This window comes from Hyphomicrobium denitrificans 1NES1 (genome assembly GCF_000230975.2).
In the GTDB taxonomy this organism is placed as follows: Bacteria; Pseudomonadota; Alphaproteobacteria; order Rhizobiales; family Hyphomicrobiaceae; genus Hyphomicrobium_B; species Hyphomicrobium_B denitrificans_A.
Window position 1 is genome coordinate 518269 of sequence record NC_021172.1, and the last position, 56979, is coordinate 575247.

53 protein-coding genes (2 of these 53 cut by a window edge) are annotated in these 56979 nt (G+C 59.2%); 22 read left to right on the forward strand and 31 right to left on the reverse strand.

The window, feature by feature from the left end:
* The 3 genes from HYPDE_RS02445 to HYPDE_RS02455 all read left to right on the forward strand — a co-directional run.
* Positions 1–387: the 3' end of a cation-translocating P-type ATPase gene (locus HYPDE_RS02445; RefSeq protein ID WP_081625067.1), read on the forward strand. It extends 1896 nt beyond the left edge of the window; 387 of the gene's 2283 nt are visible here — the last part of the coding sequence; the start codon falls outside the window, past its left edge; its stop codon occupies positions 385–387.
* A complete protein-coding gene (gene ccoS, locus HYPDE_RS02450; RefSeq protein ID WP_015596748.1) occupies positions 387–542 on the forward strand; it encodes a cbb3-type cytochrome oxidase assembly protein CcoS in 156 nt (51 codons plus the stop codon). Before HYPDE_RS02445 ends, ccoS begins: the two co-directional genes overlap by 1 nt.
* A gap of 145 nt (positions 543–687) precedes the next feature.
* The gene (locus HYPDE_RS02455) at positions 688–1431 is read left to right on the forward strand and encodes a HugZ family protein (RefSeq protein WP_015596749.1); all 744 of its coding nucleotides are present in this window, start codon (positions 688–690) and stop codon (positions 1429–1431) included.
* Here the strand turns inward: HYPDE_RS02455 and HYPDE_RS18615 are convergent.
* The 5 genes from HYPDE_RS18615 to HYPDE_RS02480 form a co-directional block, all read right to left on the reverse strand.
* On the reverse strand, positions 1331–2164 hold the full coding sequence (locus tag HYPDE_RS18615; RefSeq protein WP_015596750.1) for a DNA-3-methyladenine glycosylase family protein: 834 nt from the start codon (positions 2162–2164) through the stop codon (positions 1331–1333). The two genes, HYPDE_RS02455 and HYPDE_RS18615, sit on opposite strands and share 101 nt — an antisense overlap.
* 50 nt (positions 2165–2214) lie before the next feature.
* Positions 2215–2661: a peptide-methionine (R)-S-oxide reductase MsrB gene (msrB, locus tag HYPDE_RS02465; protein ID WP_015596751.1), complete on the reverse strand. Its 447-nt coding sequence runs from the start codon at positions 2659–2661 to the stop codon at positions 2215–2217.
* Between the two features lie 168 nt (positions 2662–2829).
* Positions 2830–3957, reverse strand: coding sequence for a DUF2778 domain-containing protein (locus HYPDE_RS02470; protein ID WP_041319837.1), 1128 nt, complete (start codon positions 3955–3957; stop codon positions 2830–2832).
* Between the two features lie 191 nt (positions 3958–4148).
* A complete protein-coding gene (locus tag HYPDE_RS02475) occupies positions 4149–4358 on the reverse strand; it encodes a hypothetical protein (RefSeq protein WP_015596753.1) in 210 nt (69 codons plus the stop codon).
* A gap of 3 nt (positions 4359–4361) precedes the next feature.
* Entirely contained in the window at positions 4362–4952 is a 591-nt protein-coding gene (locus tag HYPDE_RS02480) for a sigma-70 family RNA polymerase sigma factor (RefSeq protein ID WP_015596754.1), read from the reverse strand.
* Positions 4953–5120: 168 nt separating this feature from the next.
* Between HYPDE_RS02480 and HYPDE_RS02485 the strand changes: the two genes are divergently transcribed.
* From HYPDE_RS02485 to HYPDE_RS02500, 4 genes are all read left to right on the forward strand, one after another.
* Positions 5121–6101: a catalase family peroxidase gene (locus HYPDE_RS02485; RefSeq protein WP_015596755.1), complete on the forward strand. Its 981-nt coding sequence runs from the start codon at positions 5121–5123 to the stop codon at positions 6099–6101.
* 482 nt (positions 6102–6583) lie between these two features.
* Positions 6584–7891, forward strand: coding sequence for an MFS transporter (locus HYPDE_RS02490; protein ID WP_041319840.1), 1308 nt, complete (start codon positions 6584–6586; stop codon positions 7889–7891).
* A 929-nt stretch (positions 7892–8820) separates the two neighbouring features.
* Positions 8821–9804, forward strand: a complete 984-nt coding sequence (locus HYPDE_RS02495; RefSeq protein WP_244437757.1) for an SLBB domain-containing protein — start codon at positions 8821–8823, stop codon at positions 9802–9804.
* A gap of 19 nt (positions 9805–9823) precedes the next feature.
* Positions 9824–10009, forward strand: a complete 186-nt coding sequence (locus HYPDE_RS02500; protein WP_041319842.1) for a hypothetical protein — start codon at positions 9824–9826, stop codon at positions 10007–10009.
* Here the strand turns inward: HYPDE_RS02500 and HYPDE_RS02505 are convergent.
* On the reverse strand, positions 10006–10938 hold the full coding sequence (locus HYPDE_RS02505) for a LysR family transcriptional regulator (RefSeq protein ID WP_015596760.1): 933 nt from the start codon (positions 10936–10938) through the stop codon (positions 10006–10008). The two genes, HYPDE_RS02500 and HYPDE_RS02505, sit on opposite strands and share 4 nt — an antisense overlap.
* A gap of 486 nt (positions 10939–11424) precedes the next feature.
* Here HYPDE_RS02505 and HYPDE_RS02515 point away from each other — a divergent pair, with 486 nt between their 5' ends.
* Positions 11425–11667 carry a hypothetical protein gene (locus HYPDE_RS02515; protein ID WP_015596762.1) on the forward strand — a complete coding sequence of 81 codons (243 nt, stop codon included), beginning with the start codon at positions 11425–11427 and terminating at the stop codon, positions 11665–11667.
* Positions 11668–11733: 66 nt separating this feature from the next.
* On the opposite strand, the gene gdhA is transcribed toward HYPDE_RS02515, so the two are convergent.
* Complete coding sequence (gdhA, locus tag HYPDE_RS02520) at positions 11734–13086, reverse strand: NADP-specific glutamate dehydrogenase (protein ID WP_015596763.1); 1353 nt, start codon at positions 13084–13086, stop codon at positions 11734–11736.
* A gap of 764 nt (positions 13087–13850) precedes the next feature.
* On the opposite strand from gdhA, the gene HYPDE_RS02525 reads away from it, so the two are divergent.
* The gene (locus HYPDE_RS02525; RefSeq protein WP_041320760.1) at positions 13851–15125 is read left to right on the forward strand and encodes an ABC transporter substrate-binding protein; all 1275 of its coding nucleotides are present in this window, start codon (positions 13851–13853) and stop codon (positions 15123–15125) included.
* A gap of 5 nt (positions 15126–15130) precedes the next feature.
* Here HYPDE_RS02525 and HYPDE_RS02530 read toward each other — a convergent pair whose 3' ends face one another.
* Positions 15131–15907 (reverse strand): FadR/GntR family transcriptional regulator, encoded by a 777-nt coding sequence (locus HYPDE_RS02530; RefSeq protein ID WP_041320761.1) that lies wholly within the window; start codon positions 15905–15907, stop codon positions 15131–15133.
* 510 nt (positions 15908–16417) lie between these two features.
* On the opposite strand from HYPDE_RS02530, the gene HYPDE_RS02535 reads away from it, so the two are divergent.
* The 8 genes from HYPDE_RS02535 (at position 16418) to HYPDE_RS02570 (ending at position 28690) form a co-directional block, all read left to right on the forward strand.
* Positions 16418–18607, forward strand: a complete 2190-nt coding sequence (locus tag HYPDE_RS02535) for an FAD-dependent oxidoreductase (protein ID WP_015596767.1) — start codon at positions 16418–16420, stop codon at positions 18605–18607.
* A gap of 132 nt (positions 18608–18739) precedes the next feature.
* Positions 18740–21922, forward strand: a complete 3183-nt coding sequence (locus HYPDE_RS02540; RefSeq protein ID WP_015596768.1) for a heterodisulfide reductase-related iron-sulfur binding cluster — start codon at positions 18740–18742, stop codon at positions 21920–21922.
* 2 nt (positions 21923–21924) lie between these two features.
* On the forward strand, positions 21925–22890 hold the full coding sequence (locus HYPDE_RS02545; protein ID WP_015596769.1) for an electron transfer flavoprotein subunit alpha/FixB family protein: 966 nt from the start codon (positions 21925–21927) through the stop codon (positions 22888–22890).
* Between the two features lie 54 nt (positions 22891–22944).
* Positions 22945–24723, forward strand: coding sequence for an APC family permease (locus HYPDE_RS02550; protein WP_015596770.1), 1779 nt, complete (start codon positions 22945–22947; stop codon positions 24721–24723).
* A 154-nt stretch (positions 24724–24877) separates the two neighbouring features.
* Entirely contained in the window at positions 24878–25468 is a 591-nt protein-coding gene (locus HYPDE_RS02555) for a dimethylamine monooxygenase subunit DmmA family protein (protein WP_015596771.1), read from the forward strand.
* Positions 25465–26421, forward strand: a complete 957-nt coding sequence (locus HYPDE_RS02560) for a PDR/VanB family oxidoreductase (protein ID WP_015596772.1) — start codon at positions 25465–25467, stop codon at positions 26419–26421. The genes HYPDE_RS02555 and HYPDE_RS02560 overlap by 4 nt, the downstream gene beginning before the upstream one ends.
* A 27-nt stretch (positions 26422–26448) precedes the next feature.
* Positions 26449–27492 (forward strand): heme-dependent oxidative N-demethylase family protein, encoded by a 1044-nt coding sequence (locus HYPDE_RS02565; protein WP_015596773.1) that lies wholly within the window; start codon positions 26449–26451, stop codon positions 27490–27492.
* Positions 27493–27568: 76 nt separating this feature from the next.
* Positions 27569–28690, forward strand: a complete 1122-nt coding sequence (locus HYPDE_RS02570; protein ID WP_015596774.1) for an aminomethyltransferase family protein — start codon at positions 27569–27571, stop codon at positions 28688–28690.
* Between the two features lie 367 nt (positions 28691–29057).
* Here HYPDE_RS02570 and HYPDE_RS02575 read toward each other — a convergent pair whose 3' ends face one another.
* The 21 genes from HYPDE_RS02575 to HYPDE_RS02670 all read right to left on the reverse strand — a co-directional run bounded on the left by HYPDE_RS02575 (position 29058) and on the right by HYPDE_RS02670 (position 49456).
* On the reverse strand, positions 29058–30299 hold the full coding sequence (locus HYPDE_RS02575) for a DUF763 domain-containing protein (RefSeq protein ID WP_015596776.1): 1242 nt from the start codon (positions 30297–30299) through the stop codon (positions 29058–29060).
* A gap of 240 nt (positions 30300–30539) precedes the next feature.
* Complete coding sequence (locus HYPDE_RS19475; RefSeq protein WP_041319845.1) at positions 30540–30812, reverse strand: hypothetical protein; 273 nt, start codon at positions 30810–30812, stop codon at positions 30540–30542.
* Between the two features lie 213 nt (positions 30813–31025).
* Complete coding sequence (locus HYPDE_RS02585; RefSeq protein ID WP_015596778.1) at positions 31026–32216, reverse strand: NnrS family protein; 1191 nt, start codon at positions 32214–32216, stop codon at positions 31026–31028.
* 76 nt (positions 32217–32292) lie between these two features.
* Positions 32293–32922: a hypothetical protein gene (locus HYPDE_RS02590; protein WP_041319847.1), complete on the reverse strand. Its 630-nt coding sequence runs from the start codon at positions 32920–32922 to the stop codon at positions 32293–32295.
* Positions 32923–33112: 190 nt separating this feature from the next.
* Positions 33113–36337: an efflux RND transporter permease subunit gene (locus HYPDE_RS02595; protein ID WP_015596780.1), complete on the reverse strand. Its 3225-nt coding sequence runs from the start codon at positions 36335–36337 to the stop codon at positions 33113–33115.
* On the reverse strand, positions 36334–37332 hold the full coding sequence (locus HYPDE_RS02600) for an efflux RND transporter periplasmic adaptor subunit (RefSeq protein ID WP_051111952.1): 999 nt from the start codon (positions 37330–37332) through the stop codon (positions 36334–36336). Before HYPDE_RS02600 ends, HYPDE_RS02595 begins: the two co-directional genes overlap by 4 nt.
* Before the next feature lie 70 nt (positions 37333–37402).
* A complete protein-coding gene (locus HYPDE_RS02605) occupies positions 37403–37606 on the reverse strand; it encodes a YgaP family membrane protein (RefSeq protein ID WP_015596782.1) in 204 nt (67 codons plus the stop codon).
* 63 nt (positions 37607–37669) lie between these two features.
* Positions 37670–37981 carry an ArsR/SmtB family transcription factor gene (locus HYPDE_RS02610; RefSeq protein ID WP_015596783.1) on the reverse strand — a complete coding sequence of 104 codons (312 nt, stop codon included), beginning with the start codon at positions 37979–37981 and terminating at the stop codon, positions 37670–37672.
* 163 nt (positions 37982–38144) lie between these two features.
* Positions 38145–38831: a dihydroorotate oxidase gene (locus HYPDE_RS02615; protein WP_041320765.1), complete on the reverse strand. Its 687-nt coding sequence runs from the start codon at positions 38829–38831 to the stop codon at positions 38145–38147.
* Between the two features lie 95 nt (positions 38832–38926).
* Positions 38927–39994, reverse strand: coding sequence for a 3-phosphoserine/phosphohydroxythreonine transaminase (gene serC / locus HYPDE_RS02620; RefSeq protein ID WP_041320766.1), 1068 nt, complete (start codon positions 39992–39994; stop codon positions 38927–38929).
* Between the two features lie 14 nt (positions 39995–40008).
* On the reverse strand, positions 40009–40515 hold the full coding sequence (locus tag HYPDE_RS02625) for a urate hydroxylase PuuD (protein WP_015596786.1): 507 nt from the start codon (positions 40513–40515) through the stop codon (positions 40009–40011).
* Between the two features lie 51 nt (positions 40516–40566).
* Positions 40567–41718, reverse strand: a complete 1152-nt coding sequence (gene pqqE, locus HYPDE_RS02630) for a pyrroloquinoline quinone biosynthesis protein PqqE (protein WP_015596787.1) — start codon at positions 41716–41718, stop codon at positions 40567–40569.
* Positions 41687–41974, reverse strand: a complete 288-nt coding sequence (gene pqqD / locus HYPDE_RS02635; protein ID WP_015596788.1) for a pyrroloquinoline quinone biosynthesis peptide chaperone PqqD — start codon at positions 41972–41974, stop codon at positions 41687–41689. The genes pqqE and pqqD overlap by 32 nt, the downstream gene beginning before the upstream one ends.
* A 61-nt stretch (positions 41975–42035) precedes the next feature.
* Positions 42036–42143, reverse strand: coding sequence for a pyrroloquinoline quinone precursor peptide PqqA (pqqA, locus tag HYPDE_RS18620; RefSeq protein WP_015596789.1), 108 nt, complete (start codon positions 42141–42143; stop codon positions 42036–42038).
* A gap of 352 nt (positions 42144–42495) precedes the next feature.
* Positions 42496–43770, reverse strand: a complete 1275-nt coding sequence (locus tag HYPDE_RS02640) for a beta-ketoacyl-ACP synthase (RefSeq protein ID WP_015596790.1) — start codon at positions 43768–43770, stop codon at positions 42496–42498.
* Positions 43771–43777: 7 nt separating this feature from the next.
* Complete coding sequence (locus HYPDE_RS02645) at positions 43778–44971, reverse strand: beta-ketoacyl-ACP synthase (RefSeq protein ID WP_015596791.1); 1194 nt, start codon at positions 44969–44971, stop codon at positions 43778–43780.
* A gap of 15 nt (positions 44972–44986) precedes the next feature.
* On the reverse strand, positions 44987–46051 hold the full coding sequence (locus HYPDE_RS02650) for a zinc-binding dehydrogenase (RefSeq protein WP_015596792.1): 1065 nt from the start codon (positions 46049–46051) through the stop codon (positions 44987–44989).
* Positions 46052–46093: 42 nt separating this feature from the next.
* Positions 46094–47377, reverse strand: a complete 1284-nt coding sequence (locus HYPDE_RS02655; protein ID WP_015596793.1) for a beta-ketoacyl-ACP synthase — start codon at positions 47375–47377, stop codon at positions 46094–46096.
* Positions 47378–47388: 11 nt separating this feature from the next.
* A complete protein-coding gene (locus HYPDE_RS02660) occupies positions 47389–48612 on the reverse strand; it encodes a beta-ketoacyl-ACP synthase (protein WP_015596794.1) in 1224 nt (407 codons plus the stop codon).
* Between the two features lies 1 nt (position 48613).
* Entirely contained in the window at positions 48614–49084 is a 471-nt protein-coding gene (locus HYPDE_RS02665; RefSeq protein ID WP_015596795.1) for a 3-hydroxyacyl-ACP dehydratase FabZ family protein, read from the reverse strand.
* A 12-nt stretch (positions 49085–49096) separates the two neighbouring features.
* Positions 49097–49456: an acyl carrier protein gene (locus tag HYPDE_RS02670; RefSeq protein ID WP_432263858.1), complete on the reverse strand. Its 360-nt coding sequence runs from the start codon at positions 49454–49456 to the stop codon at positions 49097–49099.
* 49 nt (positions 49457–49505) lie between these two features.
* On the opposite strand from HYPDE_RS02670, the gene HYPDE_RS02675 reads away from it, so the two are divergent.
* From HYPDE_RS02675 to HYPDE_RS02685, 3 genes are read left to right on the forward strand one after another with little or no spacing between them, the layout of a single operon-like run.
* Positions 49506–50795, forward strand: coding sequence for an SDR family oxidoreductase (locus HYPDE_RS02675; RefSeq protein WP_015596797.1), 1290 nt, complete (start codon positions 49506–49508; stop codon positions 50793–50795).
* 14 nt (positions 50796–50809) lie between these two features.
* A complete protein-coding gene (locus HYPDE_RS02680) occupies positions 50810–53008 on the forward strand; it encodes an HAD-IIIC family phosphatase (protein ID WP_041319850.1) in 2199 nt (732 codons plus the stop codon).
* Between the two features lie 2 nt (positions 53009–53010).
* Positions 53011–53262, forward strand: coding sequence for an acyl carrier protein (locus tag HYPDE_RS02685; RefSeq protein WP_015596799.1), 252 nt, complete (start codon positions 53011–53013; stop codon positions 53260–53262).
* A 6-nt stretch (positions 53263–53268) separates the two neighbouring features.
* Here the strand turns inward: HYPDE_RS02685 and HYPDE_RS02690 are convergent, their stop codons facing one another.
* Together HYPDE_RS02690 and HYPDE_RS02695 are read right to left on the reverse strand one after the other, a co-directional pair.
* Positions 53269–53841 carry a UbiX family flavin prenyltransferase gene (locus HYPDE_RS02690; protein ID WP_015596800.1) on the reverse strand — a complete coding sequence of 191 codons (573 nt, stop codon included), beginning with the start codon at positions 53839–53841 and terminating at the stop codon, positions 53269–53271.
* Complete coding sequence (locus HYPDE_RS02695) at positions 53838–55337, reverse strand: UbiD family decarboxylase (RefSeq protein WP_015596801.1); 1500 nt, start codon at positions 55335–55337, stop codon at positions 53838–53840. Before HYPDE_RS02695 ends, HYPDE_RS02690 begins: the two co-directional genes overlap by 4 nt.
* A 133-nt stretch (positions 55338–55470) precedes the next feature.
* Between HYPDE_RS02695 and ubiT the strand changes: the two genes are divergently transcribed.
* Both ubiT and ubiU read left to right on the forward strand, forming a co-directional pair.
* Positions 55471–56019, forward strand: coding sequence for a ubiquinone anaerobic biosynthesis accessory factor UbiT (gene ubiT / locus HYPDE_RS02700; protein WP_015596802.1), 549 nt, complete (start codon positions 55471–55473; stop codon positions 56017–56019).
* Between the two features lie 14 nt (positions 56020–56033).
* Positions 56034–56979 carry the 5' portion of a ubiquinone anaerobic biosynthesis protein UbiU gene (ubiU, locus tag HYPDE_RS02705; protein WP_015596803.1) on the forward strand. It continues 38 nt past the right edge of the window, so only the first 946 of its 984 coding nucleotides appear in the window; the start codon lies at positions 56034–56036; its stop codon lies beyond the right edge, outside the window.

Here is a 56979-nt window from a genome sequence, read left to right on the forward strand (position 1 = left end):
GATGGGCTCAACGATGCGCCGGCGCTTGTTGCGGCGCATGCGTCGATGGCGCCAGCGTCGGCGGCAGACATCGGACGGAACGCGGCCGACCTCGTTTTCCTTCACGAAAGCCTGATGGCCGTGCCGCAAGCTTTTCGTATCGCACTTTCGGCGCGCAAGCTCGTATATCAGAATCTTGCATTGGCGGTGATCTATAATCTTTGCGCCGTGCCCATTGCGATTGCGGGCTTCGTAACGCCGCTCGTTGCAGCCATTGCAATGTCGCTGTCATCGCTGTTAGTCGTGGCCAATGCCCTGCGCTTGCGTGATGGCGGCCGGCTGGGGTACTTTGACGCCAAGACTTGGGACATACTTCCGCGGCTGCGGCCTGTGGCCAGGAGCGCGTGATGCTCGATTTTCTATATCTGGTCCCGATTGCTTTGGTTCTCGGTGCGCTCGCGCTCGGAGCGTTCATGTGGGCGCTCGGCAGCGGCCAGTACGAAGACCTCGACGGCGCCGCCGAACGCATTCTCTTCGATGACGAGGACCGCCCACTAAAGTAAGTCTGCCGAAATCGGGCTGCCGGGCAGATGGCGCTGTCGCCGCTCTCAACGCACTTTGCCGATATAACCCTTGCGCTTAGCGGTCAATTTCGACATAGCCGGGCAGGGGTTTCGAAGCCAGTAGTTGCTCTTGGCAGAGGCAGAAATGGCAGCAGAAAAGAAAGACGTTATCCAGCCTGTCGACGATACTGCACGGCGGCTCAGCAAGACGCTGATTCGCACGGCACGGCAGGCGGCGTTGGGAACGATCGACCCCACCGATGGCTCGCCCTTCGTATCGCGCGTCAGTCTAGCGACCGCGATGGACGGTGCGCCGATTTTTCTGATATCGCGGTTGTCGGGACATTTCACCAACCTCGAAAACAATCCGAGGTGCTCGCTGCTCATCGGCGAGCCGGGCAAGGGCGATCCACTCGCGCATCCGCGCATCACGCTGATCGGCACGGCAGAAGTGGTGCAGCCGGGGCGCGAGCGCGACCATATCAGGCGACGCTATCTCAGCCGCCACCCCAAAGGTTCGCTTTATGCGGACTTTCCGGATTTCGCATTCTGGAGATTCAAAACGACGCGTGCGTCACTCAATGCCGGCTTCGGCAAAGCCTTCGCGCCGAAGATCAGCGATCTCGCAACGCCGCTCGAAGGAGTCGAAGGGCTCGTCGATATGGAGGAGGGCGCGATCTCGCATATGAATGCGGATCATGCGGAGGCAGTCGAGAAATACGCTCAGCAAGCAGGCGCAAAACATTCGGGTTGGAAGCTTGCGGCTCTCGATCCCGAGGGTTTGGACCTCACGTCCGGTGACGATGTCGCTCGCTTGTGGTTCGACGCTCCCTTGCAGTCGGCACAGGATCTGAGACCTGTTCTCGTTGCGCTTGCGAAGAAGGATTGAGCTGATTTGCGCGCCGATCGGACGTCGGCAAGGCCGTGTCGACGCTCATGATTGCTTCGGGGACGGGGGCGCCGTCGCGTTTACGCGCAACCTTATAGTACGCCCACCAGAGATGTGCCGCGACGCCTCTGAGCGGCCGCCAATCTTCCGCCAACGGGCTCATTTCCTTGGCGGTCGGGCGCGACGTTAGATTAAGTCCGATCCGCATGGCTTCCTGCACGGCAAGGTCTCCCGCCGGCCAGGCATCGCCATGGCCGAGACAAAACAAGAGGTAGATATCGGCGGTCCATGGCCCGACCCCGTGCAGGGAGGTCAGGGTGCGATGCGCTTCGTCCGCACCGAGATCTGCAAGCGCATCGAGGTTCAGCCGCTCTTCCGCAATTTCTTGTGCGATGTGCTTGAGCGTCTTGATCTTGGCGGCCGACAGTCCCAGGCGAGCGAGCTTGTCCGCTCGGGAGCGAAGCAGTGCGTCATGGTGAAAAGGGTCAAAAGCAACCTCCAGCCGCGACCAGATCGAGGACGCGCTAGCGATCGACAGCTGTTGCCCAACGACAATCGCGGCCAGTCCGGCGAAACCTGCCGGCCGCCGCCGGAGGCCAGGCATGCCGGCCTGCTGCAGGATGGGCCGAAGGCGGGGGTCGCCCCGTACGAGCTTCCTTACGGCGCGTTCCAGATCGGCTTGCGTGTCGAGATGATAAATCGGGCGGTTCTTCAAGAGGCCAGCCTCTTTCACGGCAGGCTTGCTTAGATGGCTCGTCGATCAAAATTACTAAGGCATCCTGGTTATCGGACATCCTTCACCTGATCAAGGTAAGCGCCGTAGCCTTGCGCTTCCATGTCGTCGCGATGGATGAAGCGGAGCGATGCCGAATTGATGCAGTAGCGAAGTCCGCCTTTGTCGCGAGGGCCATCCGGGAAGACGTGCCCGAGATGGCTGTCGCCGTGCGCTGAGCGGACCTCAGTCCGCACCATGCCGTGCGTCGTGTCGCGCTTTTCGCTAATGTGTGCGGGGACGATGGGCTTGGTGAAGCTTGGCCAGCCACAGCCGGATTCGTATTTGTCGGAGGATGCAAAAAGCGGCTCGCCCGACACGACATCGACGTAGATGCCTGGCTCCTTGTTGTGCAAATATTCGCCGGTGCCCGGCCGCTCGGTGCCGCTCTCCTGCGTCACGCGATATTGCTCCGGCGAGAGACGTGCGATGGCTTCCTGATCCCTGGTGTACTTCATTTTGCATTGCTCCATTTTCGCCCCGGTCCGCATCTTTCGCGCCGGTCCGCATCCTGCGGATTTTTCGATCTGCCAGGCGCCTTTGTTACATAACGCGCTTACGGCAGATCGACGCTGCGCTTCAGGCGTCGTCAGCGCGATTTTAGGCCAAGTCGCATGCCGGTAGAATTATTTGAAAAGGGAGGTCAGCGAGAACGAGGACGCAACGACAACCGGAGGATTTTCCGCAACCTGCGGATAGGGTTCGTCGATGTAGACGTTAAGCCCCGTTGCGCGAGCATTCTTGATCAACGAGGCGACATAGGCCCAGCCGTTGGGTTCGAGACCCAGACAGGCTTCCGACATTTCGCCCTTCAGGCGTTCATGAATCGCGATGTTGCCCCGGGCGAGAATGGCGGCCGTTTGCTGAGGCGTAAATCGCTCTTTGCCCCATAACTTTTTCAGGTAGATGCCGACGACATAGCGCTTGATCGTTGGGCCCCAGGTTATGCGCTGATCCTTGTTCGCCGAGAATGCATATTCACCGGGTGGCAGAGGTCCGACGGCCCGCGTTGCGAGGCAGTCAGGGTCTGGATTATTCCTGCAGACTTCGCGGCCGGAGATTGCCCAGGCGATCGTTTGGCCGCGCGCTCCTCCCTCGGTGATGACAAAGAGGCGTCCGGTTTTTATCGTGTAGCCTAGCCGGAAGTTTCCGACTGCGGCTGGAACTTCATGCACAACATCCTGGAACGGATTGCAGATCTCACCGCCCGTCAGCTTTCTGAGATAACCCTTATGCTGAATGGTTACATAGTCGACGCCCTCGGCGCAGTCCCATTGAGGCAGAACTTTTTTGCTTGCAAGGCTGATGGCCCGCGCCGGCGGTGTGGGTGGCGCTTTCGGCTTCGGCGCGGCCGCGATCTTCGGCTCCCAGGCGGCAGGCGGTGTAGCCGCTTCCGTGGGCGGGGGCGGCGGCGCCAATCTCGGCATGTTCCGGATCTGCTCGCATTCCACCGACAGCTTCGGAGGCTGGATTTGATTCGCGGCGAGCTTTCTTGCGGCGGCGCCGCTCGCACCATGCTCTATGTACGCGTCGACGAGGGCGTGCTGAACCTCGATCTGTTCGTCCGATAGTTCGAATATACAATTCTCGTAGATTTGATCGCCGACCTTGCCGAAGAAATCGGCGATCTGGCCAGCCGCTTCAGCGGGATTGGCAGGCTGCTGTGCCTCGCCGGAATATGACGGCAGCAGCAAAAGGCTCGCGACGGCGAGGAGTATTGTTCTCGATAGAGCTATTTTAGGTTTGTCGGTCACTTGGTTCCGCCGCCGCCGTTCGACGAAGCAATTTTCTCGGCGCTGGGTAACGGCACCCGCCCGATCCACTCGCTACTCTTAATGTATGAGTCTGGGCAAGAGCGAGGCGTGGCGGGTTTTCAAATCGGGCCGATTGCTCAATCCCTTATCTCGGGCGGCAGGAAAAAAGGGGTGTTGCGAACGGCATCCGGTCAGCCGGAATTGTCTTTTTCGGCTTTGCTGTTTCCCAGATAATTGTCGAGCTGTTTGAACAATACGGCAAACTGCGTGCTCGCGCCCTTGCAAAAGGAGCATTCGGCGATGTGTCGTTCCAGGTCCTCCAGCTCTTCCTTCGAAAGTGCCCGTTCGCGGGATTCGCTGACGAGCCAAGTGGTGTCTTTGCAGGTAATCGGATTCGCCATCTATCAGTCTCGCTCCCAATGCAGATCAAGGCAAAGCCGCAGCTGCATACGGGCTCTGTAAAGCAGAATGCGCAGGTTGCCGTGTGAGATCTCAAGCTCCCGGCAAATTTCGGGAGGGTCCAATTCGAGCCACTCCCGCATCAGGAACGCGCGCGATGTTCTCGCCGGCAGGCGAGTCATGCACGCTTCCAGAACCCTGAAGAAGGCGTCGCGCTCCGCGACGGTGTAGGGGTTTGTCCAGACATCCTTCGCGTCGACCCAGCAGCCGCTTTCATCGAACAGCGTGTCGAACGTGCCGACATCATAGTCGTCAGAGACCGAATGCTCGACCGGTAGCTCGCTATCGCGCCTTCGTGCCTTGGACTGGTCGCGCATGACGTCCAATATCTTGAATCTCAGGATCGAGAACAGCCACGTCCGTAAGCTTGAGCGCCGCTCGAAGCTTTCGGCCTTCTCGATAGCCGCGAGCAGCGTTTCCTGCGTCGCGTCCTCGGCCGCCGCCGTGTTCCTGAGCTGCGTCAGAGCCATCCGATAGAGGAGAGGCCGGTATTCGGCAGCTTCCTCGGCGATCGTTTTTCGAATGCGGGTGTCCATGTCGATAAAATTCGTCCGAGCAAGGCGTAACGTCCGGCTGTTCTCGCCCGACTAATCACCAAACCAAAGGCACATCTACGTGAGCGCGGGATCTCATCGGGCCGTCGCGACCGGTGGGCGTGTGTCCGCATTCCATAGTTCGAGGCGTCTAACGACTGGAGAACGGTTATGAAAGAAGCTGCGATTCCCGTGCTGATTGCCACCGCGATCTCTTTGCTTGCGATCACGACCAATGCGGAAGAGGCTACTCCCGACGCGGTGATCGATGCGCTCAATGGCGTTTTTGGCGTCCACCAGGGTGCTCGTGCCGTTCATGCCAAGGGAACGGTTCTGACCGGAACGTTTACTGCATCGCCCGAAGCCGCAGCGTTGTCGACGGCGCCGCATTTGCAAACCGGGGCGAGCGTACCCGTTACGGTCCGCTTTTCAAATTTTGCCGGCATTCCGACGATTGCCGACAACGATGGCTTAGCCAGTCCGCGCGGTATGGCGGTCAAGTTCAAGCTGGCGGACGGTTCGGAAACGGACATCGTCGCGCATTCCTTCAACGGCTTTCCAGTCGCCACGACCAACGAGTTCCGTCAGCTTCTCGTTGCGCTTGGTACGAGCAAGCCCGATACGCCGAAACCCACACCGCTCGATAAGTTCCTGGGTGATCATCCCATTGCCAAGGCGTTTCTGACCGCAGCCAAGCCCAACCCGGTGAGCTACGCCAGTCTCCCGTACTATGGTGTCAACGCCTTCAAATTCACGAACAAGGACGGCAAGGCGACGTTCGTACGATACCAAATCGTGCCGTTCGGGGGTGAGCACTATCTGAGCGAGGCTGACGCGAAGACGGCGACGGCTTCCTATTTGAGCGATGAAATCAAGAAGCGCGTCGGCCAAGGTCCGGTGACTTTCAATCTTGTCGCCCAGATCGCCGATGCCGGCGACAAGGTCGATGATCCATCGATCGCGTGGCCGGCCGATCGCAAGACGGTTTCGCTTGGGACGATCTCGCTCACGGCGAGTGCGGGGGACGACGCTGCAAATCCGCAGCTCGTCTTCATGCCCAACGCAGTTCCAGCTGGGATAGAGGCGGCCGATCCGATGGTTGCGGATCGTGCAGCCACGTATGCCGTGTCCTTCGCGCGCAGACATCCTTGAGCTGACGAGAAGGCGGGAGGCTATTGCGCCGAAGATAGCACCCCGCGCCGTGGAGAGAGGCAGCAGAGACATCGCCTCTCTCCATTTTCTTCCTGAATATCGCGGGATGCCAGGGCGAGCCACGCTCGTACCGGTTCGTGACTTTCTACATTCAAGCTCTGTAGCAACTCAGAGCATGCCTATCGGACAGCGTGCGAATTGCAGCTGGCTTTCGGCGTCGTTAAACCCGAGCGCTGCCTGACTTGCTCCTGAAAGTTCTGCGGGCTGCAGGAGCAGAACGCCTTTGCGTAGTCTTCTACGGCCTTCGCGCGATCAGGTGTAGCCGTGCGCAGCGGAGCAGGGACGGCCTCGAAAGTCGAGCGCCGGCGCCCATACCGCGGCTCAGGCGGGCTCAGGGTGTCGGTTCCGCTTGCGGAGCCTCTTGCGGACTGGAATATTTCGGCAGCCGAATCACATTTCGCCAAACATCATCGGGTGGCCTTTTGACCAGATCAGAGAATGTCTCGACGCGCCGCGTGCTGATTGCAAGCCTCGCGGGAACGACGATCGAGTTCTTTGATTTTTATATCTATGCTACCGCTGCGGTACTTGTTTTCCCGCAATTGTTTTTTCCAGGCGCCGACGCGACCACTGCGACACTCCAGTCTTTCGCAACATTTTCGATCGCTTTCTTTGCGCGCCCCGTCGGTGCCGTCCTGTTCGGGCATTTTGGCGATCGGGTTGGTCGTAAGGCGACGCTTGTTGCCGCGCTCCTGACGATGGGTCTGGCGACCATTACGATCGGGCTTCTGCCGACATATGCGACGGCCGGTATCTGGGCGCCATTCCTGCTTGCGATGTGTCGGTTCTTCCAGGGACTGGGTCTCGGCGGCGAATGGGGCGGGGCGGTGCTGCTAGCGACGGAGAATGCGCCGAAAGCCAAGAAGGCGTGGTTCGGAATGTTTCCGCAGCTTGGTGCACCCATCGGCTTCCTCTGCTCGACGGGCGTTTTTCTCGCAATCACCGAGCTTCTGAGCGATCAGCAGTTCCTCTCCTTCGGCTGGCGGATTCCGTTCATAGCCAGCGCAATCCTCGTGTTCGTCGGGCTCTATGTGCGTCTCCGCATCTCGGAAACACCGGCGTTCAAGACAGCCATCGAAAGGAACGAGCGGGTACGCGTGCCGTTGGCAACCGTGTTTTCGCGCCACCTCTGGCTGCTTATTCTGGGTACATTCGGCGCGTTGGCGACGTTCGTTCTGTTTTATCTGATGACGGTCTTTGCGCTGAGTTGGGGGATCGGCGACCTCGGCTTCACGCGAGAGCAGTTCCTGCCGATTCAGATGATCGGCGTTATCTTCTTCGGCCTGACGATTCCGCTTTCCGCATGGTTCGCTGATCGTATCGGCCGGCAGACTGTCCTGCTTTGGACGACGGCGCTCATCGGCATTTTCGGGCTTTTGTTCGAGCCGCTTTTTGGCTCCGGCAGTGTTGGCGCGGTAGTCGCATTCATGATTCTCGGTCTGGCGCTGATGGGCTTCACCTACGGTCCGCTTGGCACGGCGCTTTCGGAGCCATTTCCCGTCGGCGTGCGCTATACAGGTGCTTCACTCGCCTTCAATCTCGCCGGAATATTCGGTGCGTCTCTTGCTCCCTACGTTGCCACGATGCTTGCGACGAAATTCGGAATTCAAGCCGTCGGATTTTATCTCACGGCGGCTTCAATCATCACATTCCTGGCGCTCTGGGGGATCAGTCGGCATGCGCGCGATCTCAAGGCGACATCTCTGATCTCGCAAGAGCAGCCTGGCTGATCGTCTGCAAAGTCCGTATCGCCTCTGCATCGGCTCTGGGCCTAGAAAAGGCGCGTTGGCATTTACTGAACGCGCGTCAGGAAATTTCCCACCTCGGACCATTGCAGACCAATTTCGGTCGGAGGGGCAGGAATTCGGTTATACGAGCCGAGGTCCATAATGGACAGCTTATGGGGCGTCGTGAAGAAGCACACAGGCGCAAATTAATTTCTCTGTCGGAAAGTTTTTTTACTTGCACTCCTGTAAACGGCCATAATAGTGCGACAGGTAGTTGTCGCTGATTGCTTGTGGCTCGGCATGTTGAGCACTTCAAAAGCAGGTTCCGTTCGATGCGCTTTTTCAAGTGCTCGAAGGCCTGCGGGCGATCGAGAGGCATCGGAGTTCATCGCGGCATGCGTCGAGGAACCATTGAGCCTGGTCTCGGCGCGTTCCGGTGGCGAATGGCCAGGGCGAGCGTGTTCCTCCTCGATCGTCCTGGCCGAAATTCGCGTTGAGGGGGATCGTTGTGTTCCACTAGTCCTTCAGGCGCACACACAGCCCTTTTCCCACTGTGCGCCTAACTCGGCTGAGGGCGGCCGCTCTCAGCCGTCTTTTTCTGATTTCGCAATCGGTGAAGCCTTCCACGAAAGCGGGACTTGCTCGCGCCGTAGCCAGTCGGCCTCTCAGCAGAGGCTGCAGCGAAATTGAATAGGCAGTCATGTCTCTCTGGCTGGCTCAGAGCGGTTCAGAAGTACCGCGGCTATATTTCTGATGCCGATTTCGTCTCCGTGCTTCGCGAAGAGAGCGACGATTGCCTCCCCGACAATAATCTTTGCGAGCCTGACGAGGACCATGCTCGTGTTTGCGTCGGCCTCACGTGCGCACTCTCGGGGGCAGAAGAATTTTGCCAATCCCTCGTGGAATCCGGACTCATTCGCGGCGATGCGATCATGCGCGAGACATGTTTGGCCCAATGTTGGCGTGCTCCTGCCATCGTACAGGACGGCCGCGTGCATTCGGGGGCGGAAGACGTATCGGACTTCGCCGGTGAAGTGGGATTCGAGCACTACTGCGCTTCGGGTGGCTACGGCGTATTGAAAAGCTGTCTGGCAAAGCGGCGAAGTCTCGAAAGCGTCGTTTGCGCTTTATCTTCGACGGCGGTTCGCCTCTTTGAGAAGGCGGAAGCGCCCTTCGGCACGAGGATCAGAGAGCTTCGTGCGCGGAGTACAACCATTAAAGTCGTGATGCTTATCGATGAAGATCGGCCGGGAGAGATGGCGCAATCTTTCTTCTTGAGCCGATTTCCACATCGGGTGCTCGAAGGATTGTTGATCGTATCACATGCGCTCGGGGCGTCCGAGATCGTCCTTTATTATACACGCAGGCACGAAACTGCGTGCCGCAAGTTCTATAAGGAGTTTCTGTTTTTGCGCGACCGTGGATTGGGATCGAATTTTCAGTTCACGCTGATCGATGCAGACAGTCAATCGGAACAGCAGAGCTTGAGGCAAATCTGTCTTTCGTCGAACACCAAAGAACCAAGCGTTTCTGCGCTGATTGCCGATCCGGAATTTCTCTCGTGGGTCCCCGAGATCGTTGCGACGGGCGATGCGCTCGATGCCGATATGCCAGACGGCCCGCAGACGCTTTATGCATTGGTCGGCTGCGTTTCACGGCCCGGGATCTACAAGGCACCGGTCTTCAGCACCATTCACGACCTCATTGCATTAGCCGGCGGCATCAGGGCAGGCGAGAGTCTGCACAGCTTCGTGCCAGGCGACTGGGATCGTATGGCGCTTCCCGCGCATCACAGCAATCTGCGCGTCGACGCAGAAATTCTGGGGCATACGGAACGCATGGCTTTTCCTATCGTTTTTATTTCAAAAAGCGATAATCTTCTGCGGCAGACGGCATTCCAAGGTTTCTCCCAGTAGCCGCATCCTGCGGCCTCAGATGTCAGACATGGAAGGATTGTTCGATATGAGCGAAGCCGACGACAAATCCTCCGACGAGGAGAAGAAAGAGAGTTTGGTGCAGAGCGAGATGACTGCTCAAGTTGCCGTTCCGGAAGCAGAAAATGTCGAAAAGGCGGACAAGCCGACCATCGTATTGCCCGTCGCGCACCAATATTCGGCTTAAGCGTTCAGCGAGCAGACCAGGTCACCCAATGCGACGCGCGTAACGTCCGCTACGTCTCTTGGAATTTGCCCCAGTTCTCGAAAGCGTGCGACGACGGAGAGTTTCCTCGACATGATCGGACCCGGCAGCGGACATGTTATCAGTCTGTTGTTTTCGAGCTGAGATTCAGAGACGCAAAGCGCAGTTGAGATTGCAAATCCCCGTCCGGCGGAGACCATGGCGGCCACTGCATAGGGGCTGTCGTATTCGAACGACTGTGCGGCGACAATGCCAAGCCGGCGTAGGTGTCGTTCGATCTCGACGCCGGTTTGCGAACGGGCGCTAAAACGTATGAAAGGTTTGGTCTCGGCCAGCCGCCGCAGATCGTCGACGGTCAAGACCATGCGCGTTCCCTGAGGCAGAAGCAGGACGTAGGGTTCTCTTCCGATCTCCCATCGTTCGAGCCCAGCCGTCTCTTCGAGATCATCGACCCCGAGAAACAAATCGAGTTTGCGCGTCAATAGTTCGCTCGCATGCGCAGCGGTAAGGCCCGAGAGTATAGATACCTTGCCGGCGCGCGACTGCAGATACTCCGAGAGCTTGATCGTCAGGGCGCGGTTGAGGGAATCGACCAATCCGACGCGGATAAAGGAAACTTTTCCCTGTTTGGCATCTTGCAAGAGAGGAGAGATCTGGTGAGCGTCGGAAAGCAGGGCGGTTGCGCGCTGGCGCATCAACGATCCACTAAGCGTCAGCGCGAGCGGGCGGCACTTCCTATCGAATAAATCCGTGCCGGTGCGCTTCTCCAGTTCCGAAATCGTTTGTGATACGGCTGGCTGCGTAAGCCCGAGTTCACTTGCGGCGGCGGCCATGCCTCCAGTCTCGCAGACGGCGAGGAAAATCTCCAGCGAGCGAAGGTCGAACGGCAGAGACCGGTGCTTGAGTTTCATTGTCGTCGCAAAATTCTCTAATACGAATACCTACATCTCGTTTAGCCGCCACATCATCGTCGTAGCTTCGCATTCACGGCCGGTTGTCAGCGGCGGATGCATGATCTGAATGCGCCGCAGAGGCGTGATCTGATGCGTGCGCAAAAATGGCGCATGCTGATTGTGATTTTCCTCAGCATGCTGAATTCTTCGGCGTTGCAGCCCAACCGCTGCGGGCGGCCGAGGAACTTGCGAGCCGCGCCGGGTTGTTGTCGGCTTCGATTTCAACTGACTTGCAACGGGGCATTCGGATTTCATGGGCCACCCGAGGAGATGAAACGACTCCGGATGCACAAACTTGTGTGACTATAAAGAAAAAAAGTTTCTTTGCAATTGACTCAGTTGGTGTCTGCATATATTTTTTAGTCGTCGGGTACTCCCTTCTTCATTCCCGTACCCGATGTCCACGAGCGGGTCGGCGCCCTTGCGGGCGTCGGCCTAGTTCGTTTGTCGCCGGCGTCCGGAAACCAAGCGCTCTCAAATTTCGCCGGCGAGTTCGCTCGGCTCAACAAGCTCATCGATCAGCTTTCGCCTGATGTCCGCAAGACTGTCGTAATCGCGATCGTTGCGACGCGGCCGACGCTCGATCAGCTCTTTGACAAGGCGCTTGCCATTCCGGGTGTGAGCGCGCTCATCAAGCCGACGGTCGATAGCGTGCGTTTCGAGTTCGATACGCTGTCTACCGCCTAATCGATTTGGCATTTTCGGCCGGGCGTCGCCTTGTTTGGCATCCGCCCGGCCGATAATGAGATGGACTCAGATTACACCAAGCGCTTCCATCGCTTCGGCAACGCGGACGAAACTCGCGATGTTTGCTCCCAGGACATAGTCGCCGGGTGCGCCATATTCTTTGGCGGTTTCTGCGCAGCTATCATGGATGTCGCTCATGATGGTGGCGAGGCGCGCTTCCGTCTGCTCAAAGGTCCAGCTGTCACGTGAAGCGTTCTGCTGCATTTCGAGCGCCGAGGTGGCGACGCCACCGGCGTTAGCCGCCTTGCCGGGCGCGAACAGGACGCCGGCTTGCTGGAAGATGTGCACCGCTTCGGGCGTACAAGGCATGTTGGCGCCTTCGCCAACCGCAACGACACCGTTGCGGACGAGGGCCTGCGCATCCTTGCCGGTCAGTTCGTTCTGGGTGGCCGACGGCATCGCGACATCGCACGGAACGTCCCAGATCGAGCCGTCTTCGACATAGCGAACCGAAGGACCCTTGATCTTGGCGTATTCCGAAATGCGGCCACGCTTGACTTCCTTGATCTCTTTGACGAGTGCGAGATCGATGCCGTTTTCGTCGACGACGTAACCGTTCGAGTCCGAACACGCGACCACCTTGCCGCCGAATTCGGCAACCTTTTCGATGGCGTAGATCGCGACGTTGCCGGATCCCGACACGAGAACACGACGTCCTTCGAATGCCTGCTTTTTCGTGGCCAGCATGCTCTGGACGAAATACGTGGTACCGTAGCCAGTCGCTTCGGTTCGGGCGCGCGAGCCGCCATAAGCCAATCCTTTGCCTGTCAGGACTCCGGCTTCGTAGCGGTTGGTCAGGCGCTTGTACTGTCCGAACATGTAGCCGATCTCGCGGCCTCCGACGCCGATGTCACCGGCGGGAACGTCGGTGTATTCGCCGAGATGGCGATGGAGCTCGGTCATGAACGACTGGCAGAATCGCATGATCTCGTCGTCGGATCGGTCGCGCGGATTGAAGTCGGAGCCGCCCTTGCCGCCGCCGATCGGCATGCCGGTGAGCGCGTTCTTGAACGTCTGTTCGAAACCAAGGAACTTGATGATGCCGACGTTCACCGATGGGTGAAAACGCAGGCCACCCTTGTAGGGGCCGAGAGCCGAATTGAACTGCACCCGGAAACCACGATTGATCCGTACCTGTCCGGCGTCATCGACCCATGGCACGCGAAAGATGATCTGTCGCTCCGGCTCGCAAAGCCGCTCAATCAGGGCGTGGTTGTTGGTATATCGGGGATGTTTGGCGACGACGCGGCCGAGACTTCCGAGAACTTCCCTGACGGCTTGATGGAACTCTTCTTCGCCGGCGTTCCTGCGGAGAACCTCTGCAAGGATAGGAGCCAGCTTTTCGTCAATGTGAACCACTGTTTATGCATTCCGATTTGAGTTTGAGGCGTAGCGGTCCTAGCCTAATTATTGGGCAATGTGAACATTTTGTTATCAGTCTTTCATTGACGCCGATTGGTGCCTTCCGGTGCCGATCGCTCTCCGTGAATGGCGGGTTCGGAGGCCGGAATGCGTGACTTCCCGGTGCGCCTACGAAGGGAAGCTCGCGAACTTTCCGGATGTTGTGCCCACGATCCGATCTACGGATGATGCAATCGAGAGCGTCAATGGCCGGCTCAATCTGGCCGGTTATGGGTGCGCCTGCTCCAGTGTCGCGAGAGTGTCGCGAGCGGATTTACCGCAGCGAGGCGGCCTACCGAAAAAGTTTGTACCCGGACCTCGGTTTCGACCCGTCTGATGTTCTGCTGTTTCTGTAGAGCGGTTGATCGGGAGCCCTCAGGCCAATCGGTATGCACCGTATATGCAGAGTCATGCTTCACACCCATTTTTGTATACTAAAAATGTATAATATGTGGTCAAGCTGCTCCTGGCGGCATTTGTCGCGCTTTTTTGTTTGCGCATTTGTCGTCTCGCACAACTTTGGAAGCTGGTGTTTTGTATCCTTCGGCGCAAAAGAAACTTATAGTCGGACTGCTGCGCCGCGCCGCCATGATGAGGAACTCGAACATTTGACGACGCCAATTGGCTGCCATCCCTAGAGGGTGGCGGTCCTCGATTGTGCCGAGTTTGAAAAATCGATGATGCAATCCCAGATAGGGCGCTGGGGCGAAAGAAGGCTAGAAATGCGGTCTCCAACCACGGTTACATCGGCTCTGTCGTTAGCTTTGCCCCGGACCGTCATCGACGCAGATAAGATTCTTAAAATCGGGATGCTCGCGCCGCTGTCGGGGAAAATGAAATCCTGGGCCGAACCGGGGTTCATGGGCTGCCTCATCTGGAAGGATTGGGTGAACAAGAAGGGTGGAATTCGGATCGGAGATCGCCGCTACCAGGTCGATGTCATTCCCTACGACACGCAGTTCAGGCCCGAAAAAGCCTTAGCCGGTGCTCGAAAATTGCTTATCGATCACGGTGTGCAGTTGGTGATGATGCTTGGCGGCAATGATTTCTCCCGCCCGCTGCGTGATTTCGTCAACCAGCGCAAAGCGCTGGTTACAACCTTGTTGCCGAGCGATCTGTCGCCAAATGCCCGCACGCTGATCGCACCCTGCGAAGTCCACCCTATCTACAACGTAACCGGCGTCGATTGGCTGGTTCGGGATGATCCGAGGCTCAAGACGGTGGCGATGTGCACCCAGAACGACGAGCATGGGCTGCCGTCGATCGCCACCTATCGTGCGGCTTTCGAGGCGGCGGGCCTGACGCTTGTCGACGAGCATCTGTTTCCCAACCAGACAAGCGATTTTTCCGAGATTATCGGGCGATTGCTCGAAAAGAAGCCGGATGTGCTGTGCTGGGATACCGCGTACGAGCCGTTCGTGCATGCGATGACGATCGAGGCTTACAAACGCGGCTTCAAGGGCCGGATCATCTCTTGTACGTGTGACAACTATCTAGAGCTGATCGAGAAAACGAGCCCGGAGTTCATGGAGAATTTTGTCTTCCAGTTTCCGGACTTCGACGACCCGCGGCTCAACGAGCCCCAGATCAATTTTGGCGATCCGGCCGGTTTTTTTAATGAGTTTTGCCGCCGCTACCCGGGAGAGTGGAGTGCCGTGTCGTGGGAATATGCCGCGATCCTTCAAATGTGGAAGGTCGCAGTCGAACGCGCCCGCACGATCGAGCCTTTGACGGTGCTGGCGATGATGAAAGTCGGCGGAAAGGGCAAGCACGTTTTCGGTGAAGCGACATGGTGGGGGCGTGAGCTGTTCGGCATCGATAACGCGCTCGTCGGGGATTGGCCTGTCGTTGCAATTCGCAACGGCCGGGCTCGGATCGTCGAGTTCGGCTCGCCTCTCACGTGGTGGAAGTCATACGGATATCTGCTGATCAAACATATGCGTGCCCTCAATCTGATGTGGGATCAGAGAGAAGAAAAATTGGCGTTGAGCCGCTGAGGCGATCAGCGTGCGTTCAGCAGGTCGTCTTGGGCTCCGGTGATGACGAGTTTCATAAACTCGACCGCGCTCTCGATATCGTGGTTTTCCAGCGCGGTGTAGAGCGACTTCAAGCGGTTTTGCGTGTCGCTGATGCGCTCGGGCGTCAGAGATTTGATCCGTGTAGCACACCAATGCGGCTGACGGCGCACCTCGGTGACGATCCTATAGACGGTGATGAGCAGCCGGTTATGGGTCCCCTCGGCGATGGTCATCAGAAACTTCTTTTCGAGATGCGCAAAGAGCTCGGCATCCGTGACGATCTTTTCGATTTCGTCGAATACGCTACGCAGATTGGCCAAATCTCGGACCGACATATAAAGCGCCGCGATTCTGACCATCTCAGGTTCGAGGATCGAGCAAAGAATATTCATTTCGAGCGGAGATGCCGTTTCGGCGATCGCGCTGATGTCCATGAGGTGACCGTTTCCCGACTTTTCACCTCCGACTGAGAATCCATTCTTGGGGGGGACATAGTTCACGAAGGTGCCGCTGTTCGGCTGCCGCTTCACGACGGCATAGGTTTCCAGAAAGTCGATGACCTGCCGGATAGCGGCACGGCTGAGGCTAAACTCCTTGGCCAGGTCTCTTTCAGAGGCGAGCCGCGTACCATACGAATAGTGGCCGGAAGCTATCTGATGAAAGAGCGCGTCCGCCGCAGCTTTCACGCGCTCTTTGATGAGCGGATGATTGTCCCTGGTCAGTTCCCAGGGTGGAAGTGCTTCGCTGATGCTATCGTCCATATTTGCACCTTGCCGCTTCAGTTGAGACGTCTCCGTCAATTGCGAGTCTCGTGGGCCGAATAAGACGGGCGTGCGGTGCAGCCCTTTCCAGCTATCTCGTCCGAATCCCTCATTCACTCGACCGTCCAGAAGCGATTCTTCAAAGCCCGCGAAATACGCTGTTTTCAGCTCTTTTTGCCGTGATTTGGTTTTTAATGGTCGACCACAAAATGTTGCGGTGCGAAATTTTCAAAAATTCTAACATTTCTTGAAACAATAATCAACCGTATTAAACCACGTGGATTCGGCGTTATTTCGTCAATATTTATTAGCGAGAAACAGCTAAGTTAGTGGCTATTTTACTGCATATTTTGCGCTGCGATGTGGTTATGAAGGCGGCTGTTTTCAAGCCTCAACCACTTTTTTGTGGTTGCGTTGTCGCAGATTTTGGACCTATACGTAGCTATATTGTCGACCAAAATGGCCTTAAATGGTTTAGTTTGGTTCTGGAAGAAGGGAGGAGCTCCGTACATGGCAAGAAACCCAAAACACGACATCCTGTTCGAGCCGATCAAGATCGGCCCCAAGACCATGAAGAACCGGTTCTATCAGGTGCCGCATTGTATCGGCGCGGGGTCGGAGAAGCCCGGAACGCAGGCTGGCCATCGCGGCATGAAGGCTGAAGGTGGTTGGGGTGCCTGCTGCACCGAATACTGCTCGATCTCACCGGAATCGGACGACTGCCATCGCGTTTCCGCACGCATCTGGGACGAGGGCGACGTCATCAACCTGCGTCACCTGAACGACAGCCTTCACAAGCACGGCGCGCTCGGCGGCGTTGAGCTTTGGTACGGTGGTTCGCATGCGCCGTGCATGGAATCGCGCGCGGTCTCCTACGGTCCGACCTCCCAGGCCTCAGAATTCGAATACCTGACCTACTGCCACGAAGCCGATCTCGACGACATCAAGCATCTTCAGAACCTCTACGTCGAGGCAGCGAAGCGTTCGGTCCAAGCTGGCTTCGATATCGTCTACGTTTATGGCGCGCACAGCTATCTGCCGCTTCAGTTTCTGTCCAAATATTACAATCGCCGGACCGACAGCTATGGCGGTTCGTTTGAAAACCGCGCCCGCTTCTGGGTCGAAACGCTCGAGAAGGTGAAGGCAGCCGTTGGCCACGAGGCCGCGATTGCCACGCGCTTCGCTGTCGATACACTTTATGGCGCCGATGGCGTCGAAGCGTTGGACGAAGGCATCAAGTTTGTTGAACTCGTCGACAGCAAGGGTCTGCTCGACCTTTGGGATCTCAACGTCGGCGATATCGCGGAGTGGGGCGAGGACGCGGGACCATCGCGCTTCTACAAAGCCGGTCATCAGCGCAATTGGACGGACGATTGCAAAAAGGCGGCGAAGGTTCCGGTTCTCGGCGTGAGCCGCGAGACGAGCCCCGACGATATGGCTGCACGCATTCGCGAAGGCCGTCTCGACATTCTCGGATTTGCCCGTCCGTCGATTGCCGATCCCTTCATTCCGAAGAAGATCGAAGAGGGTCGCTACGAGGACATCCGCGAGTGCATCGGCTGCAACGTCTGCATCTCGCGCTGGGAAATCGGCGGCCCGCCGATGATCTGCACGCAGAACGCCACGGCCAACGAAGAATATCGCCGCGGCTGGCATCCTGAAAAGTTCGCCAAGACCAAAGAGTCGTGCTCGGTTCTCGTCGTTGGCGCGGGTCCGGCAGGTATGGAATGCGCCCGAGTTCTTGGCGAGCGCGGCTATGACGTCCACCTTCGCGAAGCGGAAGCTGAAATCGGCGGCCGTATCCGTAAGGTCGTCAAATACCCGGGTCTCGCGGAGTGGGGTCGCGTCACGATCTATCGGCAACTGCAGCTGCAGAAGCTGAAGAACGTCGAAGTCCATACCGGCATCGGGAAAATGACGGCGGAAGATATTCTCAACTACGGCGCCGACAAGATTGTGCTCGCCACCGGCTCGCATTGGGCGACCGACGGCACGAACTTTGTCACGCACTCGCCTGTTGAGGGTATCGATGCCTCGCTTCCGCACATCTGCACGCCGGAGCAGATCCTGCTCGAGAACAAACCCGTCGGCGACAATGTTCTGGTTGTCGACTGCGACGGATATTTCACGGGCGTGTCGATCGCCGAATATCTCGCCGACCGTGGCAAGCACGTGAAAATCCTGACGCCGCTGAAGGGCGTCGCGCCTTATACGCACTTCACCCTCGAGGCGCCGAACCTTCATCGCATGATGTACGAGAAGAAGATCCACGAGCTGACCAGTCACTGGTTGACCAAGGTCGAGCCCGGGAAGGCCACCGCGTACTATCTCTTCCGCGACGGCTACAAGCGGAATCTCGGACCGAAAACCGGCGAGCTTCCGCGTCGTGCCGGCACGGATGTCGTGGAGGTGCCGTTCGATACGCTCGTCGTTTGCTCGGCGCGCGTGCCAAACGATAGCCTCTACCGCGAACTCGCCAAGCGCAAGAACGAATGGGAGAAGCGCGAAATACAAGCAGTCTATCAAGCGGGAGACTGCTTCGCTCCCGGCCTCATTGCACAGGCCGTGTTCGAAGGGCATCGCATCGCTCGGGAATTCGAGTCCTCCAACCCGCAGCGTGCGCAGCCCTGGATTCGCGAGCGGCAAGTTTGGGGTCACGAAACCTATCCCAAGCTCTCTGATCGCGAAACAGTGGGCTAAGCGCTTACCCGCACCGAGCCGGCTTTCAACCGGCTCGGTGCGATTCATGCGATCCGCGTCAGCGGCGGCAAGCATTCATTCGAAGTGAGGAACTGGCCATGGCAGCAGCCATGGATCAATAGGAATATTCCGGTGGAATCGCGCGAGATATTTTGGGGCATCACGACGCAGCAGCTGATCATGTTCTACATGCTCGGCACGGCATCGATCTTGGTCTTCCTGTATGGCGCGTACGCCCACATCGCAAAATATGCGCGCGGCAAATCGCTTGTCGAACCGCTGGAGCTTTACGGCCGCGTCGTCCGCGGCCTCAAGGATATTTTCTCGCATCGCACGCTTCGGAGGCGGGATCTCGCTGCGGGCCTCGCGCACAAGGGCATTTTCTACGGTTATCTCTTCGGCACGATCGCGACGACGCTCTATTTCCTCGAAATCGACATTGTCAAACCTCTGACGGGCATCACCTTCGTCAAGGGCAAGTTCTATCTCATCATGAGCCTGCTGCTGGATCTCGGCCATCTCGCCCTGATCTTCGGCCTCATCTACATGATCGTTCGCCGCGCGTTCATTCGGCCCAGGAAGCTCGACTACGTGCGCAGCTACCGGGGCGAAACGGAGCTTCGCGCCGTGGCCCAGGGCTGGCGGATCGAAGACTGGATTTTCGTCGTCACGCTTCTGATCATCGAGTGCACCGGCTTTTTGCAGGAAGCCTGCGGTCTGATCGTCGATAAGCCGGCGTGGGCGGCGTGGTCGCCGATCGGCTTTGCGCTTTCGAAAACGCTGACCAATGCCGGCCTGACGGAGGAGACAGCCGCCGCCATCCGGCATGCGAACTGGTGGATGCACGGCATCCTGGCGCTGACGTTCACGGCCGCGATACCCTGGTACAAGGCGAAGCACGTCATTGCGGCGGTCGGATCGCTGATCTTCCGCAACAAGCAGCCCCTGGCGCTTCTGCCGGGCGAGCCGAAGGATGCCGAAAAGGCCGGCATTTCCTCTATCGACGACTTTACATGGAAGGACATGCTGCATCTCGACGCCTGCACCAAGTGCGGCCGTTGCCATGAAGCCTGTCCGGCGCGCACGGCCGGATATCCGCTCAGCCCGCGCGACTTCATCCTCGATCTCCGCGAATACAACGACGAGGCGCGAGGCTGCCCGACCTCGGCGATCGACCTTGTCGGCGGCGTCATTGCGCCCGAAACGCTTTGGGCCTGCCGGACGTGCGGCGCCTGTCAGGAAATCTGCCCGGTGGGCATCGAGCATCCGTCGTTGATCGTGCGCATGCGCCGGCACCTGGTCGAGCAAGGCACGATGGACCCCTTGCTGCGCAATACGATCATCCAGATCGGCGACACCGGAAACAGCTTCGGCGAAAATTCGCGCAAGCGCTCGCAGTGGACGAAGGCGCTCGAATTCCGCGTCAAGGACATCCGCGAGGATGCCGCCGATACGCTATGGTTCGTCGGCGACTACGCCTCGTTCGATCCGCGCAACCAGAAGGTCAGCCAGACCGTCGCGCGGATCCTCAAGGCGGCGCGGGAAGACTTCGCGCTGCTGCATGAGGGCGAGAAGACTGCGGGCAATGACGTGCGGCGCGTCGGGGAAGAAGGGCTCTACGAGGAACTCGCCACCCACAACATCGAACAGATGCAGGCGGCCAAGCCGTTCAAACGCATCATTACGACCGATCCGCACAGCTACAACACGATCAAGAACGAATATCCCGCGTTCGGCAAGGTGGCGCCGATCGAGCACTATTCGAGCGTCCTTGCCGACCTGCTCGGCAGCGGCCGGCTCAAGGTCAGGACGCCGCTCAACAAGCGCGTCACCTTCCACGACCCGTGCCATCTCGGCCGCTTGAACGGCGGCTACGATGCGCCGCGCAAGGTGCTGGAGCTGATTGGCTGCGAGCTGATCGAAATGCCGCGCAATCGCGACAACTCATTCTGCTGCGGCGCCGGCGGCGGGCGCATCTGGATCCCCGATACGCCCGGCACGCAGAAGCCCTCCGAGAACCGCGTGCACGAAGCGGCGGCGCTCGACATCGATATCTTCGTCACCTGCTGTCCAAAGGACTTGACCATGTTTGAAGATGCTCGGAAGACCGGCGGGCACGAGAAGGATTTTGTCGTCCAGGATCTGGCCGAGCTCGTCGCCGAAGCCATCGAGCTGAAGTCGCTCAAGCTGCAGGATCTGCCGCCGCTCGCGGACCGCCTCGTCAACGCGATCGCCACGCATATTTCGGACGCGGTCGCCGCGAAGCTCGATGCGGTGCTGAAGGCGCGCCTCGCGAGTCTCCCGGCTGTTGCGGCCCCTGCGGCTCTGGCTCCACCGGCGGCTGCCGAGCAGTCCGTCCCGGCCGCCGCCGCGCCGGTCCAAAAAGAGCAGGCCCCGGCCGACGTCGCGCCGAAACAGGACGCAAAAATCGCCGAAGCCGCGCCGTCAGCGCCTGCCGTCGAGCAGAAACTTACGCCTGTCTCGTGGGATGGGCTGAAGCCCGTCACGCCGGCGACCTTTGCCAACTACCAGGCGCCGCCGAAGACCGGTCTGCGCATCCTCGTCACGGTCAAGAACGTCGCCAAGCTCGGTGACGAATACGGCTTCACCGAAGACGGTCGCGACGTGCGGCGCGAGTTCATGGAGTTCTCTCTCAACGAGTGGGACGACGCGGCCCTTGAGGAAGCTCTGCGCTGCGTCGAAAAAATGGGAGGCGGCGAGGTCGTGGCGGTCACCGTCGGCGATGGCGATGCCGATGCCTCGTTGCTCAAAGCCCTGGCGAAAGGCGCGCATCGCGCCGTCAGGATCTGGGACGAGTCCCTGGCCAATGCCGATCCCATCACCATTGCGCGGGCCATTGCCGGTGTCGCCAAGGCGGAGGATCCCGATCTCATCTTCTCCGGCGTGCAATCGGGCGATCAGGCGCACGGCGCTACGGGCACGGCACTGGCGCGCATTCTCGGGCTCCCGCACGCCGCCGTCGTCGTCGGATTCGAGTGGGACGGCAAGGGTCCGCTGAAGCTGACGCGCGAGCTCGAAGGCGGCCTGCGGCATAATTTCGATCTCAAGGCGCCCGCCGTCGTCGCCATTCAGACGGGCATCAACACGCCGCGCTTCGCGACCATGAAGATGGTCAAGCAGGCGAAACAGAAGCCGCTCGTCGTCGTCGACGGCGCCGGCGTCGTCGACGGCAGCGGCGGCTACGTCGTCAAGCGGATGTACATCCCCGCGCAGTCGAAAGCCGAAATGCTGACCGGCACGCCGGCAGAAATCGCGAAATTCATCGCCAACCTCATTCGTGAAAAGAAGGGCTGACCATGGCGGGAATCCTCATCGTTGCCGAACACCTGAACGGCGTGGTTCGCGACATCACGCGGGAAGCGATCGGCGCCGCGCAATCGGTCAAGGCGGCGCTTGGCGGCCCCGTCGTCGTTGCCGTGATTGGCAACGACATTGCCGCAATCGCCGACTCGCTCGACCTCGCCGGTGTCGACGAGATCGTGTCGGTCAAGGCGCCGGCCGATCACTTCGATCCGCATATCTACGAAGAATGCGTTCTCGAACTCGGCAAAAAATACACCCCCGAGCTGATCTTGCTCGGGCACACCGTCAACGGCATGGCGTGTGCCGCGGCCGTTGCGGCCCGGCTCGGCGCCGGCTTTGCGAGCGACGTGCTGGCGCTTTCCGCCGACGCCAACGGGGTTGTCGCGACGCGCGGCGCCTACGGCAACAAGGTCAACCTCGAAGTCGCATTCCCGGAGCGCAAGATCGTCGTCCTGGCGTTGCGCGGCGCGACCTATCCGGTTCCCGACGCCAAGGGCAATGCGCAGCGGACGACGTTCGAGCCCGATCTCGGCAAGGCCGCCGAGAGCATGCAGCATACCGGCTACATCGAGGCGCCGCAGTCGGACATCGACATCTCGAAAGCGGAATACATTCTCTCGGTGGGCCGCGGCATCCAGGAGAAAGATAACCTGCCGCGCTTCGAGCAACTCGCCGGGCGGCTCGGATTCACCTTCGGCTGCTCGCGCCCGATCGTCGATTCCGGCTGGCTGCCGAAGCCGCATCAGGTCGGCCAATCCGGCAAGGTCGCGAGCGCCTGCAAGGTCTACGTCGCGCTCGGCATCTCGGGCGCCGTCCAGCATCTCTACGGCATGAAGCACATCGACACCATCATCGCCATCAACACCGATCCCGAAGCGCCGATCTTCAACGTCGCGACCTACGGCGTCTGCATGGATCTCTTCGAATTCGCGAAGGAGCTCGAAGCCCAATTCAACTGATCACCACAAGACCTACCTAAAGCAGAAAAATGAAGGAAACCATGGGAGCGAAAAATGGATTACACGGCGAGTCGGGCGATAGGTGAGTCCGCATCAACGGAACTAGTTCGAGGTATTGATTGGCGGGGTGCGTTCTGGGTTGCCAGTGGCGTGCCGGCGCTGGTGCTGTTCTCGATTGGCGGCATCGCCGGAACCGTCGGCAAGGTTGCTTTCCTTGTCTGGACGGTTTCGATGATCATGGGTTTTATTCAATCTTTTACGTATGCTGAAATTGCCGGTCTTTTTCCCAACAAGTCCGGTGGTGCATCGGTATATGGTGCAGCCGCGTGGTTACGATACGGGAAATGGATTGCGCCACTGTCGGTGTGGTGCAACTGGTTCGCCTGGACACCGGTTCTCTCGCTCGGCTCCTCGATCGCGGCTGCTTACATATTGAATGCGCTCGCGCCGATTCCGCCGGCGGACGCACCCCAAGTCACAGCGTGGATAAGCGCGCATGCAGCAAGCGTCGCTCCGGACAGTCCGCGGGTCGTCGAATGGCTCGCCGCAAATGCCGGGAAAACTGCACAAGATGCAATCTCGGCACTTCTAAGCGCGGATGGCGTTGCCGCCTTCACTCCGGCAATCCGCGAGTGGACGCTGGCATCAGGCGCAATTGGTCCGGTCCACTTCTCATTCAATGCTGCGTTCTTTATCGGCGCGGCGCTTATGTTGTTAACCTTTGCAATCCAGCATCGAGGCATCGTCGGTACCGCGAGCGTCCAGAAGTATATTGGTCTCCTGGTCATCATTCCGATGCTTATTGTCGGCGTCGTTCCCATTCTGACGGGACAAATCGAATGGTCGAACTTCACTCCGATCCTGCCATTGAAGGAAGCCTACGCTCCGGCACCGGGCCAGTGGGATATTCCCGGCTGGACGCTGGTTCTGGGCGGGTTGTTCATCGCGGCGTGGTCAACATACGGGTTTGAAACTGCAGTCTGCTACACGGCTGAATTCAGAAATCCCGCTAGCGATACCTTCAAGGCCATCTTCTACTCGGGACTACTTTGCCTGCTTCTTTTCATCCTCGTGCCGTTCACGTTCCAGGGCGTTCTCGGCCTTGACGGGATGCTCGCACCATCGATTGTCGACGGTTCGGGTGTTGCGGAAGCGATGGGCAAGATGGTGGGTGGAAGCGGCTGGATCTCCGCACTTCTCGTCATGATGATGATCCTCGCGCTGATGCTGTCAATCATGACGACGATGGCAGGTTCGTCACGTACGCTCTACCAGGCCTCTGTGGACGGTTGGCTACCGCGCTATCTCAGCCACACGAACCACCATGGTGCGCCGACGAGCGCCATGTGGACAGATCTCGTTACAAACCTCTGTCTGCTGGCAATTGCGTGTGCTGATGCTGCAAGCTTCTTCTTTATTCTTGCAGTCTCGAACTGCGGCTACATCATCTTCAACTTCCTGAACCTGAACTCGGGTTGGATTCATCGCATTGATAACAAAAATCACCCACGTCCATGGAAGGCGCCGTCGATCCTCATCGCGCTTGGTGCGATGCTCGCTTTCGTCAACGCCACGTTCATGGGTGCGGGTGCCAAAGTCTGGAATCCGAATGCGCTGTGGGCCGGACTGTTCACCGCCTCGCTGATCCTGCCGGTGTTCTGGTTCCGTCACTATGTTCAGGACAAGGGTCGGTTTCCTGCGCACATGTATGAGGATCTTGGCGTCGCGCCGGGCGAGATAAGCAGCGGCAGGAAGGCAGGCATTTTACCGTACGTCACGCTGCTTGCGGGCTTGGCTACGGTACTGACCGCTAATTGGGTCTTCCATATGTAGCGGCAGCGGGCTGTTCGTCCGGATCTCTGCGCGGACCGGACGAACAGACAATCACGAGGGTGGCGACCATCGACGCCACCCTCGTACACCACTCCGAACGCAGATCCTGCAGATCACATCTTCGTCGTGTGCGAGTGAAGGATACGAATTCAAGATGCTTGTTTCCGGGATTAAGAGCCGGCCCAACTATCCAGGTCTGAAGCCCGATGCCAACGCGAAGCAGAACGTCATCGTGACAGATGCCGACGGAGCTGGTGCCGTTGCCGATATGATGCGCCAAGTCGATTCCAACTTCGCGGGTCGTTCCGTCGTTTTGTTGGTCGGCCCTGGCGACTTTAGAGCCTGCGAGCAATTCAAGTTTGCGTCCGTCTGGTCAATCCCGACTATCGCGACGGCTATCAACAGACTCGCCAATGTTCTGCAGCATGGCCGCATGGGTCTACGGCTGTATGTAGCCGGAACGGAACCGTTGATTGGCCAGGTCGTCAAGACGGCAGTCGAGAACGGCATCGAACACAATTCAGTGCGAACCGAGCATCGCGGCTCGACGAAGAGACGGGTCCAGTGTGTCCACTGCAAAGGCATCACCGAGGACGTCACCGCTAATCCCGTAGCCTGCGCGCATTGCGGAATGGCGCTCCTCGTGCGTGACCATTATTCGCGCCGATATGCAGCTTTCATGGGCGTCCGCATCGACGCCGAAGCTCCTGGTGAAATCCCTCAATCCCTGGGTGAGTTCAAATGACGATGAACATGCAGCGCGTGCGCGTGGCGCGCGTCGACGATGTTGCAGCGGGTATCAAGCGGTTCGAGCTGATTGGCCTAGAAGGACGATCCCTGCCGGTATTCTCGGCGGGCTCGCACATCGTCGTTACGATGCGCGACGAGGATCAGGTCTGGCGCAACCCTTACTCGATCATGGGAGTGACCGAGGATAATGGCGGCTACGTCATCAGCGTGCACCACTCGCCGGAATCGCGCGGTGGATCGAGATACATGCACACGAAGGTGCACGTCGGCAGCGAACTCGACATAAGCGAGCCGGTCAACCTGTTCCCCATCGTTCATACCGGGCGCAAGCATATTCTGATCGCCGGCGGGATCGGCATCACGCCGATGCTTGCCATGCTCGACGAACTGAAAAGAGACGCGACCAGCTTCGAGTTGCATTATGCCGTGCGCTCTCCGCAAGCCGGCGCCTATTTCTCCGATCTCATGAGCGAAACGGGTCGCTCCATTCGGGTTTATAGCTCAGATCGAGGCGAACGTATTCCGCTTGCATCGATACTCAGCAATCAGCCGCTCGGCACACACGCCTACGTCTGCGGTCCTCAGCGCATGATCGACTGGGTGCTGGATGTTGCGAACCAGGCAGGGTGGCCGGAAGAGAATGTCCATTGTGAGCGCTTCAGCTCGGCGCCGCCAGGCAAGCCATTCGATGTCAAGCTGCGGGACGGCACGACCGTTCATGTCGGTGAACATCAAAGCATGCTCGAGGCATTGGAGCACGCGGGCGTCGATGCTCCCTATCTGTGCCGCGGCGGTGCTTGCGGACAATGCATCACGCGCGTGGTCGCGACCGATGCGAAGCTTGTCCATAACGATCATTATCTCACCGAAGAAGAGAAGCAGTCGGGTGAGCAGATCGCCACGTGCGTTTCGCGGGCCGACGGCGGCTGCATTACTCTGGATTTGTGATTACGAATTCGTTCAAAGGAATAAACAATGAATACATTTTTCAAGGATGAGACGTTCCGGAACGATTTCACGTTTCAGAACAGCCCCGAAGCCATCGCTCGCTTTCCATTTCCCTTCTGGGAAGACAAGTACATGTATTCGGTCAACATGGAGCCGCACGCCAAAGCCGGCGCTCCAGGTTCGGTCTACGAGTTCCCCATCGATATCGACGAGCACTACGTGTCCGATATGCGCGACCGTGCGCTTGTGCTTGCTGAAGATCCGCTACGTTGCCAGGCGCTTCCGCACATGATGTCGGCTCAGTGGGATATGCTTGAGCTGCTGATGACTTCGATGGCAGAGGCATATCCCAAGCTTTTTACGCTCAACAGGCGCGGAGACGAGTGGCATTGGACCAACCGGCCGCTGCGTATTGAAGACAAATTCCATTTCGGTGACGCCACGACGCTGCCCTATGAGCCGATGGAATATATCACACGCCAGTGCCAGGGCGATTTCGCCGTCCTGGATCAGCGCGAAAACAATCTCTGGATGGATGCGGGTATCGCGACATCCCAGGCGGATTGGTCTCTCGATTTCGATATCGGCATGAACTTCATGGAATGGCATGGTCCAGTGCCTTTGGCGCACGAGATCGGCGTATTCGATCGTGCTCTCAAGTTCCTGCTCAACTTGCAGCAAGGCAAGCCGGTCCGCCGCCTCAACTGGACGATGACCATCAACCCGAGACTCGATACCAGCCCCGAGAATTACGACAAGTGGGGCATCGATCGAGGAACGGTCACGCCGGAGAATGTCGGCGACAAAGTTCATCTTCGTGTCGAGCTGCAAGCGCTTTGGCGCCTGCCGCGTTCGAATGCGATGCTGTTTTCGATCCGCGCCTATCTTTTGAAGATGCGCGAGCTGGTTACCAATCCCGATTGGGCTCGCCGCTTCCACCGCGTTCTAAAGTTCCTGCCGCCAGAGCTTGCCGACTGCAAGGGCCTCACGCGCTACCGCGACGTGACGGTCGATTGGTTGGCGAAATACGACGACGGCAAACCAACTCCTATGGGATTTCTCTTCAAGTAAGATCCCGTTGGAATCGACGTGGCGAGGTCGTCGCGTTCATAGATTATTGAAAATTGGTACAAGCTGGAGACTTACAATGCACGGCACAATTCAAAAAAGAAATTCCGCCCTCAATGACCGCCATCGCGCGTTAGGCTCGGATCTGTCGTCCTCATGGAACGACATGCCAATTCCGCAAAATTATAACGCTTGCCCTTATGAGGAGACCGAAATTGTCCGAAACAATGCGGGTCTGTTCGACGTATCCGCATTGAAGGTCGTCAATGTCAAGGGCCCGGATGCATTGGCATTCCTCAACCACCTGCTGACATCGGACGTCTCGAAGGCGAAGCGCGGCGACTCCCATATCAGTAATATCGTCAACGAAGATGGCGCTCTTATCGATGACGTTCTCGTTTACGTCGACGGTGACGGCAAGTACCGCGTATCTCATGGCGGCGGCTCGTTCGAGGAGGCAGCCGCGGCCGCCAAGGGCCGTTTCAACGTCACGATCGCGCGCGACGACGATGTCCATATCCTGTCGCTGCAAGGGCCGAAAGCGCTGGAGACGTTGGCGCCTCATACGCCGATGAAGCTCGCCGATCTTCCGTACTTCCATCATGAGAAGACCACGCTGTTCGGGCGGCCGGTCGAGATTGCCCGTGGCGGCTACTCGGGCGAGCGCGGTTATGAGGTGTTCTGCAGTGCGAAGGATGCCGAGTTTATGTGGGATTCGATCCTCACTGCTGGCAAGGACAGAGGTGTGAAGCCGGTATCCTGGTCTTGTCTCGATATCATCCGCGTGGAGGGTGGCCTTCTGTTCTTCCCGTTCGACATGACCCACGGCGATACCACGCCTTGGGAGGTGCGCGCGGACTGGACCGTCGATCTCTCGAAGCCGGACTTCATCGGTAAAAAAGCGCTGACCGCCAAAAAAGGAAAAGAGCGTTCCTTCATCACGGGTCTTGAAATCTGGCATCATGAAGCCGTTGCGCCGCTTTCGAAAATCTTCTCGGATGGAAAGGAAGTCGGCATCGTGACGAGCACGACCTTTAGCCAACATTTGATGAAGTCCCTTGCCATGGCGCAGGTCGCGCCGGCGTTCACCAAGCTCGGCACGGAACTTACGATCCGCGATAACGGCAAGGATTACACCGCCACCGTTGTCCGGATGCCGTTCTACGATCCGATGCGGCTTAGAACGCATCCCGTTACTTAGTGCGCATCTATTTCCCGTGCGCGCCCTTGGCCGGAGGTTTTTGGCGTACCTCCGGCCTTTTTTTTACGTTTTTGCATAAGTGCATAAGAAGCCCGTTGGAAGCGGGCTTCCTTTTGCCGTTCGGCCCGTGGCAGATTATTTAACTCCTGGATAATCGTACAGAACGCGACCGTGCGGAAGCGTCAGTCTCCGGGCGAGAAATGCACTGCTGCAACCGCAACGAGCTGGCAGTGCCGGCAAAGCCGGCTACGCCGAAGCCTGCAATCGTCGCACCTGCGTTCGATCGGGCTATCTTGCGGATCCCAGCCTTCCGATGTTTCCGGTTCCGCGGCCCGAGGCGAACCCATAGACGACATGGCGGCGCGCACTAGCGAGCTTCGTCTGCTTCGTTCAGGTCCTTTTCCCAACCGAACACCGAGCGGCCATCATAGCTAGACGATGCGGCTCGCTCCCGAGCGACAAAGGTTTCGAGCGACGGGCCTGTCGCTGTACGCTCCAATCTACGGGCTTGCGCGTCGAGCCGCTTCAGGGTCTGCATCTCCTCGTCGCGGCCGAGCTTGGCGTTCTGAACTGCAGATTTCAGCACGCGGATCGTTTCGTCATAGACCTTGATCGGCACGGGATAGGGATGGCGGTCCTTGCCGCCATGCGCCAGCGAAAACCGCGCGGGGTCCTGGAAGCGGTAGGGCGCGCCGTGCATCACCTCGGCCACCATCGCGAGTGACTGGACGGTGCGGGCGCCGACTCCCGGCGTCAGCAGGAGATCGGGAAAATCGACAGGTCCGCGCGCGGCAGCGGCCGCAAGCGTTCCATGCAGGCGGCGCGTGAACACGTCGCTTGCGCGTACCTCGTGGTGGGAAGGCATGACGAGGTGAGGCAGGAGCGGCTGGGCTGTTGGTTCAGCGGTAATTGCAGCGAATTCATTGGTGATGCCGTCGGGTCCGAGCGCAACCAGCAGGTCCAACTGCGCCGACCGCGAGGCGGCCGCCCGATGATCGGTGAGGTTGACGATGTTTCCCTGGTTGCGGCCATCGATGGCGCTATGCGGCTCATCGACAAAGTCTGCCAGCCCTTCGGAGTGCCAATGATAGCGACGCGCCTGGCGCTTTTCTCCGTTCATGCCCTGCTGCACTACGGTCCATTTGCCGTCGTCGGTAACGAAGAAACCGTGCAGATAAAGGTCGAAGCCGTCCTGCACTGCGGCGCTATCGACCTTCGCCACCAGTCGGCTCGCTCGGGTGAGCGAAGCGGCGTCAAATCCTATCCGCTCGCCTAACACGGCGAGTTCGTCAGGCGTGCGGTGCGAATGCCTGCCACGACCACCGCAAACATGGATGCCGAGCTCGTCCTGCAAAGGAGCCAGACCCCGCTTGAGCGCGCCGATGACGCTTGTCGTAATGCCGGAGGAATGCCAGTCCATCCCCATGACAGAGCCAAAGGACTGGAACCAGTAGGGATGCGAAAGACAGCGAAGAAACTCGTCGCGACCGTAGTGATGAACAATGGCCTCGCAGATAACGGCGCCGAGCTTGGCCATGCGCTGTCCGAGCCACTGCGGTACGCGTCCACCGTGGAGAGGGAGGTCTGCGCTGCCCGAACGTCGTGCCATTGCGCCCCTTTGCGATTCGAGTCCGTACTCTAACAGATGAGACGACTATTTGGCGGAGCGCTTGGATCTGGCGCTTCTTTTAGTTTTTAGTTCGTTTGCAGATTCACGGGGCGACGGTCCGGTGCCGGTAGCGAGACAGTGGCATTCGTTCCTTCAATTTGCCTTCAATTTGCGACTTCTACGAATCGCGCGAAGAGGCGAGCGCAAGCAAACGAACTCGCCTCCATCAAGGCATCTTGCCTATTTCTTCGGTGTGCGGTCCGACGTGCCTTCATTGGTCTGTCCCGCATCCGTGCCTGTGTTTCCCGTCGAGCTTGCGTTTGGTGTGCGCTTGGGAGCCGGATCGCCCGGGGTGCGGTCCGAAGTCTTACCTTTGCTACCGGGCTCCGTGTTCACTTTCGCGTTGGATGTCGTAGACGATGACGGAGCATCTGCCGCGAACGTCAAAGATGCGCCTATTGTGAGTGCGCATGCGCTGCCGATCAAAGCGGCAATTCCTTGTTTTCTCAGCATTTGTACCTCAGCTCATTCATTCGAAGCTAAATGAAGTACGGCTGCGCACAAATGAAGTTCCGTCAATTCGAAGCTGCGGCGCAATAGAAGAGGTCGCCGCCAATGGGGCCTGCAGATGGAGCCTGCCGTTCGATCATCCGTACAAAGAGTGCAGAACTTTCGCCTGGAACGGGGAAATCGCGTGGCTATTCCGCTCACGCAGCCGTTCGCGCTTTAAATCTTCCGGTGCCAGGATCGAGCGAGCATCGGACCATAGACCAGTGCGAACAAGCCGAAGGCCAGCGACCAGAAGATGGCAGATAGCAGCAGCAACTCCGCGTAGGCAGAAAAGACAAAAGGCGCGACTGTGCGGGTCAAGGCTGCGAGGTTTGCCAGGAGATAGATGAGCAAGGTGGCGTAGTTTGCGCGGCGCTCGCGTCCGGTGTGGCTGAGGCTGGTGCGGGTCATTACGGCGAGGGTCATGACGCCGATCGCGCCAGCGGTCAGCGCATGGATTGCTGCCGTTCCGGGAATGTCGGCTGGCAACAACACTGACGCTCCAAGCATAGCGACGCCGAGCGCACACCAGAAATAGGCGAGATGGAGGATCAGCACCATGCCGTCTCGGGCGGCGACCCATCCTCTCCAGCGCAGGAGGCGGACAAGCAGGCCCATTCCGGCGATCGTCAACAGGGTGCCGCTGAAGGGTGAGAAGGGCAGAGCGATCCACGATGCGATGCCTGTTCCTGTCGCGCTAAGCGTCACTACATCGAAGCGGCCGTAAGGTGCCGGCTGCGGCGTGATCTTACGCTGCGCCATCCAGTTCCGCGTGAAGCTTGGGACAAGTCGGCCGCCCATCAGAGCGATGAGAAAGGTGATTAGGCCGATCGTCATGCGCTCCGATGCGGGGCCGATCGCCGGCGCAATCATGCGGGCGTGAAAGCCGACATTGGCGATTGCAAGCAGGGTTATGACGATGCTGGGAGCGAGGACGCGCGAGTTGGTGGCGGCTAACTGTTCCCGCCAGAGAGCAAGCGAGAATGAGATGAGAAAGGCCGCGTCGATGACAGCGGCTGTGAGGCCGAGGATAGGATAAGCCAGCATCGCCGCCCGTCCGGCGATCCATAACGCGACAAGCAAGACGATGGGCCGCCCCGCGACGGGATAATGTCCGGTCCAGTTTGCTCCGGCGATGGTCATGTAACCGACGATGACCGCGGCGGTATAGCCGAACAGCATCTCGTGTACATGCCAGTCACGCGTGAAGATTGCCGCCCAGCTTTCGCCGACACCGAGGAAGGGCAGTAACCAAAGCGGTACCGCCAGGGCTGACCAGATGGAGGCGAGAAGGAAGAACGGGCGAAATCCGAAGCTGAATATGGCCGGGCCGCGATAGTCGCGAAGGATTTGGGCAGTCGTCCTCATGAATCGTCTTTATCATCTTTCGATGGTGTAAGGCGAACTCCGGACCGATGACATGCCGGTTGGACCGGTAAGCTTGTCACGCCGGAATGGCTTCCCAAGCACGGATGCGCACAAGTTCGGAGTCCTCGGCGTGATCAAGCAGCATGCGCGCGACGCGTTCCTGCCAAAGCATTGCGAAGCGCTGCTGTTCGCTCTCATTCGCCTGCCCGGCCACGGCCTTAAGAAACAACGTCCTCATCTCGGGATTTGCCGGTACGCGCGCGACATTGAGATCGAGAATAACGCCGCGCCCGGTATCGTGCCGCCTGAGCGCAAGAAGACCGTCGATGTCCGCGTCGAACTGGAGCAGGTTGCGGCGGACAAAGCGCTGGTTTTCGCCAATGCCTGCGAATCCCGTTTCGGACGCAGCACCGGTCAGCAGTGTCGCTACGGCGGCGATGACTCCGGTAGTCCCCGCTTCGCGTCCGTCGCGCATATGAACCTCGATACCGCCGCGCTCGGGTAGTTCGTCGCCGTAGAGGTAAGCCAGACCCTTGATCACCATGAGATAGGCTCCAGCGACCGTCGGACAGGAATGACCGGCGAGCTTAACGGCGTCGGCGTAATTGTAAGTAATGACGCCATTCGTCGATGCACCGAGGAAAACGGCCAACGGCTCACGCAACGAAACAGTCGAAACGTTATTGAAGAAGTCAGGAAAACTCATGTTGAGCCTCTTTGCTGAGGGTGCCGCAGGCCCAGGTCTCAAATGGCAAATTCGCGAATGTTCGCCGTTGCGCGTGGTTCATTCGCGGAGCCTCCGAGGCCACTGGCCATTCTCCGTGGAACGATACGGGCGGCGGTACGGCAACCGTTTGCTGTAAAGCAATAAAAGCTTCCGGTTTGCTGCAGTCGCGTCAGGCGGTCTCACGCGTGTTTTCAGGCGGGGTCGGAGGCCGGTTTTGCCTCAGCACGACGTAGATCGCCGGGATCACCAGAACGGTGAGCAGTGTCGAGGATGCCAATCCAAACAAAAGCGAGATCGCCAAGCCTTGGAAGATCGGATCTGTCAGAATCACGGCAGCGCCGATCATCGCGGCGATGGCGGTAAGAAGGATCGGCTTGAAGCGGATGGCGCCGGCTTCGAGCAGTACATCGAGAAGCGGCCGTCCGGGCGTGCGCGCGTGGCGTATGAAATCCACGAGCAGGATCGAGTTGCGGACGATGATACCGGCAAGGGCGATGAAGCCGATCATCGAGGTGGCGGTGAATGGCGCATTGAACCACCAGTGGCCCAGCATGATGCCGATGAACGTCAGCGGGATCGGGGTCAGGATCACGAGCGGCAGCTTGAACGATCCGAATTGCGCGACGACAAGAATATAGATTCCGAGGATCGCCACCATGAAGGCGGCACCCATGTCGCGGAAGGTTACCCAAGTGACTTCCCATTCGCCGTCCCAAAGCAGCGTCGGATGGGTTTCGTCATCCGGCTGGCCATGCAACGCGATGACGGGTTTCGGCAGGCTACCCCAGTCGATCCGATCGATCGCCTCCTGGACCGCGAGCATGCCATAGATCGGTGCTTCATAAGCTCCGGCGAGTTCGGCCAGAACCATTTCGGCGGCACGGCCGTTGTGCCGGAAGATCGGATACGACGCTGATTCATGAGTGACGTCGACGACGTCGCCAAGCTCGACCACGCCACGTCCGCCGGGCAGCGTGTTGGCCGGCACCGGCGTCGTCAGCGCTCGCGCGTCCATCACTGCTTTCGTTTTCGGAAGTGCAAGGCGAATGGCGATGGGCTGACGGCCGCCGCCGCGATGGGAATAGCCGACCGTTGTCGCGCCATAGAGGTAGCGCAGCGTATCGTACACATCCGATTGCTCGACCTTGTAGTATTCGAGATTGTCCTGATTGATCGCCACGCGCATGCGTTTCGGCTGGTTGTGGTAGCTGTCGTCGATATCGACAATGAACGGCACGCTTTTAAACGCGGTGCGAATCTTATCGGCCACCGCGCGTCGCGTTCCGGGGTCCGGGCCGTAGATTTCAGCGAGCAGAGTGCCAAGTACCGGCGGACCGGGAGGCGGCTCGATCACCTTCACGGCGGACCCTTTCGGGAGTTCGAGATCGCTCAGACGTTGCCGAATCTCGAGCGCGATTGCATGGCTTGCCCGCTCGCGATCGCCTTTCGCACGGAGGTTTACGGCGATGTCGCCCTGCTCGGGATTTGCGCGCAAGTAGTAGTGTCGTACAAGACCGTTGAAATCGAATGGAGCAGTGGTGCCTGCGTAAGTCTGGAAGGAGACGATCTCGGCGATGGACGCCAGCCGGTCGACCATCGTTTGCAGCATCTTGTCGGTGTCCTCGACGGACGATCCTTTCGGCAGATCGAGAACAACCTGGAGGTTGGCTTTGTTGTCGAACGGCAGGAGCTTTACTGTGACGTGCTTGGTGTAAATGAGCCCAAGCGAGGCCAGCGTCCCAAAGCCGACGATTAACAGAAAAATCCATGAGCGCAGGCGCGTTGCAAGAATGGGTCTTGCGACCGCGACATAGATGCGTCCGAGGCGTCCTCCCTGCGTATCTTCGTGACTGTCGCCGGTGGCGTTGCCGCCGAACTTCATCATCAGCCAAGGAGTCAGAACCACGGCGACAAAGAACGAAAACAGCATCGCGGCGGAAGCATTTGCCGGGATGGGGCTCATGTACGGGCCCATCATGCCGGAGACGAACAGCATCGGCAGCAGCGCTGCGACCACCGTCAGTGTCGCAACGATGGTCGGGTTGCCAACCTCAGCGACCGCTTCGATGGCGGCCTCAGTGCGAGACCGCCCGTCTTTCATCGCCCAGTGCCGGGCTATGTTCTCGATGACGACGATTGCGTCGTCGACCAGGATGCCTATCGAGAAAATCAGCGCGAACAGGCTGACGCGGTTCAGCGTGTAGCCCATGATCCACGACGCGAACAACGTCAGCAGAATGGTCGTCGGAATAACCACGGCGACCACGAGCGCCTCGCGCCAGCCAATTGCGACGGCAACGAGTATGACGATCGAAACAGTTGCGAGTCCGAGATGAAACAGAAGCTCGTTCGCCTTCTCGTTGGCGGTCTCGCCGTAGTTTCGCGTGACCGTCATTTCCACGTCTTTCGGGAAGACTTGCCCGCGCGTTTGCTCGAGCCGCTTCACGATATCGTCTGCGATGACGACAGCATTGGTGCCGGGGCGTTTGGCGATCGCGAGCGAGACCGCGGGCGTCCGTTCCAGATTGCCTGACACCTTGCGGATATCGGTGACGCGGTTTTCGGCAGCAGAGGTTTCCAGGATCACGTTCGCAACGTCACGGACATAGACGGGGCGACCGTCGCGCGCCGTTAGCAGAATGTTGCCGATCTCCGGCAGAGATTGCAGGGTCTGGCCAGCAGCAATGGCGCGCTGCTCGGTATTCTCGCGAACCGTTCCGATCCGGAATGAGCGGTTAGCGCCTTCGATCTTGGCGGCGAGCTGTTGCAAGGTGATGCCGTAAAGCGACAGCTTTTCCGGGTCAGGTTCGACCTGAAACAGTTCCGGCTGTTCGCCAACGATGTAAGTGAGTCCGATATCGGGCAGCTTCGAGACTTCGACTTGCAGCTCGCGAGCAAGCCGCGTCAATCCATTTGCTGTCCATCGTGAAGCCGCATCCGGCGTCGGACGCAGCGTGACCACCACAATCGCGACATCGTCGATTCCCCGGCCGACGATAAGCGGCTCGGGAATGCCGACCGGGATGCGATCCATGTTGGCGCGGACTTTCTCATGTACCCTGAGAATGGCGGCGTCAGCATTGGTGCTGACCTTGAAGCGCGCCGTAACGACGGTGCCATCGTCCTCGGTTTGCGAATAGGTATGCTCAACACCGTCGATGCTCTTGACGATGGTTTCGAGCGGTTCTGTAACGAGCTTGACGGCGTCTTCGGTTTTCAAGCCGTTGGCGGTGACGTGGATATCGACCATCGGGACCGATATCTGCGGCTCTTCCTCGCGCGGAAGCGTGATCAACGCGATCAGCCCGAGCGCAAGAGCTGCAAGCAGGAAGAGCGGCGTCAATGGCGACGCGATGAAGGCGCGGGTGAGGCTGCCGGCGATTCCCAATTTCATGGCAGCGCGATCCGGTCGCCATCGCGCAGGCCAGTCAGGATTTCGATGCGCCGCTCGCCATTGTCTTCGAAAGCTTCGCCGACGATCACTGCCACGTCGACGTCACCCCCGGCTGCGACGACGCGAACATAGTCGATGCCATGCAACGTCCAGATCGCCTGGGGCAGCACGCCAAGGGCGGTACGCTTGCCGACAGGAATAGAGACCAAGGTGCGCTCGTTGACGAAATAATCGCCGATGCCCTCAACCTCGACATCGGCTATGACGCGTCCGTCGGTGATCTCAGGATAGACTTTGACAATCTTTCCGCGATGCGATGTCGGGCGCTGATCCGACAGTTGCGTCAGTCCGCGTCCGCCGACAACGACGTCGGAACCTTGGACGATTTCGGCAGCGTGGCGTTCCGGTAGCGAAAGGCGCAGGTAGTACGGACCGGGCGCGATCCTCGCAATCTCCTCGCCGGGCAGAATGACCGAACCGAGCGTAACGGGAACGGTAAGCACCCGGCCCGTCGCCGGTGCAACCACCGTACCTTCGCGCGCGCTCTGCTCGATGACGGTTTTCTCGGCCTTTGCGGCTGCGACCTGATTGGTCATAACATCGAACTGCATTTTCGCTTGGTCGAGGCTGGCTTGGGTGCCGGTGCCGGAGGCTCTCAGCTGTTGCGCCCGCTCGAGTTGAATGCGAGCGTTCTCGAGTTGCGAGTTGAACGCCTCGATCCTGGCGTCGGCAGCATTCAGTTGAAGCACCAGTTTGTCGTCGACGACGACGGCAAGCGCCTGTCCTTCGGTAACTTCGTCACCCTGGCTGATATGAAGCTCCCTCACCGAACCGCCGATACGGGCGCGCGCCGGCACGACGATGCGGCTCTCCACTTGGCCGAAGACAGCCTTCATCTCGGGGATCGTCGTCGCCTTTACGACGAATTCGGCGGCGGTCGCCGGCGCGACGACCGCGAACACCAGCAGGACGAGGAGGACAGCGCGTAGGAACATGATCAGCCCATGGCAAACGGCATCTCTTGGTGCCAGCAACAGGCACTTCTTCACGTGTGGCTCGGCCGTGTTACTGGAATGCACATCCGCTTTTGAAGCCGAGCTTTTTGAAGATCATGGCCGCGGGGCAGAACCCGGTCATCGACGCCTGCATCAGGTTCGCGCCGACAAAAGCCGTAAGCAGATACCAGTAGGGGGAAACATAGAAGCCGAGCGCAAGCGACAGAAGAATCATGAAGCCCGTAAAAAACATGACAGCGCGATCAATGGACATCATCTAACTCCCTTGGATGGATGGTACTCGTGCATGGCGGCGGCAGCCTCGCATTGCGACGTTTCATTTGCGTGGCCGTCCCGGCTGTGATTTTGAGCCAGCGCAATAGACTTCGTTGAGGACCTGCATAACGGCGAGAGCCGGCTCGCTTGCAATACGATACCAGATGGTCTGACCATCCCGGCGGCTGGCGATGATACGGTCGCGACGCAGCAGCGCGAGATGCTGGGACGCAGTGGAGTCGCGCACGCCAAGAAAATCCGCAAGCTGACCGACCGATTTCTCGCCATCGATTAGCTGGCAGAGAACCAGGAGACGGTGGCGGTTGGACAGCGCTTTCAGCAAAGCGCTTGATTCGTCGGCGGCGGCGCGCATGGCCTTGGAGTCGATCTTGGTTGCCGAAGTCGCGTTTATTCTAATATTCATATTTTCGAATATACATAATATAAAATATTCGTCAAGGCTGCGCCGATTGCCGCAGCAGCGGCTGGTCGTCATCCTTGCGTGGCTGGGTGCCAGACGCCGATTGCCGTTGATTTCAGATGCCTTCGAGAATCCGGCGGAGCTGCTCCACCCCGCCTTCTGCGAACGCGCGGTGAACCTGAACGAGCGACGCTCCGGCGGCGAGCCGCGCCCGGACATCTTCCGATGTCCTGACCCCTCCGACGGAAATGACGGTGAGCCGGCCGACATAACTGCTTATCGCATGCAGCCGATGCAGACAGTCCGATACGAGGACAATGCCGTCGAGGCCATGTGATCGGGCCGCTGCAATAGCGGCCGGGATGGCGGCGCCTTGCTCGCCTCCTTCGAGCTTGATGAGCAGCGGTACCCGATGGTCGCAGACGGTCGAGAGTGCGTCGCGCGCAGCACTCAGACTTTGCACCAGCCGCTCGGCTCCCTGGGAATTTCCATTCCGCTGCATTGTCGGTGCGCTGAGATTGGCAACCACATAGTCGCCAATGAGCGCGGCCTGTTTCAGCCGTATTACAAAATCTTCGATAACGAGATCGTCGAGTCCCGGCCGGAGGCTGCCGATATTGATGCCGAGACGCGCACTGCCTGCGGGACGCATGAGTGGTCCGCCGTATGCTGTCGCAGAGTTGATGGTTCCGATTTCCACATGCCCAAAGCCGGCTGAGAGAAGTGACGGAGCGAATTCGCCCGTACGATCATACCCCGCGGCCAATCCCAATGGATTGGCGAACTCTAGACCCATTGTCATGAGCGGCCGGATGAGTGTCGCCTGCGCTCCGCACGCCCTAGGCGCGGCGTCCGGCTTTGACGTCGATGCGGTTCTTCGTGACGGCTGGCCCGCCATCATCCCCTCCGGCGCTTGAAATCCGACATGAAGTCCGCAAGGGCCGTCACTGCTTCGTCCGTGACGCCATTGTAGAGCGACGCGCGGATACCCCCCACGGCGGGGTGACCCTGGAGATGGCAAAGGCCGTTCTCTTGGGCCTCTTGGAGGAAAAGCAGATCGAGCTCCGGCTGGGGAAGGCGAAAGCAGACGCTGACCGACGACCGATAACGGGGAGCCGCCAAGCAACGGTAGAAATTGTCCGCGTCGATCACTGCGTAGAGTTTTGCGCTCTTGGCAATGTTTCTCGCGGCGGCAGCGTCGAGCCCGCCCTGAGCCCGAAGCCAGGTCAACATTCTAAGAGCCACGAGGATGGCGAATGTCGGTGGCGTGTTGACCTTCGAGCCGGCGGCCGCCTGGCGAGCATAGTCAAGGGAAGCAGGCGTTGCGTGCTTTGCCTGGCCGAGGAGGTCCTCATGCACGATCACGATCGTTAGTCCGGCTGCGCCGAGGTTCTTTTGAGCACTCGCATAGACAAGACCGAAGCGCTCGATAGGGATCGGGCGGGTGAGAAAGTCCGCCGTCATATCCGCGATGAGTGGAACATCGGAGGCTTCGGGATATTCATGGTACTGCAATCCCTCGGCGGTTTCGTTGCTGGTGTAATGGCAGTACGCAGCATCCGATGATCGGCGCCATGATGCGGGCTCGGGCAGCGAGCCATTGCTTCCGGATGCAATCACGCGGACGTCGCACCAGCCGGAGGCGGCTTCGATCGCTCGCCGTGACCAGTGCCCCGAGAGCACGTAGTCACAGGGGCGCGCCTCTCCTGCAAGGTTCATCGGCAGCGTTGTGAACTGTGTTGACGCGCCGCCCTGTAGAAAAAGTATCCTGTAGCATTCGGGCAATTCGAGAACAGCTCTTAGCTCGTGCTCGGCCTGCGCCAAAATATCGGCGAAGTCTTTTCCCGTGAACGGCAGCTCGAGCGCCGACATACCGCTTGCTTGCCATGCGATGACGTCTGCGCTGATCGCCGCAAGGATTTCGGCGGGAAGCTTGGACGATGCAGAGGCAAAGCTGAAACGCATCTCGTCCGCCTTCGTCAACCGAGCGAGATGCCGCCGTGAGCCCCCGTTATCATAAGAGTGAGCGTCACAATGGAGAGAACCGTGTTAACTCGCGATGAGAGGAATGTGATCCGCGCGCAGCGAAGGCGTTCCTCTGTCGATGCCTCGACGAAACCGAGAACTTTTTTCTGGTGAGGCCACAGAACGAACCATAGGTTCGACACCATGAGCGTACCGGTCCAAGCTCCAAGCCCAATGATCGCCGACGAGCCGGAAAGAGACAGCGCATCTACAAGGTCGCCGCGGCGCCACAGCATAAAGAGGCCGGTCGCAAGTACCACCAGGGATGCGTGGCGAAAAATTCCATGCTCGCGTTTGGACGCGGCAATGAATACCCCTCGCACAGCTTCCGGAGGACCGTCAGGCAATACGCGGCGGAATACCGGAATTTGAACCACGTTGACCCAGTTGTGTCCGACCCAAATGACGACGCCGGCAACGTGAAGCAAACGTGCCGCGATATCCAGGACTGCGAAATCCATTCTATATCACCGTAGACTGCGACGCAGGCCCAAGTATCGAAGTTCTCCGCATCAGCCGGCCTCCGAGCGCACACGGCGTTTTATCTCGCGCATCGTCAGAGGTTTGCTGCTATCGCTTTCGGCCTCGCCACGCTGCTCGGCGCGCGCAATGAGATTATCGATAAGGTGTCTGTTGGGTGATTTCGAGCAGACCGGGTCGGTGTTTGATGCATCGCCGGTGAAGAGAAAGGCTTGGCAGCGGCAGCCACCGAAATCCTTCTCCTTCTCGCTGCAGTTGCGACATGGCTCCGACATCCATGAGTCACCTCGGAAGGTGTTGAATGCCGGTGAATGGTGCCATATCCAGCCCAGATCGTGATCACGCACATTGGGAAAATCCATCCCCTTGATCAATCGCGCCTCCTGGCAGGGCAGTGCCGTGCCATCCGGTGCGATCGTGAGATGGACCGATCCCCAGCCGTTCATGCATGCTTTTGGGCGATCGTCGTAGTAGTCGGGAACGACGAAGAAGATGGTGAGCCTCTTGCCGAGTCGCGCGCGTGCAGCATTGACGGCCGCTTCCGACTTCGCCAACTGCTCGCGCGTCGGCAAAAGCTCTGCGCGGTTGACGAGGGCCCAATTGTAGTACTGCAGATTGGCGAACTCGAGGTATTCAACGCCAAGATCGGCCGCGAGATCGATCAAAGCCTCGGTTCGTTCGATGTTAAACCGGCTTATGGGGACGTTCAGCACCATCGGAAACCCTTCGGCCTTGATCGCGCGTGCGATGGCGATCTTGTGCTCGAGTACGTCAACCCCGACGAGTTGTTCACTATGTTGCCGGTCGTTGGACTGGATGCTGAGCTGAATTTGTTTCAGTCCGGCGTTCTTCAGGGCACGAAGCCGCTCTGTGTTCAGTCCGACACCCGAGGTGATCAGGTTCGTGTAATAGCCAAGCGATTCAGCTTCAGCGACGAGTTCCTCGAGATCGTTGCGGAGCATCGGCTCGCCACCGGTAAAACCGAGCTGGAGCGATCCAAGGCGACGGCCCGCACGAAGAACCTCTTTCCATTGTTCGGTCGAGAGCTCGTTGCGGTATTGATCGAAGTCGACCGGATTGCTGCACCAAGGGCATTTGAGAGGACATTTGTAGGTCAGCTCGACGACGAGCCAGAGCGGCAAGCCAAGGCCGTCAAGACTTAATCCGGATCCATCCTTTGGCATGTGCAACCTCCAAAAATTTCAATGCATCAGCGGTGAGATCGGCTTTGCCGTAACGTGCGGCCAATTCTGCAGCTCCAACTGCAATGGTTTGGCCACCTGTGCAGGCTTCCAGAATCGCCGCTGCCGTCTCGTTGAGCTTGACGATGCCTTCAGGGTAGAGAAGTACGTTGGCTTGTTGCGGCTCCTCCCACCGAAAATGAAAATTGGGGTTCAACTCCACCACGTCGGTCGCTTGGAGTTGTCGGTCCGGTTCCATGTGCTCCTCCGATGCGCCGGAAGACCAAGCCCAGAGTGAGCCTGGTCTCCCGCACACTGCGCTACCGAACGTAGATGTATGCTGTTACTTCGAAGCCGAGGCGCAAGTCGCAGTACGCTGGCGCAACCCATGTTCTGGTCTCTGGCTCTTTAACAAGGCTCTCTTGCATTGTGTTTCCTCATTCACTTTGGGTCGAATGCCATCGCGTGGCCGTGCAGAGCCGACGCCAGCATCCGGCGCGACATTCACATTTGGGACCGGCATCGCACTTGATTTTTGATAAGCATCCGCCATCAAAAAAGCGTCAGAGAAACGTGATGGCTCCCGCACTGGCGGGCGGCTGTCAGACCACATCGCCATAAACCGACTTTGCGGCAAGCCCGAACGTGCTAACGCCTGATGCCGTGTGGAAGATCGCTACGCCGCCGCGAGATTGTTTAACTCTGATGGGTGTCGGCGTGGTCGCTCAACGTCCTCGCGTCCGACTTTCCGGCAAAGCCGCGACGGGGGCTGCTCGTCGATCAAGGAGCCGCAAGGACGAGTGACGCGTTCTGTCCGCCAAAGCCGAACGAGTTGGAGAGAACCGTTTGCACGTTTGCCTGCCGGGCAACATTCGGCACGACGTCCATCGGAATCTCGGCATCCGGAACCGCATAGTTGATCGTCGGCGGCAGTAGCCCATTCCGGATTGTCATTAGCGAGAAAACCGCCTCTATCGCGCCGGCGGCCGAGAGCGTGTGACCGATCATCGATTTGTTCGAGCTGATGGGGACATTCGCAACACGATCGCCAAGTACGGCCTTGAGCGAAAGATATTCCATCTTGTCGTTTTCGGGCGTGCTGGTTCCGTGTGCGTTGACGTAATCGACCTCGTCCGGAGATATGCCGGCATCGTCGATGGCATTTCGGATTGCGCCGATGATGGCGGTTCCGTCGGGCTTTGAGCGCGTGCGGTGATAGTCGTCGGCCTTCTCGCCGCATCCTCGGATGAATCCGAGTGTCCGGGCGCCGCGCATCTGGGCTCCGCGATAAGACTCAAGAACCAAAGCGCCGGCCCCCTCGGCCATGACGAATCCGTCGCGGTTCTTCGAGAACGGCTTCGACGCTTGCTCTGGTGAATTGTTGCTTGTCGACAGGGCAGAGAGAAGCGAAAAGCGAATTAGAGCCTCTATCTGAACAGAGCTGTCCGTCCCTATGCAGATTGCAATATCCGTTTCCCCTCGACGGATTGCCTCGACGCCGAGCTGGATTGCCGTTGCGCCGGAGGCGCATGCGGTCGAGACGGAGATGGGTATTCCGCGTGTTCCCAGTCGTTGAGCGACGTGGTTCGCCACGCTTGAGAACTGGAATAGCGATTGCATCTCGCTCCAGTCGGAGCCGCGCGCCGAAGCGAGCAGACGCCGGTAACCCGTGTCGTTTGTGGTCGGCGGTCGCTCGTAGAGGGCTCTTCGCTGCGGCCATTCGAGTTCGGCAGGCGGCGTTGCTAAGAAGAGTGGACCCGGGAATGCGCCGTTCGAGCCGACGCGCGCTTCATCCAACGCTTCCTTAGCTGCCTCCAATGCCATGGCAATGGACAGCGATGGTGCGGAATAGGGGGTGCTATTGAGTGTATCGACTGTTCCCGCGATCGTCGTTCGCAAGCCGTCGGTCGGGAAGCGGGAGATGGCGCGTATTCCAGAACGACCTTGCGAAAGTGCGGCCCAGTTGTCGATTTTCCCGATACCGAGGGAAGTTACGACCCCCATGCCTGTCACTGCAACAAGCGGTCTTCCTTTTTTGTCGTGACCTTGTGACATGTCCTGCTCACCCGATTGCTTCGATAAGGGCGAGCGCTTCGCCACGCCAATGGCCGGCACCGGTGACGAGCGCGTGCCGAGCCGACTCCGGCCCGCGGGAATCGCGTTGCGCTTCGCTCTTGGCCGCCAACGCGGCTAATGCGAGACCGGCGAAAAAGTGAGCCTCGACAGAGTGCCCGAGTTCATCACCGTAGATATGAATGTCGGGTGCGATACCGTATGCCGGCAAGAGATCGAGAAAAGCAAGTTCCTCGGTCGTCGCTGGCTCGACGCCGCTGGCTCCGCCCCAGACCGGCAGTCTGCCTGTATGGATATGAGGGAGGATGCGCTCGAAGAGTTGGGTCAATGCGCGCGCGATGTCGCCTTCCCTGCGCACCGTGTAGTCAGTCATGATACTAGTCAGGCGAGCGTAAGCTTTCGCGCCGCGTGCTTCGGCATGAGCGCGAGCTTCAAGCGTTAGAAACGCGCCGACGCTTCCGGGGATGAAGCCGCCTCCGTGGTTGCTGCGCTCCTGCACGGGTTTGAACGGTCCGCGCCATAGATTGTGGCCGATTTCGTAGCCGAGCAGGAGGTCCTCGCGTTCCGCATTGAGTGCGCCGCCAATGAGGATCATGTCCGCCTGGCCCGCCGAGATGCGCCGGAAGGCATTTTCTGCCGCAGCAAAGGCCCCCGATTCTTCGCCCATGAAAGTCCGCGAAGAGCCGGTGACATGGTGCACGATGGAGATGTTGCCAGCGAGCATGTTGGAGAGCTGCGCCAGGAATAGCGTCGGGCGGAGGGCGCTGGGCAGTACGCTCTTGGCGAGAAGCGCCGTTTCGTCGTCCGAGTGAATCGCCTCAAGTACGTCGCAATCGACTTTGGTATCCCGCTCTCCGCTGCCGGCGGCAACAACGAGATTCGTCTTGTCCAGAAGTTCCGGCTTGCCTGCAATGCCAGCATCGGCGAGAGCGAGCCCAGCGGCGTACACGCCAATCCGCTGCCAAGTCTCCATCTGCCGCTGGTCGCTGTTCTTTGGGATCTGCTTCGACCAGTCCAGCGATACGAGAGGGTGCACCGGATATGGTGCGTAGCGCGCCTCGTCGACGACCCGGCCCTTTCCAGTTTCGAAGTGCGTCTTATGAACCACAGCATCGGTACCGAGTGAGCTGATGAGCCCGACGCCGGTAATCCAAACCTCTCTGCGTTCGTCTGCCTCGGTCATGCGCTCTGGCTCACCTTATATCTTGACGATGATTTTTCCGAATACCTTGCGCTCCTCGAGCCTGCGCAAGCCTTCCTCGACATCATCCAGCGATATGATGGAATCGATCATGGGGCTGATGTGTGTCCGTGCCATCCTATCCATCACGTTCTTCATATTTTCCATCCGGCAACCGAAACTGCCGATGAGGCGAAGCTGCTGCTGGAAAAGAAGATAGAGATTGGTCTTCGCAGCAACGCCGGTCGTCGATCCGCAAGTGACGAGGCGTCCGCCCCGCGCGAGCGACAGGATGCTGCCTTCCCAGGTGTCCGGACCTACGTGCTCGAATACGACATCGACGCCTTTGCGGTTGGTGATCTTGCGTACGCGGCCTTCGAAACGCTCGCGGCGGTAATTAATGACATGATCGGCGCCGAGTGCGCGAACTCTCTCCACCTTTTCGTCGCTGCCAACGGTGGTAATCACGGTCGCGCCGACTGCCTTGGCGAGTTGAATCGCTGCTGTTCCGATGCCGCTGCCACCGGCCTGGACCAGAATGGTCTCGCCAGCTTTCAGCTTGGCGTTATCAAACAGCATATGCTCGACGGTGCCGAACGTGATGGGGGCACAGGCGGCCGAAATGACGTCCAAAGTTTTCGGAGCTTTGACGGCGAGACGCGCCGGAATGTTCATGCGCTCGCGTAGAAAGCCGTCGATATTAAATCCGTACATGCTGCGAGGACCCTCGCAGAAATTATCGCGGCCCTCGCGGCAAGGCCCGCAGGTGCCGCACGTTCTCGCGCCGTAGAATGCTACGATGTCGCCAACGTCAAGTCCCTTTACGGCTGAGCCAACCGCCATGACTTCGCCAGAGGCCTCGGCACCGAGGATGATTGGGAGGTCTCTCTTCGCGAATGCCATACCGCGCCAGCTCCACACATCAATATGGTTGAGCGCGACGATACGGATTTGCACCTTTATCTCATCCGCCGCAGGGGGCGGCGGTTCGTCGATGCGGGTCAGAGCAAGCTTGCGCTCTCCCGTCAGCTGGATTGCACGCGCGGTTGCCTGTTGGGCGTGAGTGCATTCACAAGTTTGCATTGCTGTCCTCGGGAAGTTGTTGCGCCATGGGTTCCCAGCTCGTCACGCGGGCTCTCCGGAAAAGATGACGCACACGTTCTGTCCGCCAAAGCCGAACGAATTCGACAGCACGGTCGCGACGGATTTGGAGCGACTGACGTTTGCAACGACGTCGAGCGGCAGATCCGGATCTGGTTCGTCGTAGTTGATCGTCGGAGGAAGAATGCCAGTCTCGATCGTCAGGAGTGAGAAGACCGCCTCCACAGAGCCAGCGGCAATTAAAGTATGGCCGATCATGGATTTGTTCGAACTCACCGGCGTTCTGGCGAGATGGTCTCCCAGGACGGCCTTGAGGGAGAAATACTCCATTCTGTCATTCTCAGGCGTGCTGGTCCCGTGTGCATTGACGTAGTCGATCTGCTCGGGGTCGACGCCAGCGTCGTCCAGTGTCTTGCGAATGGCGCCGATGATCGCGGCGCCGTCGGGGTTCGAGCGCGTGCGGTGAAAGCTGTCGGCTTTCTCCCCGCAGCCGCGCACAATGCCGAGGATCGGAGCGCCGCGTGCCTTTGCGGAAGCCAGTGATTCGAGCACGAGCGCGCCAGCGCCTTCGGCGATAACAAAGCCGTCGCGCCGTTTTGCAAAGGGCTTCGATGCCTTGTGCGGAGGCTCGTTGGCGCTTGAAAGTGCGGACAGGAGCGAAAAGCGGATCAAGCCTTCGGGGTGCACGGTCGCATCGGTACCGACGCAGAGTGCGGCTTCGGTTTCGCCACGCCGGATCGCTTCGAGCCCCAGTTGGATCGTGGTGGCGCCGGATGCGCATGCCGTGCAGATGGAAAGCGGCTCGCCCCGCGTAGAAAACCGATCTTTCAACCGGTCGGCAATAGCGGCAAAACGAACGTGCCGCGCCAACTCCGCATACCTGCCCGTGCGGGCGGTGGCGAGGAGGCGTGCGTAGCCGGAAAACTCCGAGTCTGCCGGCGCATCGTTGAGTCGGCGCAGGTGTGGCCACTCGAGTTCCGAAGGCGGTGTGGCCACTATGACCGGTCCGGGGAATGAGGAGCGGCTGCCGATACCTGCTTCTTCGATTGCTTCGGCTGCTGCGGTTTCCGCCATCGTGGCGGAGAGATCGAACGCGGAATACGGAACGGTGTTGAAATGGTCGACCGTTCCGGCGATCGTCACCTTAAGACCGTGCGTGTCGAAGCGTCGAATGGGTTTGATGCCTGACTGACCGGCCGTAAGCTTCGTCCAGTTGTCCGATTTGCCGACGCCGAGCGACGTCACGACTCCCCGCCCAGTGACGGCAACCTGCGGCCGTCCCTTGTGATCGAGGTAGTCGTTTCGCATGTTTCTTGCCCTCACCAAACCGACTGGACGAGACCCAAGCCCTCGCCCCGCCAGTGGCCGAACGTGGTGACGAGGATCTGATCCGGCCAAGTGCTGTGAGCACGCTCGATGCCTGAATCGTCGAAAGGCGGATAAAATGCGCTCCTGGAAAGAGCCAAGCCGGCCAGAGCGACGCCGACGAGAAAGTGGGCTTCCATTGCGTGACCGAAAAGGCTCCCCCAAGCGCGAATGACCGGATTAACTCCGTTCTTCTGCAAACTCGAAAGGAACCGCAGCTCCTCGGCCGTCGCTTGGTCGGTGCCGTTTGCGCCGCTCAGGATAAAGAGTTCGCGCCGGTTCGCATCAAGCGGCAAACCTTCCAGGAGCGCCCGGGCGGCAGCCGCTGCGTCGCCAGGCCGCCGGTGTGAGCGATCCGACTCGATGCCGGCAATTTGCGCATACGGCATCGCGCCGCGCGCTCTCGCGTGGTTGCTTGCTTCCAGAACGAGAAATACGCCGACGCTTCCGGGAATAAAGCCGGCGCTCTCGCCATGTCGATGCCAAACGGATTTATGGGGGCCGTTGTAAAGACTTCCGGTGAGTTCGCAGGCAAGCAGCAAATCCTCTCGCTCGGCGTTGAGCGCGCCGCCTACGAGAAAGAGATTGCCCTGACCAGCTTCGATCCGATCGACGGCGTTCTTGATTGCCGATACTCCGGCCATCTCCTCGCCCTTGAATGTGCGCGACGAGCCGGTCGCCTTATGGATGATAGAAATATTGCCCGCGAGCAGGTTCGAGAGCTGGCCGAGATAGAGCGTCGGCCGGAGGCCAGTCGCCAGTTCTGTGTTGAGGCGGGCTCCGGAATCCCCGCCTGTGCCAACCGTTGCGAGGATACGGGAGTCGAGTGCAACGTCGCGCTCGCCGTTGCCTGCCGCGATGCAGAGATCCGTTCTATCTAGCAGACTGTCATTGCCGGCGATGCCCGCGTCTTCCAGCGCAAGTCCAGCGGCATAGACACCAGTCTTTTGCCAGCGTTCCATCTGACGCTGGTCGCTTGTACGGGGAATCTGTTTCGAGAAGTCGATCTCCTGCAGGGGATGCACCGGATATGGGGCAAAACGCTCTGCATCGATAACAGGCCGAGGCGGTGCGTTGCCACGAAGCTTCGTCCAATGCTGGTCTATTCCCACGCCCAGCGAACTGACAAGACCGATGCCGGTGATCCAGACCTGCTCGCACGCGCCTTGCGTCGGCATGTCACCCGGTCTCCGCAGCAACGAGACCAAGCCGCCGCCCTTCGCTCATGACGTGGGCCTGCAAAGCGGGTGAAGAGAAGGGCACGCTGCGCATCGTGAGCTTGGCGTCGGCAATTCGCTTCGCGTCCTGGGTGATGGTAGCCTGCGTTACCGCATACCCTGAACCCTCGTGGACCAATTCGGCCTTCACTTCGAGCGTACTGCCTGGTCGTACGAATGATCTGAAGTTTGCTTCCTTGGCGTTCGCGAAGAAAATCATGCGCGAGAAACCGTTCAGGGTGAGCAAAAGATAACCCGATGCCTGAGCCATCGTCTCAAGCATCAAGACGCCGGGCAAAATTGCGTAGCCAGGAAAGTGCCCCTCGAAAACCGGGCTGCGTTCGGGGACAAAGGCCCGAGCGGTCAACACTGGGCGTTCGGCATTTGCCGCCTCGACGATCTCGTCGAGCATCTGAAAATATTCAAGACGCACTTATTGCTCGCCTCAGACGGCCACCGGAGCGCGCAAGCCGTCTATCTGCATACAGAGATTTCGTAGGACGAAATAATCCTCTCCGTTCGCCTTGCCCTCATTAACTGCTGCCAGCCATTCTTCTACCGGAAGCTGAATTCCGAACTTCTGATCAATCTCGAACGTGATATCGAGAAACGAGAGGCTGTCGACTTCGAGATCCTTCATGACGTGGCTGTCGGGAGTGATTCGCTCGAGGGGGATGTCGCTGGCCGACGAAATAATGCCGGCTACGGTTTCGAACGTGGACGCCATCAAGCATTCTCCTGGGTAGGGTTCATGCAGCACCGCGCAGGCATATGCGAAATTGTGCACTGCAAACAGCGCGCTCATTCTCACTGCGCATTGCATCGGCTTCTAGCAACGGCTGCTGACGTGGCGTTTGACGAAAGTCAAATGGCTGAGCGAATTTTCTGGCTATCGCTGCGCCGTAGTCCCGCACCTGCAATCAAGGAGCACACCACTGCAGCCAGATCGTCTCAGTGAACTCAGCGTCGGCCAGACGGAAAGCCTGAGCCGGACGATTACGGCCGAGGACGTCGCTGCATTTGCAAGGCTTTCTGGCGATTACAATGCTTTGCATCTCGACGACGAGTTCGCCGCCCGCACGGAGTTCGCCGAGCGGGTCGTTCACGGCTTCTTGAATGCCAGCCTTCTCTCAACGCTGGTCGGCATGAAAATCCCAGGCCGTGGGGCACTTTATGTATCGCAGAACATCGAATTCACGCGGCCGGTCTTTATTGGCGATACCGTCGAAGCGCGCGGTACGATCGAGGCGATCGACGAGGAAACGCGCCTCGTTACATTGCGAACCGAGATTATAAGAGGCGAACGCGAGTGCGTGCTTCGCGGCCGGGCGCAGGTGAAAGTTTTACGGGTCTTGGATGCTGGCAAACAGGAGGCTCGGCCGGAACCGGCGCCGACGGCTCTGTTGGCTGGCAAAACGGCGCTCATCACAGGAGCCTCACGGGGCATAGGTCGCGCCATCGCCCGGCTTTTTGCGCAACATGGCGCGAATGTTTGGATAAACTATCAGCGTAGCGAAAATGCCGCACAGAGTTTGGCCGACGAGATTGCCGGACTGGGTGGATTCTGCCGGCTTATCCGGGCTGACGTCACCAGCGACGGCGATGTCGCGCGGCTAGTGGACGCGATCGTTGCCGGCGGTGGTCTGGATATCCTCATTAACAATGCCGGACCGAAGATCCGATCGGCGCCGTTTGCGAACCTCGATTGGTCCGACCTCGCGCAAGCTTATGAGCAGATTGTCGGGAGTGTCTTTCGCGTTACGAGGGCTACACTTCCGGCGTTGAAGAAAAGCAAAGGTCGCATCGTAACGATTGCGTCGGCCGCTGCACTTGGGCGAACGGCTTACAACTGGCTGCCTTACGTAGCCGCTAAAAGCGCTCTCTTGGCAATGAGCAAAAACCTCGCGCAAGAACTCGGCCCTCATGGGATCACCGTCAATACGATTTCTCCGTCATTGGTCGACACCGATCTCGTCGCCAACATACCGGACCGCATGCGCCAGATGACGGTATCGCGCACACCGCTCCGCCGGCTCTCGACACCCGATGACGTCGCCGGCGCGGCGCTGATGCTCGCCTCTCCATATGCAGGGTTCATTACCGGTGAAAACATGCTCGTCACCGGCGGCGAGCATATGATTTGAAGGGAAAGGCAATCATGTCAGCACGCGCGAATGCGCTGTCGATGCCGGTCGACGACACCGCCATTGAGAAGCTTGTCGATGAAGCGATCGCGGCCGCGCCGGATTGCCTGCGCCGCCGCATTATATTGCCGGCTATCGACTGGTCCGAGGTCTCGCCGTCCAAGGTTGCAGTTCTTCTGTCTACGCTCGCGCAATCCCGGCTGGCCGTACCGCGGTGGCTTTCGAAGCTGTTGCTTCTGGCGGGGCACGCTCTTCCCGAGGACGTCGAACCGACTTTGACCCCCGGTCTCGTCGCGCTGAACCGCATCAACTGCGCTGGGGGCGCGTCTCAGCAACGAGAAGCATTGTCGGGTATGCTTCCGGGTCTGTGCGCTGATGAGCAACTCGAAGGCGACGTGGCGACAATACTCGTCCAAAAATTCGCAGCGCTTGGCTGGGACGCGGAGGCGGCTCGGCTCGCCTTGGCCCAACAACATCGCGTGCCCGGGATTCTGAAACGCGTCGGCAAGGCTCTTGGCGCGCATATTGAGCGTCTTCCCAATGTTCGGCTTCGGCTCACCGGATCCTCGACGACGCAAACGCTGGCAGACGAGTTCAAGCCTGCATTCGCCGCGAAAGGTTGGCGCGCCGACGTGATGCAGGCCGATTTCGGCACCATGCTGGCCGATCTCATGCGCCCGGCAGAGGATGCCGATGCCCATATCGTGCTTCTCGATCTCGAAGGCTTCGCCGCGCAGGATTGGCGGCGGCCTGCGGCCGATGCGTTTGCACTTTTAACGGAACGCGCAAACAACTTAGCCGCCGCATTACGGGAGTTTTCGACGCGCTCGCAGGCGCCTTTGCTGATCAATACCATTCCGGTGCCGGCCGCGCCGACGGCCGGATTCCTCGATCGCAGCCATACGATGGGACTGCGACGTGCAGTCGATCTCATCAATCGGCATATCCTCGACACAGCGGATCAATCGAACCACATCATCGTCATTGATGCCGATCAGGCGCTTGCAGATCTGCCGGTTCGCGAGCAGTCGGATTCCAAACTATGGTACTATGGGCGCATCGCCTATTCCGCAGATGCTGCACGCATGCTGGCGCGTGCTTTTGCCGATGCCTGGAGCGTTCTGAAGTGCGGGCCAGCCAAGGTGCTGGCGGTTGATTTCGACAATACGCTGTGGGGTGGCGTCTATGGCGACGATGGGGTCGAGGCATTAGCGTGTGGCGAAGACTTCCCCGGCAACGCTTTCCGCGCGCTGCAGGCCGAATGTCTTCGTCTGCGGCAACAAGGCCTACTTCTCGTCGCGCTCAGCAAGAATAATCCCGACGCGATCACTGCGTTTCAGCGCCATGCCGGAATGCTTTTGCAACCCGATGATTTTGCCGCATCGGCGATCAATTGGGAGCCGAAACCCGAGAATATTCGCAGGGTCGCAGCCGAGCTCAATCTCGGGCTGGAAAGCTTCGTCTTTCTCGATGACAGCCCGCACGAACGCGAGGCGATGCGTCGTCTCTGCCCCGAAGTCTCGGTTCCCGAGATGCCGGCAGATCCGGCCGAACGGCCGCTTTGGCTGCGGCGCCTGACCTCCACCTGGCCCCTTCGCCTTACGGCCGAGGATGAAACGAGAGCCGCGCTGTATGCAGCACGGCGTGAAGCACAGAACGCCAAGGCGGGCGCAGTTAACTTCGAGGATTATCTCAACGGTCTTGAGCAGCGTCTGGCCGTCAGTCTCGTGAGCAAGAAGACTTTGCCGCGCGTCGTCCAGATGCATCAGAGGACCAATCAGTTCAATCTGACGACGCTACGTTCTACGGAAGCGGACATCTCCGCCCTCATCGAGTCCGAAGCCCGGGGGATGGCTCTCGTAGGGCGCGTTCGCGACAAGTTCGGCGATCATGGGCTCGTCGTGACGGCGACGGTCGAGATCACCGGCACGGAGGCAGTCGTTCAATCGCTGCTGATGAGCTGCCGTGTCATTGGACGCGAGATTGAGCGCGCGTTCCTCGGAGCGCTCATCGAAGAACTAAAGCGCCGCGGCGTTACTCGCGTCAGCGGCGATTACATTGCAACAAGGAAAAATGCGATGGTCAAAGACTTCTATGCATCCTGCGGCTGGCAGCCGGCCGGAGGCGACGAGGCACGATCGGGCTGGGTATTCAATATCGGCGACATGGAGTCGCCGCAGTCGCGATTCGTAGCCTTAGACTGGGAGGCGTAAACATGGACGCCCGTTCTCCGACGGTCCTGTCTTATCCCGAACTCGTTGCGATCTTTGCCGACATATTCCAGTACACGGACACGTTAACGGCAGAGACTTCACCGGACGATGTCGCAACATGGGACTCGCTGCAGCATATCGCTCTCATCAGGACATTGGAGATGACGTACTCTATCCGGCTGTCGATGGACGAGATGATGGAGATACGCAGCGTCGGCGATATCGAGAACGTCTTGCGGCGGCATGGCGTCTGACGGACTTCAGGCAGACTCGCCCCAGCGGGTCATTTCCGGTCCGGGGTCAACGCCGGCCCAACCGATAAGTCTCGCCGCGATCTCCTGGATCATGCCCTGCATCGAGTCCCGCTTTGTATAGAAGGGCGGCACCGGCGGGGCGATCACAGCGCCGAGTCGCGCCAGTCTCAACATCGTCTCGAGATGACCCTCATGGAGCGGCGCTTCTCGCGGAACAACCACGAGTCGACGCTTCTCCTTCAGCACCACATCGGCTGCCCTGGTCAGCAGGTTGTCGCCGAAGCCGTGCGCCATGGCTGCGAGGCTGCGCATCGAGCAGGGTACGACGATCATTCCGTCGGTCTTGAACGATCCGCTGGCAATGGGGACTGCGAGGTTGCGGGGATCGTGAGTATAGCTAGCGACGGTAATCAGGGATGTCAGCCCGGCAGGTCCGAGTTCGTGCGCGATCGTGACGCGGGCGCCTTCCGAGACGACGAGATGGGTCTCTACGTTGGCGCGAGAGAGTTGTCGTAGCGTTTCGAGTGCGAGTGAAGAACCGGAGGCGCCCGTGACGCCGACTATCAGCCGTTTGCTCATTTTGGCATTTGCTCCGGAAAGAATTCGTGCCATCGCTGATTGATCCGACGCTCAACGTCGCGATCTGGCTGGATCGTGCGGCCCCAGTCGCGGCTAGTCTCCGTGCCGATCTTGCGTGTTGCATCAAAGCCCGCCTTGCCGCCGAGGCCATCGAGCGGAGAGGCAAAGTCGAGATGGTCGATCGGCGTGCGGTCGAGCAACATGAGATCACGCACCGGATCCATGCGGGTCGCCAGTGCCCACATCACATCGTCCCATGAGCGGATGTCGATGTCGTCATCAACAACGATCAGCATCTTAGTCATGGAGAACTGCGGTAGTAGTGCCCAAAAGGCTAGCATCACGCGGCGTGCCTGGCCCGGATATCGCTTGGCGATCGAAATGACGGCTATTCTGTAGGAACAGGCTTCGGGCGGCAGCCAGATATCCAAGATTTCGGGGATCAGTTGGCGAAGGAGCGGCTTGAAGACGTCAAGAAGCGTCGCGCCGAGCACGGATGGTTCGTCAGGAGCGCGCCCGGTGAACGTTGTGAGATAACTTGCGCGTTCGCGTATGCGCATCCCTTTCAGAGTAAACACGGGATAGTGCTCCGGTGCGTTATAGTATCCCGTGTGATCTCCGAAAGGTCCCTCAAGGGCGGTTTTCGATGTGGAAACTGTGCCCTCCAGAAGAATTTCAGCGCTCGCCGGTGCATGCAGCGGAATGTGCGCGCATGGGGCCATGTCGACCCTTTGGCTGCTCAAGACGCCGGCCAACGCTAATTCCGAGATGGTCTCCGGTGCGGGCATCACGGCCGAAAGTAGAATCGCGGGGTCGGCTCCAATCACGACGGCGGCGGGGCAATCCAGGCCCTGAGCCTGCCATTGGCGATGATGCTTGGCTCCTCCGCGCATCGGCAACCAGCGCATGATGGCACTGTCGCGACCCAGAACCTGCATCCGGTAGACGCCCAGATTGTAAAGCTCGAAGTTGTCGTCGCCGGGCGGTCGTGTAACCACAACTCCCCAGGTTATGAGCGGACCAGCATCTTCCGGCCAGCAGGTCTGCACCGGCAATTGCGACAAATCGGGCTCTGCTTCGCGCCATTCGCGCGGTGGCGCAGCGGCCCGTGGGCGGGCGTGCAGCGCGTTGCGCGCGGCGGGAAGAAGCGACCATGCCTGACGCAAATCGCGTGGCGGCTTGGGTGACTGCATCCAAGCCAGCAGTTCACCGAGTGATGCGAGCCCCTCCGGATCGGTGCCAAGTCCCCACGCGACTCGCTGGCGCGTCCCGAAAAGATTGGTGATGACGGGGAACGTTGCAGCCCGGCCTTGCTCGTGCAGCGCATGATCCAATCGAAGCGCGGGGCCACCTTTTTCGATGATCTTGCGATGCAACTCCGTGACTTCAAGGTGCATGGAGATGGGCGCGCTTGCTGTACGGATTTCGCTTTTCTCATTGAGAAACGATAGGAACGAGCCAAGGCTTGGGAACGGTGGAAGGCTACGTTGATGCATGGATGATCCGCTCTGGAGACAAGCTTCGCCCGTTTTCCGTATCAGTGCGCGCCGGGCATTCTTTGCTCTGGAACAAAGGTTAATCTTGAGCCACCCCCTATGGTGACTCGCTTTGCGATGGAGAATGCGGTCAATGGAGCGAAATACCGACGAAATCAGCTTGCCCGCATTTGTGCGACGGCTTCTGCCTGCAGCGATTGGTTTACCGCTCGGGCCGGTATTGACGCTGTCGCTCAGATCGTTCGCGCGTCGTCGGCCGGAGATATTCGAGCGGCTTGGCGCGTATTGCAGCGCCCGCTATCTGATCGATCCCACCGACCTTCCCTTTGCGTTCATCGTGGTTCCAAACGGCGTATCCGCAACAGTGCAGATCACAAGCGGAAGCAGCCCCGTAATTTCCGATGTCGTTTTGCGTGGCCCGATCATGGCGCTGCTCGGCATCCTCGACGGCACCTTCGATGGCGATGCCTTGTTCTTTCATCGCACTATTTCAATTACCGGCCGGACGGAGGCGATTGTCGCCTTGCGCAATGCCATTGAGGACGCGGAACTTCGACCATCGGATCTTCTTGGTCTAAAGGGGATGGCCGCTCACGTCGCCAACAGCGCCATCCTCGGTGGTTTCGATGTCGCCCGGGGGGTCGCTATGAGCGCAGCGCACCACCAGAAGGAGCGGGCATGATCGGGAAAGGCCGTATGGAACTCGTCTGTCCGGCTGGGACGCCCGCAACGCTGCGCGCGGCGGTTCAGGCTGGTGCTGACGCCGTCTATTGCGGGTTCCGCGACGAGACGAACGCCCGCAATTTTCCGGGTCTCAACTTTTCGCCGCAGGAGATGGCGGAGGGCATCCGCTTCGCCCATGATCACGGCAGCAAGGTACTGGTTGCCATCAATACCTTCGCACGAGCTGATAATATTGATCCCTGGCGCAAGGCGGCGGACACCGCTGCTGCAAGTGGCGCCGACGCCATCATCGCTGCCGATATCGCCGTGCTCGACCATATGGCGACTAACCATCCCGGCACGCGCCTGCATCTTTCCGTTCAGGCGGCTGCGGCAACGCCGGAAGCTATCGGCTTTTATGCTGATTCATTCGGAGTACGCCGTGTTGTCCTGCCGCGCGTTCTTTCTGTTCAGGAGATCGCGGCGCTCAATCGGGCCATCACTGTCGAAACGGAGGCATTTGTATTCGGCGGGCTATGCGTGATGGTTGAGGGGCGCTGCCACCTTTCATCTTATGCTACGGGCAAGTCGCCGAACCTCAATGGCGTGTGCTCGCCGCCCGAGGCAGTCAACTATGTTGAGGACGGAGCCGGTACGATGGCGCAGCTTGCCGGCTTCACCATCGACCGCTACGAAGCAGGTAAGTCGACTGGCTATCCCACACTCTGCAAGGGAAGGTTCAAAGCCGGCGGTAAGACGGGGTATCTGTTTGAGGATCCTGTCAGTCTCAATGCCGGCAGCATGATCGTGGCCTTCCGCGAGGCCGGCGTTACGGCCTTGAAGATCGAGGGGCGCCAGCGGGGCAAGGGATACGTCACCGAAGTTGTGCGGGCCTTCAGGAAGGCGGTCGATGCCGTGGAACAAGGAGGCACACCTACGGAAATCGATAGCATTCTGGCCAGCATGTCGGAGGGCGGCC

What these genes read in the sequence shown, in the direction of transcription:
- ccoS (WP_015596748.1), top strand. Translation starts at nt 387, where the DNA reads ATGCTCGATTTTCTATATCTGGTCCCGATTGCTTTGGTTCTCGGTGCG.
- HYPDE_RS02455 (WP_015596749.1), top strand. Translation starts at nt 688, where the DNA reads ATGGCAGCAGAAAAGAAAGACGTTATCCAGCCTGTCGACGATACTGCA.
- msrB (WP_015596751.1), bottom strand. Translation starts at nt 2,661, where the DNA reads ATGAAGTACACCAGGGATCAGGAAGCCATCGCACGTCTCTCGCCGGAG.
- HYPDE_RS02475 (WP_015596753.1), bottom strand. Translation starts at nt 4,358, where the DNA reads ATGGCGAATCCGATTACCTGCAAAGACACCACTTGGCTCGTCAGCGAA.
- HYPDE_RS02480 (WP_015596754.1), bottom strand. Translation starts at nt 4,952, where the DNA reads ATGGACACCCGCATTCGAAAAACGATCGCCGAGGAAGCTGCCGAATAC.
- HYPDE_RS02485 (WP_015596755.1), top strand. Translation starts at nt 5,121, where the DNA reads ATGAAAGAAGCTGCGATTCCCGTGCTGATTGCCACCGCGATCTCTTTG.
- HYPDE_RS02495 (WP_244437757.1), top strand. Translation starts at nt 8,821, where the DNA reads ATGCGCGAGACATGTTTGGCCCAATGTTGGCGTGCTCCTGCCATCGTA.
- HYPDE_RS02500 (WP_041319842.1), top strand. Translation starts at nt 9,824, where the DNA reads ATGTCAGACATGGAAGGATTGTTCGATATGAGCGAAGCCGACGACAAA.
- HYPDE_RS02505 (WP_015596760.1), bottom strand. Translation starts at nt 10,938, where the DNA reads ATGAAACTCAAGCACCGGTCTCTGCCGTTCGACCTTCGCTCGCTGGAG.
- HYPDE_RS02525 (WP_041320760.1), top strand. Translation starts at nt 13,851, where the DNA reads ATGCGGTCTCCAACCACGGTTACATCGGCTCTGTCGTTAGCTTTGCCC.
- HYPDE_RS02530 (WP_041320761.1), bottom strand. Translation starts at nt 15,907, where the DNA reads ATGGACGATAGCATCAGCGAAGCACTTCCACCCTGGGAACTGACCAGG.
- HYPDE_RS02535 (WP_015596767.1), top strand. Translation starts at nt 16,418, where the DNA reads ATGGCAAGAAACCCAAAACACGACATCCTGTTCGAGCCGATCAAGATC.
- HYPDE_RS02545 (WP_015596769.1), top strand. Translation starts at nt 21,925, where the DNA reads ATGGCGGGAATCCTCATCGTTGCCGAACACCTGAACGGCGTGGTTCGC.
- HYPDE_RS02550 (WP_015596770.1), top strand. Translation starts at nt 22,945, where the DNA reads ATGGATTACACGGCGAGTCGGGCGATAGGTGAGTCCGCATCAACGGAA.
- HYPDE_RS02555 (WP_015596771.1), top strand. Translation starts at nt 24,878, where the DNA reads ATGCTTGTTTCCGGGATTAAGAGCCGGCCCAACTATCCAGGTCTGAAG.
- HYPDE_RS02560 (WP_015596772.1), top strand. Translation starts at nt 25,465, where the DNA reads ATGACGATGAACATGCAGCGCGTGCGCGTGGCGCGCGTCGACGATGTT.
- HYPDE_RS02565 (WP_015596773.1), top strand. Translation starts at nt 26,449, where the DNA reads ATGAATACATTTTTCAAGGATGAGACGTTCCGGAACGATTTCACGTTT.
- HYPDE_RS02570 (WP_015596774.1), top strand. Translation starts at nt 27,569, where the DNA reads ATGCACGGCACAATTCAAAAAAGAAATTCCGCCCTCAATGACCGCCAT.
- HYPDE_RS02575 (WP_015596776.1), bottom strand. Translation starts at nt 30,299, where the DNA reads ATGGCACGACGTTCGGGCAGCGCAGACCTCCCTCTCCACGGTGGACGC.
- HYPDE_RS19475 (WP_041319845.1), bottom strand. Translation starts at nt 30,812, where the DNA reads ATGCTGAGAAAACAAGGAATTGCCGCTTTGATCGGCAGCGCATGCGCA.
- HYPDE_RS02585 (WP_015596778.1), bottom strand. Translation starts at nt 32,216, where the DNA reads ATGAGGACGACTGCCCAAATCCTTCGCGACTATCGCGGCCCGGCCATA.
- HYPDE_RS02590 (WP_041319847.1), bottom strand. Translation starts at nt 32,922, where the DNA reads ATGAGTTTTCCTGACTTCTTCAATAACGTTTCGACTGTTTCGTTGCGT.
- HYPDE_RS02595 (WP_015596780.1), bottom strand. Translation starts at nt 36,337, where the DNA reads ATGAAATTGGGAATCGCCGGCAGCCTCACCCGCGCCTTCATCGCGTCG.
- HYPDE_RS02600 (WP_051111952.1), bottom strand. Translation starts at nt 37,332, where the DNA reads ATGTTCCTACGCGCTGTCCTCCTCGTCCTGCTGGTGTTCGCGGTCGTC.
- HYPDE_RS02605 (WP_015596782.1), bottom strand. Translation starts at nt 37,606, where the DNA reads ATGTCCATTGATCGCGCTGTCATGTTTTTTACGGGCTTCATGATTCTT.
- HYPDE_RS02610 (WP_015596783.1), bottom strand. Translation starts at nt 37,981, where the DNA reads ATGCGCGCCGCCGCCGACGAATCAAGCGCTTTGCTGAAAGCGCTGTCC.
- HYPDE_RS02615 (WP_041320765.1), bottom strand. Translation starts at nt 38,831, where the DNA reads ATGACAATGGGTCTAGAGTTCGCCAATCCATTGGGATTGGCCGCGGGG.
- serC (WP_041320766.1), bottom strand. Translation starts at nt 39,994, where the DNA reads ATGCGTTTCAGCTTTGCCTCTGCATCGTCCAAGCTTCCCGCCGAAATC.
- HYPDE_RS02625 (WP_015596786.1), bottom strand. Translation starts at nt 40,515, where the DNA reads ATGGATTTCGCAGTCCTGGATATCGCGGCACGTTTGCTTCACGTTGCC.
- pqqE (WP_015596787.1), bottom strand. Translation starts at nt 41,718, where the DNA reads ATGCCAAAGGATGGATCCGGATTAAGTCTTGACGGCCTTGGCTTGCCG.
- pqqD (WP_015596788.1), bottom strand. Translation starts at nt 41,974, where the DNA reads ATGGAACCGGACCGACAACTCCAAGCGACCGACGTGGTGGAGTTGAAC.
- pqqA (WP_015596789.1), bottom strand. Translation starts at nt 42,143, where the DNA reads ATGCAAGAGAGCCTTGTTAAAGAGCCAGAGACCAGAACATGGGTTGCG.
- HYPDE_RS02640 (WP_015596790.1), bottom strand. Translation starts at nt 43,770, where the DNA reads ATGTCACAAGGTCACGACAAAAAAGGAAGACCGCTTGTTGCAGTGACA.
- HYPDE_RS02645 (WP_015596791.1), bottom strand. Translation starts at nt 44,971, where the DNA reads ATGACCGAGGCAGACGAACGCAGAGAGGTTTGGATTACCGGCGTCGGG.
- HYPDE_RS02650 (WP_015596792.1), bottom strand. Translation starts at nt 46,051, where the DNA reads ATGCAAACTTGTGAATGCACTCACGCCCAACAGGCAACCGCGCGTGCA.
- HYPDE_RS02655 (WP_015596793.1), bottom strand. Translation starts at nt 47,377, where the DNA reads ATGCGAAACGACTACCTCGATCACAAGGGACGGCCGCAGGTTGCCGTC.
- HYPDE_RS02660 (WP_015596794.1), bottom strand. Translation starts at nt 48,612, where the DNA reads ATGCCGACGCAAGGCGCGTGCGAGCAGGTCTGGATCACCGGCATCGGT.
- HYPDE_RS02670 (WP_432263858.1), bottom strand. Translation starts at nt 49,456, where the DNA reads ATGAGCGCGCTGTTTGCAGTGCACAATTTCGCATATGCCTGCGCGGTG.
- HYPDE_RS02680 (WP_041319850.1), top strand. Translation starts at nt 50,810, where the DNA reads ATGTCAGCACGCGCGAATGCGCTGTCGATGCCGGTCGACGACACCGCC.
- HYPDE_RS02685 (WP_015596799.1), top strand. Translation starts at nt 53,011, where the DNA reads ATGGACGCCCGTTCTCCGACGGTCCTGTCTTATCCCGAACTCGTTGCG.
- HYPDE_RS02690 (WP_015596800.1), bottom strand. Translation starts at nt 53,841, where the DNA reads ATGAGCAAACGGCTGATAGTCGGCGTCACGGGCGCCTCCGGTTCTTCA.
- HYPDE_RS02695 (WP_015596801.1), bottom strand. Translation starts at nt 55,337, where the DNA reads ATGCATCAACGTAGCCTTCCACCGTTCCCAAGCCTTGGCTCGTTCCTA.
- ubiT (WP_015596802.1), top strand. Translation starts at nt 55,471, where the DNA reads ATGGAGCGAAATACCGACGAAATCAGCTTGCCCGCATTTGTGCGACGG.